General features: G+C 37.4%; 46 protein-coding genes, 2 pseudogenes and 1 other annotated feature. Of the genes and pseudogenes, 17 read left to right on the top strand and 31 right to left on the bottom strand.

All coding sequences use genetic code 11. The features are described from left to right. Positions 1-424: 424 nt before the first annotated feature. Both AN161_RS00220 and ezrA read right to left on the bottom strand, forming a co-directional pair. Positions 425-889 carry a GNAT family N-acetyltransferase gene (locus AN161_RS00220; RefSeq protein WP_053592364.1) on the bottom strand — a complete coding sequence of 155 codons (465 nt, stop codon included), beginning with the start codon at positions 887-889 and terminating at the stop codon, positions 425-427. 98 nt (positions 890-987) lie between these two features. Then, positions 988-2,688 (bottom strand): septation ring formation regulator EzrA, encoded by a 1,701-nt coding sequence (gene ezrA, locus AN161_RS00215; RefSeq protein ID WP_053592363.1) that lies wholly within the window; start codon positions 2,686-2,688, stop codon positions 988-990. Positions 2,689-2,878: 190 nt separating this feature from the next. On the opposite strand from ezrA, the gene hisJ reads away from it, so the two are divergent. Together hisJ and AN161_RS00205 are read left to right on the top strand one after the other, a co-directional pair. Continuing rightward, positions 2,879-3,673 carry a histidinol-phosphatase HisJ gene (gene hisJ / locus AN161_RS00210; RefSeq protein WP_053592362.1) on the top strand — a complete coding sequence of 265 codons (795 nt, stop codon included), beginning with the start codon at positions 2,879-2,881 and terminating at the stop codon, positions 3,671-3,673. Between the two features lie 24 nt (positions 3,674-3,697). After that, the gene (locus tag AN161_RS00205; protein WP_053592361.1) at positions 3,698-4,177 is read left to right on the top strand and encodes a GAF domain-containing protein; all 480 of its coding nucleotides are present in this window, start codon (positions 3,698-3,700) and stop codon (positions 4,175-4,177) included. 99 nt (positions 4,178-4,276) lie between these two features. On the opposite strand, the gene AN161_RS00200 is transcribed toward AN161_RS00205, so the two are convergent. Next, the gene (locus AN161_RS00200) at positions 4,277-6,157 is read right to left on the bottom strand and encodes a sensor domain-containing diguanylate cyclase (protein WP_053592360.1); all 1,881 of its coding nucleotides are present in this window, start codon (positions 6,155-6,157) and stop codon (positions 4,277-4,279) included. Between the two features lie 458 nt (positions 6,158-6,615). Between AN161_RS00200 and rpsD the strand changes: the two genes are divergently transcribed. Next, positions 6,616-7,218 carry a 30S ribosomal protein S4 gene (rpsD, locus tag AN161_RS00195; protein WP_053592359.1) on the top strand — a complete coding sequence of 201 codons (603 nt, stop codon included), beginning with the start codon at positions 6,616-6,618 and terminating at the stop codon, positions 7,216-7,218. A 712-nt stretch (positions 7,219-7,930) separates the two neighbouring features. On the opposite strand, the gene AN161_RS00190 is transcribed toward rpsD, so the two are convergent. Next, positions 7,931-8,308, bottom strand: a complete 378-nt coding sequence (locus AN161_RS00190; protein ID WP_053592358.1) for a hypothetical protein — start codon at positions 8,306-8,308, stop codon at positions 7,931-7,933. A gap of 160 nt (positions 8,309-8,468) precedes the next feature. On the opposite strand from AN161_RS00190, the gene AN161_RS00185 reads away from it, so the two are divergent. Beyond that, entirely contained in the window at positions 8,469-8,666 is a 198-nt protein-coding gene (locus AN161_RS00185) for a hypothetical protein (RefSeq protein WP_053592357.1), read from the top strand. A 366-nt stretch (positions 8,667-9,032) separates the two neighbouring features. Here the strand turns inward: AN161_RS00185 and AN161_RS00180 are convergent, their stop codons facing one another. Beyond that, positions 9,033-9,599 carry a hypothetical protein gene (locus tag AN161_RS00180; protein WP_053592356.1) on the bottom strand — a complete coding sequence of 189 codons (567 nt, stop codon included), beginning with the start codon at positions 9,597-9,599 and terminating at the stop codon, positions 9,033-9,035. Between the two features lie 17 nt (positions 9,600-9,616). Next, positions 9,617-10,189, bottom strand: coding sequence for a matrixin family metalloprotease (locus AN161_RS00175; protein ID WP_053592355.1), 573 nt, complete (start codon positions 10,187-10,189; stop codon positions 9,617-9,619). Positions 10,190-10,219: 30 nt separating this feature from the next. On the opposite strand from AN161_RS00175, the pseudogene AN161_RS00170 reads away from it, so the two are divergent. Next, positions 10,220-10,971 (top strand): annotated as a pseudogene (locus tag AN161_RS00170) (site-specific integrase); the annotation flags it as partial. Positions 10,972-11,490: 519 nt separating this feature from the next. Here AN161_RS00170 and AN161_RS00165 read toward each other — a convergent pair. From AN161_RS00165 to AN161_RS30405, 3 genes are all read right to left on the bottom strand, one after another. Next, positions 11,491-12,405 (bottom strand): M23 family metallopeptidase, encoded by a 915-nt coding sequence (locus tag AN161_RS00165; protein WP_241774454.1) that lies wholly within the window; start codon positions 12,403-12,405, stop codon positions 11,491-11,493. A gap of 218 nt (positions 12,406-12,623) precedes the next feature. Further along, complete coding sequence (locus AN161_RS00160) at positions 12,624-14,033, bottom strand: hypothetical protein (RefSeq protein WP_053592353.1); 1,410 nt, start codon at positions 14,031-14,033, stop codon at positions 12,624-12,626. Positions 14,034-14,482: 449 nt separating this feature from the next. Continuing rightward, positions 14,483-14,605, bottom strand: coding sequence for a siphovirus ReqiPepy6 Gp37-like family protein (locus AN161_RS30405; RefSeq protein WP_220443505.1), 123 nt, complete (start codon positions 14,603-14,605; stop codon positions 14,483-14,485). Between the two features lie 896 nt (positions 14,606-15,501). Here AN161_RS30405 and AN161_RS00155 point away from each other — a divergent pair. The 3 genes from AN161_RS00155 to AN161_RS00145 are packed head-to-tail and all read left to right on the top strand — an operon-like array spanning position 15,502 to position 17,773. Continuing rightward, on the top strand, positions 15,502-16,707 hold the full coding sequence (locus AN161_RS00155; RefSeq protein WP_053592352.1) for an iron-containing alcohol dehydrogenase: 1,206 nt from the start codon (positions 15,502-15,504) through the stop codon (positions 16,705-16,707). 23 nt (positions 16,708-16,730) lie between these two features. Further along, positions 16,731-16,961, top strand: a complete 231-nt coding sequence (locus AN161_RS00150; protein WP_053592351.1) for a hypothetical protein — start codon at positions 16,731-16,733, stop codon at positions 16,959-16,961. Between the two features lie 2 nt (positions 16,962-16,963). Beyond that, the gene (locus AN161_RS00145) at positions 16,964-17,773 is read left to right on the top strand and encodes a cobalamin-binding protein (RefSeq protein WP_053592350.1); all 810 of its coding nucleotides are present in this window, start codon (positions 16,964-16,966) and stop codon (positions 17,771-17,773) included. A gap of 454 nt (positions 17,774-18,227) precedes the next feature. Here AN161_RS00145 and tyrS read toward each other — a convergent pair whose 3' ends face one another. Continuing rightward, complete coding sequence (gene tyrS, locus AN161_RS00140) at positions 18,228-19,496, bottom strand: tyrosine--tRNA ligase (RefSeq protein WP_053592349.1); 1,269 nt, start codon at positions 19,494-19,496, stop codon at positions 18,228-18,230. A 73-nt stretch (positions 19,497-19,569) separates the two neighbouring features. Beyond that, positions 19,570-19,773, bottom strand: a binding site (T-box leader). A gap of 102 nt (positions 19,774-19,875) precedes the next feature. On the opposite strand from tyrS, the gene AN161_RS00135 reads away from it, so the two are divergent. Together AN161_RS00135 and AN161_RS00130 are read left to right on the top strand one after the other, a co-directional pair. Beyond that, positions 19,876-22,983 (top strand): transglycosylase domain-containing protein, encoded by a 3,108-nt coding sequence (locus AN161_RS00135; protein WP_053592348.1) that lies wholly within the window; start codon positions 19,876-19,878, stop codon positions 22,981-22,983. Positions 22,984-23,075: 92 nt separating this feature from the next. Further along, positions 23,076-23,957 (top strand): NAD-dependent epimerase/dehydratase family protein, encoded by an 882-nt coding sequence (locus AN161_RS00130; protein ID WP_053592347.1) that lies wholly within the window; start codon positions 23,076-23,078, stop codon positions 23,955-23,957. A gap of 172 nt (positions 23,958-24,129) precedes the next feature. Here AN161_RS00130 and AN161_RS29300 read toward each other — a convergent pair whose 3' ends face one another. The 5 genes from AN161_RS29300 to argC all read right to left on the bottom strand — a co-directional run bounded on the left by AN161_RS29300 (position 24,130) and on the right by argC (position 28,928). Continuing rightward, a complete protein-coding gene (locus AN161_RS29300) occupies positions 24,130-24,267 on the bottom strand; it encodes a hypothetical protein (RefSeq protein ID WP_158002936.1) in 138 nt (45 codons plus the stop codon). Positions 24,268-24,462: 195 nt separating this feature from the next. Beyond that, positions 24,463-25,593 carry an acetylornithine transaminase gene (locus tag AN161_RS00125; protein WP_053592346.1) on the bottom strand — a complete coding sequence of 377 codons (1,131 nt, stop codon included), beginning with the start codon at positions 25,591-25,593 and terminating at the stop codon, positions 24,463-24,465. 289 nt (positions 25,594-25,882) lie between these two features. After that, on the bottom strand, positions 25,883-26,662 hold the full coding sequence (gene argB / locus AN161_RS00120) for an acetylglutamate kinase (RefSeq protein ID WP_053592345.1): 780 nt from the start codon (positions 26,660-26,662) through the stop codon (positions 25,883-25,885). Continuing rightward, entirely contained in the window at positions 26,625-27,857 is a 1,233-nt protein-coding gene (gene argJ, locus AN161_RS00115; RefSeq protein WP_053592344.1) for a bifunctional glutamate N-acetyltransferase/amino-acid acetyltransferase ArgJ, read from the bottom strand. Before argJ ends, argB begins: the two co-directional genes overlap by 38 nt. 36 nt (positions 27,858-27,893) lie before the next feature. Further along, positions 27,894-28,928 (bottom strand): N-acetyl-gamma-glutamyl-phosphate reductase, encoded by a 1,035-nt coding sequence (argC, locus tag AN161_RS00110; RefSeq protein ID WP_053592343.1) that lies wholly within the window; start codon positions 28,926-28,928, stop codon positions 27,894-27,896. A gap of 289 nt (positions 28,929-29,217) precedes the next feature. Here argC and AN161_RS27170 point away from each other — a divergent pair. Continuing rightward, positions 29,218-29,606, top strand: a pseudogene (locus AN161_RS27170) (IS3 family transposase); the annotation flags it as partial. A gap of 36 nt (positions 29,607-29,642) precedes the next feature. Here AN161_RS27170 and AN161_RS00105 read toward each other — a convergent pair. Then, positions 29,643-29,876: a hypothetical protein gene (locus tag AN161_RS00105; RefSeq protein ID WP_053592342.1), complete on the bottom strand. Its 234-nt coding sequence runs from the start codon at positions 29,874-29,876 to the stop codon at positions 29,643-29,645. 128 nt (positions 29,877-30,004) lie between these two features. Continuing rightward, entirely contained in the window at positions 30,005-31,726 is a 1,722-nt protein-coding gene (acsA, locus tag AN161_RS00100) for an acetate--CoA ligase (protein ID WP_053592475.1), read from the bottom strand. 350 nt (positions 31,727-32,076) lie between these two features. Between acsA and AN161_RS00095 the strand changes: the two genes are divergently transcribed. The 3 genes from AN161_RS00095 to AN161_RS00085 are packed head-to-tail and all read left to right on the top strand — an operon-like array spanning position 32,077 to position 34,541. Then, the gene (locus AN161_RS00095) at positions 32,077-32,709 is read left to right on the top strand and encodes a GNAT family N-acetyltransferase (RefSeq protein ID WP_053592474.1); all 633 of its coding nucleotides are present in this window, start codon (positions 32,077-32,079) and stop codon (positions 32,707-32,709) included. Between the two features lie 24 nt (positions 32,710-32,733). Then, positions 32,734-33,384 carry an acetoin utilization AcuB family protein gene (locus tag AN161_RS00090; RefSeq protein ID WP_053592341.1) on the top strand — a complete coding sequence of 217 codons (651 nt, stop codon included), beginning with the start codon at positions 32,734-32,736 and terminating at the stop codon, positions 33,382-33,384. Beyond that, positions 33,381-34,541: an acetoin utilization protein AcuC gene (locus AN161_RS00085; RefSeq protein WP_053592340.1), complete on the top strand. Its 1,161-nt coding sequence runs from the start codon at positions 33,381-33,383 to the stop codon at positions 34,539-34,541. The genes AN161_RS00090 and AN161_RS00085 overlap by 4 nt, the downstream gene beginning before the upstream one ends. 151 nt (positions 34,542-34,692) lie before the next feature. On the opposite strand, the gene ccpA is transcribed toward AN161_RS00085, so the two are convergent. Further along, entirely contained in the window at positions 34,693-35,697 is a 1,005-nt protein-coding gene (ccpA, locus tag AN161_RS00080; protein WP_053592339.1) for a catabolite control protein A, read from the bottom strand. 177 nt (positions 35,698-35,874) lie between these two features. Beyond that, complete coding sequence (locus AN161_RS00075) at positions 35,875-36,960, bottom strand: bifunctional 3-deoxy-7-phosphoheptulonate synthase/chorismate mutase (RefSeq protein WP_053592338.1); 1,086 nt, start codon at positions 36,958-36,960, stop codon at positions 35,875-35,877. A 173-nt stretch (positions 36,961-37,133) separates the two neighbouring features. Here AN161_RS00075 and AN161_RS00070 point away from each other — a divergent pair, with 173 nt between their 5' ends. Then, entirely contained in the window at positions 37,134-39,299 is a 2,166-nt protein-coding gene (locus AN161_RS00070) for a cell division FtsA domain-containing protein (protein ID WP_053592337.1), read from the top strand. 227 nt (positions 39,300-39,526) lie between these two features. Here AN161_RS00070 and AN161_RS00065 read toward each other — a convergent pair whose 3' ends face one another. The 9 genes from AN161_RS00065 to AN161_RS00025 form a co-directional block, all read right to left on the bottom strand. Further along, positions 39,527-40,027 (bottom strand): YtxH domain-containing protein, encoded by a 501-nt coding sequence (locus tag AN161_RS00065; protein WP_053592336.1) that lies wholly within the window; start codon positions 40,025-40,027, stop codon positions 39,527-39,529. Positions 40,028-40,160: 133 nt separating this feature from the next. Next, the gene (locus AN161_RS00060; RefSeq protein WP_053592335.1) at positions 40,161-40,667 is read right to left on the bottom strand and encodes a DUF948 domain-containing protein; all 507 of its coding nucleotides are present in this window, start codon (positions 40,665-40,667) and stop codon (positions 40,161-40,163) included. Between the two features lie 109 nt (positions 40,668-40,776). Further along, entirely contained in the window at positions 40,777-42,090 is a 1,314-nt protein-coding gene (gene murC, locus AN161_RS00055) for a UDP-N-acetylmuramate--L-alanine ligase (RefSeq protein WP_053592334.1), read from the bottom strand. A gap of 228 nt (positions 42,091-42,318) precedes the next feature. Beyond that, a complete protein-coding gene (locus AN161_RS00050; RefSeq protein ID WP_053592333.1) occupies positions 42,319-45,414 on the bottom strand; it encodes a DNA translocase FtsK in 3,096 nt (1,031 codons plus the stop codon). Between the two features lie 180 nt (positions 45,415-45,594). Beyond that, positions 45,595-46,209, bottom strand: coding sequence for a YtpR family tRNA-binding protein (gene ytpR / locus AN161_RS00045; RefSeq protein ID WP_053592332.1), 615 nt, complete (start codon positions 46,207-46,209; stop codon positions 45,595-45,597). Then, positions 46,206-47,030: a DUF1444 domain-containing protein gene (locus AN161_RS00040; protein ID WP_082339546.1), complete on the bottom strand. Its 825-nt coding sequence runs from the start codon at positions 47,028-47,030 to the stop codon at positions 46,206-46,208. Before AN161_RS00040 ends, ytpR begins: the two co-directional genes overlap by 4 nt. Positions 47,031-47,122: 92 nt before the next feature. Then, complete coding sequence (locus AN161_RS00035) at positions 47,123-47,641, bottom strand: hypothetical protein (protein ID WP_053592331.1); 519 nt, start codon at positions 47,639-47,641, stop codon at positions 47,123-47,125. A gap of 95 nt (positions 47,642-47,736) precedes the next feature. Next, positions 47,737-48,258, bottom strand: a complete 522-nt coding sequence (locus AN161_RS00030; protein ID WP_053592330.1) for a DUF84 family protein — start codon at positions 48,256-48,258, stop codon at positions 47,737-47,739. 79 nt (positions 48,259-48,337) lie between these two features. After that, entirely contained in the window at positions 48,338-49,414 is a 1,077-nt protein-coding gene (locus tag AN161_RS00025) for a M42 family metallopeptidase (protein WP_053592329.1), read from the bottom strand. Between the two features lie 390 nt (positions 49,415-49,804). On the opposite strand from AN161_RS00025, the gene AN161_RS00020 reads away from it, so the two are divergent. Beyond that, positions 49,805-50,119, top strand: a complete 315-nt coding sequence (locus AN161_RS00020) for a peptidase M4 (protein ID WP_053592328.1) — start codon at positions 49,805-49,807, stop codon at positions 50,117-50,119. Positions 50,120-50,591: 472 nt separating this feature from the next. Continuing rightward, the gene (locus tag AN161_RS28400) at positions 50,592-50,849 is read left to right on the top strand and encodes a hypothetical protein (protein ID WP_143114524.1); all 258 of its coding nucleotides are present in this window, start codon (positions 50,592-50,594) and stop codon (positions 50,847-50,849) included. Between the two features lie 284 nt (positions 50,850-51,133). Here AN161_RS28400 and AN161_RS00015 read toward each other — a convergent pair whose 3' ends face one another. The 3 genes from AN161_RS00015 to trmB all read right to left on the bottom strand — a co-directional run bounded on the left by AN161_RS00015 (position 51,134) and on the right by trmB (position 54,300). Then, positions 51,134-52,360: a hypothetical protein gene (locus AN161_RS00015; RefSeq protein ID WP_053592327.1), complete on the bottom strand. Its 1,227-nt coding sequence runs from the start codon at positions 52,358-52,360 to the stop codon at positions 51,134-51,136. A gap of 417 nt (positions 52,361-52,777) precedes the next feature. Beyond that, positions 52,778-53,641, bottom strand: a complete 864-nt coding sequence (locus AN161_RS00010) for an MBL fold metallo-hydrolase (protein WP_053592326.1) — start codon at positions 53,639-53,641, stop codon at positions 52,778-52,780. An 11-nt stretch (positions 53,642-53,652) separates the two neighbouring features. After that, a complete protein-coding gene (trmB, locus tag AN161_RS00005; RefSeq protein WP_053592325.1) occupies positions 53,653-54,300 on the bottom strand; it encodes a tRNA (guanosine(46)-N7)-methyltransferase TrmB in 648 nt (215 codons plus the stop codon). Positions 54,301-54,429 lie beyond the last annotated feature (129 nt).

Below are 54,429 nucleotides of genomic sequence, written 5' to 3'. Positions count from 1 at the left end.
TCGCTTCGCTTTCGCACAGATAAAACATTGTTGCTGTCGCTTCGCTTTCGCACAGATAAAACATTGTTGCTGTCGCTTCGCTTTCGCACAGATAAAACATTGTTGCTGACGCTTCGCTTTCGCACAGAAAACATCCGCTTCCTCAGGTCAACACGATGTTGGTCACGAAGGCGTTATCACAGGACGTGATGGTTTTAGCCTTCGTTCCTCTATTGCTAATCCTCGAGGAGTCGCCCAGTCGTAACGAAGATCAACTTATATACATAGCATACGTTTTTTTGAAATATCACCCTCTACTTTCAGTAAAATCCATTGCTACTACATTTAACTATATTTTAATACCATATTGTAAGCTAATTTCACACTAGTAATTCAAGAAAAACAACCGATCCTACAAATTTTTCTTAATTGACTAGCTGATTCATTAACCTTTCTTCATTGTTATAAATTCAGTTGAAGCAGTGATGTTCATAACTTTTTCAAAGCCTAATTTTTCATATAGGTGAATTGCTCTTGTATTAAATGTAGCTACTGTTAAACGAAGAGAAGAAGTATTTTTTTGTTGTAGGTGATTTAAGATAAATGAAAAAAATTCTAACCCATAACCTCTTCCTGTTAACTCAGGCTTCATCCCTATTCCGACATCAATGCATCCGTCTATATATGCGCCATAGTCATGGCCTTTAGGTACTTGTGCAGATGTTCCTGTACAGAAAAAACCGACTAGCTCTTCTTGATCATTTACAATTGAATAATACGGATTATCGAGTAATTCTTTTAGAGATTCGTCGCAAAATTTATTGTTATAAAAATCATACGGTGCTTCATATTTCCAATTTAAAATATCAATCGCATACATTTCATTCATTCCTCGAATAAATAATTGCAATTTGAACACCCCTATTTTCTCTTAAATAAACAAGGCTGTCTAAAAGTATTCACTATACTTTTTAGACAGCCGATGCCACTTATATTATTTTGCTTTAACTATTTTGACATTGGTTCTTCTGCTACAATTGCTTGAATTCGTTTTAAAGCACCTGTCTCCATTTCTTCAACTGCCGTTCCAGCTTCTTCTAATGCCTTGGAATAACGGAATTGATGGAAAGCTTTTTCTGCTTCTTTTAAACGTGCATTCAATTTTGGATTTGTTGCACGATGACGATTACCATACTGAATAATACGTTCAATCAGCATTACATTTTCAATCAATTCATGTGCCTTTGCTTTTACATCCTCCACACAAAGTGTTGCGGCATTTAAATTATTATGAACCGTTCCCATGTTGAGAGGTACTTCTTGAAGGCTTTGCATAACTACATAAATGTGCTCTGCTGCCTCATCTAGACGTGCATCCATTTCTTCAGGGATACCTGGAATATTAGCCTTATTTAATAACCGGTCTGTTTCTTGTAATGATTTTTTTAAGTTTTCTACTTGCGAGCGAGCCTTGTTTTCATCAATTCGTAGCTTCTTCATTGTATTCGATAAATGACCTTGCTCCTCATGAATACGCTCAAGTTCATCACTAATTTCAATCAATTCTTCCTGCAAACTTGAGTATGCAGATTTTTCCTCTCTAACACGCATCGCCAATAAGTCATAGCGACGTTGTAAAGCCTCTAATTGCTTTAATGCAACTTTTGGTATTTCTGCATCTTTTTCATTTAAATGATAGCTCTGCTGCACAAAGGTTGCTTCATCACTTACTAATTTTGTTGAACTAATAACATTAGTGATTGAGCTTAATAAACGATCACAATTTTGGTCAACATAATTTTTAGCAATAACCTCTTTTTCAAGCAGATCGTAATAATGATCAATCTCTTCATTTATTTCAGCAACACGCGGCTTAACAACTGTTAAGTTAAGCTCTGCTAATTCATTTTTTAATGTCGCAAATTCCTCTTCAAATTTATCCAGCGCCTCAGTTAGCTCTAAATGCTGTAAATAATAGGATTGCTCCTCCATTTCACGCTGACCACTACGTAATTCCTGTACAGCTCCTGGTAGCTTTACTTGTAATTCAGTCAAAATTGTTGGTACATCATTAATATATTCAAATGTCTGTTGTGATTCTTGATTTAAGCTAATAACTATTTCTCGCGCCTGCAAATAATTCCCTTCGCTAGTGAGCACATCAAATTCTTCAAACTTTTGAACAAACGTCTCTAGCTTTTTCTCCAAAGCTGGTAATGCTACGCCGAATGAATGCTGGTGCGCTAACAATGTTTTACGTGCAGAACGATAATATTCTTTTAATTGTTCAATTTCAATACGATTTTTTTCTTCGCTGCCAATTAATTCATTTAGTTCTTCTAATATTTTATCTTTATCTTGTTCACACTTTTGAATGTAATCTTCTATCTCACGTTCAATTAATGTTGCTTTATTAAAACGAAGTCTATTGACTTGATCCTCCGCATCAAATAAAAGCGAATCAATTTTTGTCATATGTACATCGATAACTTCATCCCAGCTATTGCGCCATCGTTCAAACATCTCTTCCGTTTCACCGTTCATGTTTAGAGATTTAACTTTTGAAATTTCCTCATTTATGGGATTGTTTTGTATTTGTGATTTTTCATTTTCAAGTTTAGCAATGATTGTTGTATGTTTTCGTCGCATCATAAATCCTACTATCGTTAAAATTAATAGTAGGATAACCGGAATGATGATATACTCCATCGTAAGCCTCCTATTCTACAATAAACGAATTGGCTAGTTGTATTTATTATATACTATGTTATCGCCTTTTGTACTAAAATTTGAGTGATTTTTGTGTATTTACACCTTTCAAAGATAACAACTACTTAAATTTTGAACACCTGGTGTAAATGAAGTGTTATTATCCAAAAGCTAAAGGAGTAGTAATTTTATGAAAATTGATGGCCATATTCATAGCCCATATTGTCCACATGGTACTTCTGATTCATTTAAGCAATATATTGAAAAAGCACTCGCTCATAACTTTACAGATATTACCTTCACAGAACATGCACCATTACCATTGAGTTTTGTAGACCCTACACCAGAGCAAGATAGTGGTATGAATCCGGAATTTTTAATGCCCTATTTTGAAGATTTGCAGCGCCTTCAAAAGGAGTACGCACAAGACATTCGCATTCATATTGGTCTAGAGGTTGACTATATTCAAGGCTTTGAACAAGAAACTCGTCAATTTCTTGATACATATGGACACTTTTTAGATGACTCTATTTTATCAGTCCATTTTTTACAATGGCAAAATAACTTTGAATGCATAGATTTTTCTCCAGAAAGTTTTATGACTTTTTCAAAAAAAGTAGGCTCTATTAAAGAAGTGTATGATTTATATTATGATACTGTCCTACAATCAATTACAGCAGATTTAGGGCAATACAAGCCTAAGCGTATTGGGCATCCCTCACTTATCCACAAATTTCAATTAGCACATATGGTGAAAATTGATGATTCTGTGCGGATTCGCGAAGTTTTAGATTTAATGAAGGAAGAAGGCTATGAACTAGATTTAAATAGCGCTGGATTAAGTAAAACACATTGTCAGGAACCTTATCCACCATTTGCCTTCATTGATTATAGCAAATCTATTGGGCTACCAATTGTTTTCGGTTCAGATGCTCATACTGTTGCTGATTTACATCAACATTACAATGTTATATACCCAAAATAAATATCTTTTAAACGAGGTGCTACTATGTTTACACAAATTAATTATGACGGGCCAATTGCCGAACAATATAATACATTAGCAAAACAGTTAGATGCCCTGCTCACTGGAGAAAGCGATCGCATTGCTAATTTAAGCAACGCCTCTGCTTTACTAAATCAATTTTTGCCAAACATAAACTGGGTTGGTTTTTATGTATTACAGGGCGAGGAACTTGTATTAGGGCCATTCCAAGGCTTACCTGCCTGTGTCAGAATACCAATTGGACGCGGTGTTTGTGGAACAGCTGTAGGCAAAGAAGAAACAATAGTGGTAAAAGACGTACATGATTTCCCAGGGCATATTGCCTGTGATGCCGCGTCCCAATCCGAAATCGTTATTCCCTTAATAAAAGAAGGACATGTCCTCGGTGTTCTTGATATCGACAGTCCAATCGTAAATCGCTTTTCTAAGGAAGATCAAGAGGGGTTAGAGCTATTCGTAAAAACCTTACTTCTCCATTTATAAAAAAATGCCCTGAAATGATTTATTGTCATTTTAGGGCATTTTAGCATATAAAGATGATTAATGTTTTATTTTCAAAGACATCTGTTTACTTTTGTCACATTATAAATTGTTTTGATAGGATCGATCATGAATACAAAATCGATTTTTACCACTGTTTTTAGCTTCATAAAGCGCTGTATCTGCATGTAGGAAAACAGATTGAAACGCTGGACGGTATTGTTCACCCCATGTTATGAGACCTGCTGAAATTGTCACTTGTGGATCCGTTGCACTTGGAATTACTGCAACGATTGCTGCTGCCAATTCGACTGCTTCTTTCTCATCAATGTTCGGGATATACACGGACATTTCCTCCCCACCCCAGCGTGCACAAATACCTCGAGCTCCAATCATTTCTTTTAACTGTAACGCAATTTGCATAAGAATCTTATCACCAATTTGATGACCATACGTATCATTAATGCGTTTAAAATTATCAATATCAATGAGCAAGAACATTCCTGATTGATCATTTTTAAGTGATTTTTCTACATACTGGTCTAAATAACTTCTTGCATATAATTTTGTCAAATGATCCAAATCTACCATTTCTTGAAGTCGATTTCGTAATATTGAGTTTGCAATTGCTAAAGAAGAGTGATGGATTAATGATTGCATTAATTTAAAACTATCAAATGAAAAGAAATACGGCTCCTTGTGTAACACAATACTAAAGCCATTAATTTTTTCTTCCATTAAGATTGGAATTGCCATAATGGAACGATATTCAATTGGATTAGGGGTTAGTCGACTGAAATCAGCAATAAATAGCGGGTCATTAGTATGTTCAAAATGTTGTTCAACATGTTTTATATATGTTTGACCCTTCTCTGAATTAAATAAAGCCGTACTAGCATCCGTCACTTCAAAGGTATCTTTATGTTTAAAAGCGAAACAAACTTCCATTGGTTGAAAGGATTTCATTAACTGTTTTTGTAGGAATAGTAACATTTCACGAATGTCAATCCTCATATTTAAACGATGCGATGTTTCATTAATGAGTTGTAAGTCACTTACGAGGCGATGCGATTGATGATATAATTTTGCATTTTCGAGCGCATTCCCTGATGCTTGTGCTAGCATACGTACAAAATCTTTTTCAGTGGTTGAAAAAAGATATGTTGTCGGTGCACTTACTTGTAAAATGCCATAAATAGCTTGTCTCCCTTTTATAGGAGCGTTTAATAATCGACAATTCAAATCGCTTGCAAGCTCCGTCGTCAGGTCTCCTGAGACAAAAGCCTCAATCGTTGCAGGTCTTTCAGATAAGTAATCAAAAAGCTTAATATCGATAGTTGTATGGCGGTCTTGATCATTCGATAGTATAAGATCCACATTAAACTCTGGGAAATTATCTTTAATATTTTTTAAGACATTTTCTAAAATTAAATCAATATCCATAGTGGAATGAAATAAATCTGTCATATTATACAATTTTCTATATTGATCTTCATTCACTTTTACTTCCAAATTTTCTCTGATCATTTGAAGAACTTTAGTAAGCGTTTCTACGCACTCTTCTCCGTAATCCGAAGTCAAAAAGTCTGTCCAAGCATCTGTCGCCTCCACGAGTAATACGCCAACTGGACTTTTACCTTCTGATTGGAAAAGCACCATATCTGTCATCATCGTATAGGCTTCTTTTTCTTTTAATATATAAGGAATTTTCACCATCTTTTGTTGATAAAAGTTAGCTTCAACCATTAGCCATGACACAGCATTTAGTTTTGTTTCAATTGTTAAAGCAGCCATCTCTTCAACAGGTATTAAAGAATTACCTTCAAAACTTAGAAAAGCTGCATTTACAATTCCCAAGTGCTTCTTTAGACACTGTTTCAATGAATAAAAATACTCATTAAAACCAGCTTGTTCCTTAGAACTCACCCAAAAGCTCAAAACATCTGATTTTATATATTTTAGCGTTTGTAAATGGTCTGTCATGAAATCACCTTTTCTATATAACGTCCAAATCAATTACTAATAACTTATAGTATATTATACATATTTTGTGTCATTTTGACTATGTTATTCTATTTAACTTTTACATTTTACATTTCTCACTGCATCATTAACTATTTCGGAATATTGGAAAATGTATACGGAGGAAATTTTTACTATTTTCCTTTTTCAAAAATAGCTTGTGTAATAATTGACGTCTATGTAATAAGCAGTTACAATGAAGTTTGTGTAAAATAAACGCAGCAGTGGTATGAGCTTATTACTGTATTTTATTCCTCTATTTTATTTAGGATACCTAAACAGATTCAAATAGATGGTGTATTGTGTAACCTAACGGCTGCATAGGCGAAAATACATGAAAATAAAATGCGTATAAGAATGGGTACTACTGGTTTTTGTTTTACAACAAAAAAACCAAATTTAAAGGAGGAGACAACAATATGTCTCGTTATACAGGTCCATCTTGGAAATTATCACGTCGTCTTGGTATCTCACTAAGCGGTACAGGTAAAGAAATCGAAAAACGCCCTTACGCACCAGGTCAACACGGTCCAAACCAACGTAAAAAATTATCAGAATACGGTTTACAACTTCAAGAAAAACAAAAACTTCGTCACATGTACGGCATGAACGAACGTCAATTCCGTACTCTATTTGACCGCGCTGGTAAAATGAAAGGTGTACACGGTGAAAACTTCATGGTTCTTCTTGAAACTCGCCTTGACAACCTAGTTTACCGTTTAGGTTTAGCTCGTACTCGTCGTGGATCTCGTCAATTAGTAAACCACGGTCACATCTTAGTAGATGGCAAACGCGTTGATATCCCTTCATACAGCGTAAAACCAGGTCAAACGATTTCTCTTCGTGAAAAATCTCAAAACCTTGCTGTAGTAACAGAAGCAATCGAAGTAAACAACTTCGTACCTGACTACTTAACATTTGATGCTGACAAAAAAGAAGGTACATTCACTCGCCTTCCAGAGCGTTCTGAATTATCAGCTGAAATCAACGAAGCATTCATCGTTGAGTACTACTCTCGTTAATTAAATTACTCTGCAAAGAGTAGTTTAGAAAACCCTAGAAAGCCTTTTATATCAAGGTTCTCTAGGGTTTTTGTTTTTTATCAACGATGCACAATCATGCATTAAAAGTTATTGCTTTGGGGCTAATATTGGGGCTGAATTGGGGCTAATTATTAATGCTTTTGGTGGGCATGTTTATAGGGATGTGTAAGTAGGATTGGGAACAATACCCCAGTCCTTTTTATTTTGACTTCCACAAAAGACACCTGCCGTAGCAAGTGCTTTGTAAAACATCACCACAAAATTGTGGGCATCTTTTCACGGTCGAATTTCCGGCTACGAAATCTCATGACTTAAAATTCAGCAGCCAAATACTTTAGCTCAAATTTGCGCCGACCTCATAAAATTTATAGACTCGTTAAAATTTACAATTCCTCATTTTTGAGGACACCCACTTGTACTTTCAGACATAAATGTCGTAAAGCCGACTACTTTATTAGGACAATCCATTTTTGGTTTGACCACCACAACGAACCTCTAAATTCGTAATTCGTCAAATTGACGACTCGCGCCACTTCGAAAATTTAGGATTTGTGAGCAATATGAAAATTGCGTATCAGTAGTTAAAAAACAAAAATCGAAAAATAGGACTGGTAAGAAGTTCCCTCACCTATTCGAATTATAGTGAAAGGACTGCACAAAATTGTGCAACCCCCTTATTCGTGTTAGAATATTATTTAACTTGTATTTCTTTAGTCGATGTTGGCGCATCGGCTTTTTTATTTTCCTCGTCTTTAACCACAACTTTCTCTACAGTTTCAGTTATATATGTTAAGACTTCCTCAAAATTTTCTGGCTCTCTACCAAATTCCTTGATAAATGTTTTTATATTGTTTTCCATAGTAAGGTAGTTCCAACCTTCTAGGCTGTTCATATCAGGCTTTGTAGCTGCATTATTCGATTCGTCTAACGAGCCTTTAGAAACGATTAGCTCAAACAATTTGTCAGAAGTTTTATTCACTCCTTCTATTGATTCACCAATGCTTTTTGTTAAAGGACAAAAGCCCATATCAATTAAACGAACAGTATCTCGTATTTCATCTATTGCCATATAAGCTAATCCTCGGTCTTTGCTCCAACCATTATGAACAATGTCACTTAGCACGCATTACGAAGTACCACAAGCTATTAACTGATGTGGAAGTGGTTTACATGCGCCAGCGCTTGTATAAAGTGTTTGGAAACGTATCTTTGAAAGGAAGTGAGGACGCATGAAGGTGACAGCAAAAGAATGGCGAGTAATGTCTGATCGCAATAAACAACAAAAGAAAATAGGAACTTCTCAACCTAATCTATCTAAAAAACTACAGAATAACAGCCTGTCCGTAGCTGACTTAGAAAAAATTGCTATTGCGTTAGATGTAAAGTTCGACTTGTATTTCACATTAGAGAACGGGGACCAAATCTAATAACAGAGCACAAAAAGCATCCGCTCCAATGAGAGTAGATGCTTTTTTATATTGAGGTGGTCATTAAATTATTTAAACTTTCATTTAAAGCCTTTAGATGTACTATAAGGCATTTCGGCTTAATCATAATAGGTTTACCTGTGAAACCGATGTCCAGAGACTGTGAGCGTTACAAATTGTTTAATTGTTGTTATAGAGGCATTCGTGAAACTACAGGAGCTTTCTATGAGCGTAATAAAAGGACTTGCAGTTATGAAGAATAATCACATTGCAAGTCCTATCCTATTAAACTATAGCCCACGTTACTTTAATAACAATCTTAATTTTGTTTACCGAAAAGAACAATTTGATAAAGTAAAGATTACTTTATTCATATTTTGCTCTAATTTTTTTGTGTAATTCTTCAAATTCTGAGCCAGCTTCTAAGTTGGCTGAAAATTCCTTGCTCAGTTTAATCATTGCTTTTCCTTGATCTTTTCCTGCAATCATGAACTTTCCATCTTCACGCTTAATTAAAAACAAGATGTATTCTTCTTCATCAGCCATCTTGGTATATTGTTCGGAAATAACCTCGAGCTTCCCAATAGTCTTATTTTCGCCAATTGCATATGGCTCAAGGACAGTTAACTTATCGCCTATCTTTACTTCCCCCTTTATGGGTTTCGTAATTATAACCTCACGTTCGGTCCAATACCACAGGGGTAATCCATCATTGTCATATTCCATATGATTTATTACGTTTGGTTTTACACGTACAGTTGCGATAACATCTGAATCATTTTCTATTTCAGAAACCTCTTGGTATATCTGCATATCTGATCGGGATATGATGGTACTTTTTAAAGTATTATCGAGGTAGACAAACGTAGCGTAGCCGACGGCAATTATAGCTAAAAATACAATTAATCCATATTTAGTTTTTTTGTTTACCATTAAAATATTCCCCCTGTCTAATTCCCATATATGGCTTTAAGGCCATTTTTGTCATCCGTCTGGGTTACACTATAATCAAGATCTCCTTGAAGCATGATGGCTGGTGATTTATTAGAGTGATCTAATCCAAGAGAATGACCAAACTCATGCCCTGGTGCCTTGTATTTCCACTTTTCGGATATATTTTTATATACTGGTTGATTAATCCTTATTCTCGACATTTCATAAGTGCAATCCCAACATGCAACATAGTTTCCAAAGAAATTAGTTTTGTAGTTTAGGGAATCAGCTACACTTGTATCCCCTGTGTCACCTGCATAAACTTTTATATCTACATAACCCGATGTAACAGGTGTAAGTTTCACCTTTGTCGATACATTATTCCATGTAGTGGCCCCATAATCAACGCGACCTCCATAACCATAACTACCAACAGAAGCATCTTTCCAATAAGTTAAATTAGCTGCACTAACGGCACTCCATTTACCATTGGGGCCATTTCGAACATAAGCATATGCTTGTGTTGCAGAGATAATAACAAATAATGTTGTAATAAAAACGATCAATATACTTCTATTCTTCTTTGTCAAAATTGTAATCCTCTCCCATATATGTTAATCTATAAACCAAGTACAATTAGATTATTCCACAATTTATTTAAAATTGCTATCAATGCAGCAGTTGAAGAAGAAATTCTACTTCGAAATCGTTTTACCAAAATTGCATTTGATGAAACAGCGAACGTTTCCATCTAACTCCTGAAGAATTAGGCCTGTTTTTAAAAACCGCTAAGGAAACAGAAAACATTACAAATTATACTTTCCTTCTATTGATCGCCTATACAGGTATTCGTAGAGGTGAAGCGTGCGGACTTCAATGGAAAAATATCGACTTTAAAAACAATACGATTACTATTGAACGTACTCGAGATCAAAAAGGGACACGTCCCCCTAAAACTAAAAATAGCCTACGTACGATTAAAGTTGAAAAGTCTGTACTTGCACAACTAGAGAAATACCATACATGGTGTAAGGCTACTCTTTTTGCTTTCGGAAAGAAAATTAAAGATACAAGTTATGTATTCGTCTCCTATCAAACAGGTGAACCAATTTCAGATTCTGGACTACTTTATATGACCAGACGTGTAGTAGAAAAAGCAAGTCTATCTGAAATCACACTTCATGGATTACGCCATACACACTGTACTGTATTATTAAATAAAGGTGTCAATGTGAAAGTAATTGCCGAACGTTTAGGAAATACACCAACAATGATCTATGAAGTGTATGGACATGTATTAAAAGAACTTGAAGAAGAAACAGTTCAGATTTTCAGTGATAGTATTGGGGCTAATTCTGGGGCTAAAAAATAAATATACACCGCAAACTACTGGTATTACTGCATTTTCTAGTTGAGTTGTATTCTACTCTCGTTAATTTTTTTGGTCTGTCAATCAACGATTTTATAAAACCCCGAAACAAGGTAAACCCTTTTGTTTCGGGGTTTTTTCGTTTATTAGATATATATTAAGTTACAACAATTTATGATTATTTTTGATTTTAATTGGGGGCATCTAGGGGCAGTGCAAATTACAAGAATTAATAATCGGGCAGATGTACATTAACATTGAAATAGATCAAAACGTTTCTTCTGCATTCATTAAGAAAATGTTCTAATATTAGAGTGAAAAGTCACTCATTATTTTTCAAATGAGTGACTTTTTATAGATATCAATATTCAGTTTCTACTGACAACAATTGGTTATACACTACTTAAATAATATATTCATCTATCCTTATTTTATACACAAAAAAGACTAGCATGGCATAATTGCTTTGCTAGTCTTTTATCTTATTAAACATACTAGGAAAATTTAAAATATCTTTTAATTCTAGTTTTTAGTTACTAATACTTGATCAGCTTTAACCCATTCTGCACCTAAATTGTACCAACCGTCTTTAGCCGCATGTACTTTATAAGTTCCTGGTGCTAATTGACGATTAAATGCTCCGTTAGGAGAACTATACGTATTGATAGTAGATGTAACAGTTGCATGGTGATTAGCAATAGTTCCGTAAGCATTATGGATATAACCAGATCCTACATTATAGAATAGAGTTCCATCAGCTGCATATTCTCTTTGACCATACACTTTGTATCGTCCGCCAGCTTCAAGTTGACCTATAATTCCATATCCAACATATTCGAAAACGTTTGCTTTCTGAGTAATTGTAATCGTTGCCCAAGTTCCATCATAAGTATGGTAGCTACCTGTTGGCTTGTCCCCGTTTAAATAAGGCATAGGGTCTACTGCCTCTGATTGAGACACTCGTGCTTTTTCATATAATTCAAAGTGCACGTGTTGACCAGTTGAGCTCCCGCTGTTCCCCATAACACCAATTTTAGCACCTTGACTTACAGTTTGACCAACAGAAACACTAATAGATTGTAAATGAGCATAAAGAGTATCATATGTTTTCCCATTAATATTGTGTCGAACAATTACATAGTTTCCATAACCAGAATTACATGTATTACCGAGAGAGCCATTATTAGAACAACCACCAACGGCTTTGTTAATCACACCCGCAGCAGAAGCATTTACCGGTACATTGGAGCTACTATTTGCAATATCAACTCCATAATGCATTGAACCATCTCTCATGCCATAAAGGCTTGTATAATAACCAGTAGCTGGTTTCACGAATATCTGTGCAGCAGAAGCAGACTCGGCTTTACCAAAAGCTAAAATAGTAAGCAACACAGCAAAACTTAGTAAAATCTTAAAAATTTGTTTTTTCATCATCTATCATTCTCCTTTTAACATTTAAACTATTATTGAATTTTCAATATTTTAGTAGTATTAGATTGAATAATATATCGAAATTTTTTTGAGCAATAACTAGAGAAATATACTAAAAATAATACTGAGTTAATAGAAAGAGCCCATTACCAATTAAGCTAATGGGCTTAAGTTTTTTAATTTCTTTCCTCTATAACTTAATAATTTTTTCCAAACATGTTTTAGTTAAGCGTTGTTATTCCATTATTCATGGCACCAGCTAAGCCTTGAAGTACACGAGATGCACCAGCTTCTGCTTTGAAGCCAATATGAGATGATGCTACATAATATGGGGCAGCCAGAGATGTTCCTGATTTCGCTTTAATTGCATTCCCAATAGTGGTATTAACCAAAGTATGATCTCCATTCCAAGTCATTGAATAGAGGTAAGATGTGACAGAAATTGGATCGTTAGCATCTTGATAGGCAAGACTTAAGAAGCCACTTCCTTCTTTAGAAAATGTACCTTCATTATAATCCGACGGTCCTTGTTTTCCATTTTTTTGATAATCATACCAATTTTTCGCTACATCTAGCCAACCATTATCTTTACTTGCCCCTAATGCAACAAAATTGGGTCCACCTATTTCAAAAGCTTGATTAGAATAAGCTGTGAACGATTTATAATAATTGGCTAATTCCGTAGCCACTGATGAACATACATGAGTAGGTAAAGCAACAACATGCCTTAGCTGTGGAGCCTTGGCAGATAACTCTAGCTCTGCACAACGATAGGCTCTCGCTGCAAAATTAAGACCCATCACAATAAGCGCATTATAACCCGCAGATGGGAAGTATCCCCTAACCTGGTTAACCGCAGAATTGTTATTGTCATTGTAAATACCACCACCCATAGGTAAACACAATTCAGTTAGGCCATTATTCGATCGAGTATTACCAAATTTAGTTCGTAAGCTATTCGCTAATTTATTAAAGAAAGCATTAAATTTAGTATAAGTATCATTCCCTGCCCCTTTAATAGCTGTATGAATAAAGAATTTAGCTCCTAATTGGATAATTATTCCGTTCAATGCGAAACAAGCGTGATTTGTACCATTGAAGTAATTATGAGTTGAGACAACAGTTCGGTAATCCGCATCAAGTTTTCCTTGATCTAAACGTATAGCAAACTCATTGTCTAATAGCGTAGTATTTAAGTAAGTGTTCAAATAAGATAGTAATTGTGTTCTTGTTACTGCTGTTGTGCCAGCTAGAGTGTAGTCGAATTTACCCTCATTCGCTAAAGCGTAAGCTGAATAAAGACCCATAGGACCTAATCCGCCTGCTGGTCCACCTGATTTATAATTCACAATATTAGATGCATACCTATTTAAGATGCGATGAATACGTGCCAATATGTTTGTTCGCACCGTAGAGGTAGAAGCATTTGGGTAAAGAGACGTTAAAAAAAGTAATTGACTTCCTGATCGTTGAATTTGTATTTCAGATGTTGGTGCTGGATTATTTTCAAAAATTCCATGAAAATTTGCACGGTTATCAGCACCAACTGGGTCTGCTGGTAAGCGACTAGCTCCTGTTCCCATTAAATTTGTAAAGATTTTTTCTGCTTCTGTTTTGACTGTGAATGCCAAAGATATCATCCCCTTTTCATTTTATAAAAACTCATTTTAAGAACATTTGTTCTTGTTTTGATTATAGAACAAACGTTCTTATTTATCAAGAGGAAAATTCTTTTTGAGGAAAATAAATGAAGTAAACTGTTGAACAGGTGATTTTGAAGGATTAAAAATTATAATCTCCCAACGATAAAAAAATAAGCGAAAGTAGTATTTACCTACTTTCGCTTAAACTTTACATTTTTAATTCCTTCAATGAAAAATAAAGGTTTGTCTTTTATTACTGCTGCAATATAAAAATGCATTTTATCATCATTCTTTTGTTTGTAGTGGTTTATCCAATCCGTTTTTAATATCCAGTTTAAATTGTTCCTCTGTAATCAGCTTGTGGAAGCACTGTTGATTGGCTACTAGGTTTCTTCCTTCTGTACTGTGAATACAAAACGCTTGTTTTTTAAATCGAGCTAAATGTTCCACCCTAGCCCATGTAGCTCTGACAACTCTTTCAGCTTTTCATTTAATGGATCATATCTCGAATTTTCTTCAATGACCGGACCTCTATTTTTGGAGCAAGTGAAGCGGCTCATCGGACGCCCCCAGGAAAGCGCCCAGCGCACGTTATGGTGATGGGCCCTGTAAATGCCTAAAAAATAAGAAAAGGAACCTTTTATCTTTGCGGAAGTCTAAATAGAAAATATTACAAATGATAAGGAGGAAATAATGGGGTATTTCTGAACTTACTGTGATGGTTTTAATTTATAGTGGCATCATGATTTTTTTCTTAGTTCCCTTTAAAAAGCATCAAAGCAAGGAAATTAAGCGTCCAATTACTTTTAAGAAAGTCTACTGCATATCACTTTTCATAAAAAGGCTTTACTAGCTCTCCTTTTATTAAGCTTTTTGTTAGTAGCTATTTGGTTTGGTTATGAGCAGGAGGTATATCATTTTAATGCTCACAGTGGTTATCCTCCTATAAGTACAGATTCAGAAACAATTTTCTTTATGTGCGCATCACTTGGATATACGGTCATTCTTTATTTACTTCTCGCATTCTGGATCTCCTTAAACATTTTAAAAAGAAGGAGAGAATAATTATTCCTATAAATTATGACAATTTTTTGTACTTTAAAATAGTAATTACACAATTAAAAAACAACTTAATCACTACTATTATACTAAAAACAAATTATCATTTTTTTACTATTCAACACTTCTTTAAAATAGAACCATATACCAAAAAATATATTTTACTTTCATAGGAAAACAATTTTTAAAACGTTTTCAAATCAACAATCCTAGACAATTCAACCTTCCATCATATCAAAAACCCATCTAACTTTTTTGTAAAATAATAACACAATTAAAATTAACAATTTTAATAAAAATACGAGTTGAACTTTTACAAAAAATAGAATACTATGAATTTCGAAAGGTGGTTCGCCATCATTCAAGCAATAACAATTATTTTAAAGGGGTTGGAAATATGTCAGACGTTCTAAAGCAATTTGTTATGCCGAAAACAAACTTATTTGGACCTGGAGCAATTCAAGAAGTTGGTAAACGCTTAAATGATTTAGAAGTAAAAAAGACATTAATCGTAACAGATGAGGGCTTACACAAATTAGGTCTCTCTGAACAAATTGCTAACATCATTACAGCTGCTGGAATTGATGTATCAATTTTCCCGAAAGCAGAACCAAATCCAACAGATCAAAACATTGAAGATGGAATTGCAGTGTATCATGCTGAAAACTGTGATTCAATTGTTTCTCTTGGAGGAGGTAGCGCACACGATGCAGCAAAAGGTATCGGACTTATTGCTTCGAATGGTGGACGCATTCATGATTATGAGGGCGTTGACAAATCACAAAACCCACTGGTGCCATTAATCGCTATCAACACAACTGCTGGTACAGCAAGTGAAATGACTCGCTTCACAATTATCACGGATACTGCGCGGAAAGTGAAGATGGCCATCGTTGACAAACATGTTACTCCACTACTGTCGATTAATGACCCAGAGTTAATGATTGGCTTACCTCCTGCTCTAACTGCGGCAACTGGTTTAGATGCATTAACACATGCAATCGAATCATTTGTGTCGACAAACGCAACACCAATTACTGATGCATGCGCGGAAAAGGTACTTCAGCTAGTTCCTGAATATTTACCTCGTGCCTATGCAAACGGTGCAGATTTAGAAGCACGTGAGCAAATGGTTTACGCACAATTTTTAGCAGGCATGGCGTTTAATAATGCATCACTTGGTTATGTACATGCAATTGCTCATCAATTAGGTGGTTTCTATAATCTTCCACACGGCGTATGTAATGCTATTTTATTGCCACATGTTTGCCGCTTTAACTTAACAGCACGTACAGAGCGTTTTGCAAGAATTGCTGAATTATTAGGCGAAAACGTTGAAGGGTTAAGTAAACGTGATGCTGCTGAAAAAGCAATTACAGCAATTGAAAATCTCTCTAATGATTTAAACATTCCAAGTGGCTTCCGCGAATTAGGTGCGAAGGATGAGGATATTGAAATCTTAGCGAAAAATGCACTGTTAGATGTTTGTGCTGCAACAAACCCACGTAAAGCAACTTTAGAGGACATTAAACAAATTATTACGAATGCGATGGGCCCTGTAGCTAAAAAAGAAGAATCACTCGAAGCTGTAGCACTTTCTTAATAAGCAATCAAACGGCATGTCTCTTGCAGGCATGCCGTTTTTCTCTTTATTCAGCAATTATTTTTGTAGCGAAAGCGCAGCGGCAGCAACAGATGTTTTTTGTAGCGAAAGCGCAGCGGCAGCAACAGATGTTTTTTGTAGCGAAAGCGCAGCGGCAGCTACAATTACGCCTGATTAAAGAAAAAAAGCATTCTGTCATTGTAAGTGACTCTAACACTCGCTATACTTTTCTTAAAAAAGAATTGGAGAAATAAATATGCGTTTAATCTCAATTTGTCCTAGTAATACCGAGCTTGTTGCTTATTTAGGCCTGACTGATCAGCTTGTTGGTGTCGATGATTTTTCGGATTGGCCATTAGCAGTAAAAGACTTACCTCAGCTTGGCCCAGATTTATCAATTGATATGGATGCATTAGAGGCATTGCAGCCTGATCTTGTTCTCGCATCCTTAAGTGTCCCTGGCATGGAAAAAAATATCGAAGCGTTACAAGCTAGAAATATTCCTCATATTGTTTTTAATGCTAATTCATTAGAGGAAATCGCACAGGATCTCCATACTTTAGGTAAAGTCTGCGGAGTTGAAGGACGTGCAAAAGAAATTTCTGAGGAATATTTACATTATATTGATCGTCTTCGCACAGTTGCTCAAAAGATTCCTAAAAAACCTACTCTCTATTGGGAATGGTGGCCAAACCCTATCTTTACACCAGGAAAAATTAATTGGCTAACTGAAATTAGTGCCATTGCTGGTGGGCAAAATCTGTTTCAAGATGTAGAACTAGCAAGCGTGCAAACTGATTGGGCTGATGTAGTAAGGCGCGACCCTGACTATATTATGATGGCTTGGGTAGGCGTTGCCTTTGAGCGTATTCAACCGGCTAATTTATTAAAACGTTCACATGCGCAGGAGCTTCAAGCCATTAAAATGAAACAGCTTCACGTAATGGAGGAATGGCTTTATTGTCGCCCATCACCACGCCTTTTAGAGGGTGCATTAAAGCTAGCGAATATGCTTCACCCCAAAGAATATAAGCACGTAAAGCTTCCTAGTTTTTTAGATAGCTAAAAGAAATCGTCAACGAAGTCTTTGTTAATATTATGGCGCTTTAAATGAGAGAGAATTCTTTTCCACGCTACTCGCTTTCGCACAAAAAACATCTTACTGGAGTTTCGTCTTATAACTATGACATGCCAGAAGATACATGCTATGTGAAGTGGTATATTGGAGTAGAGGCTGGGCGACATAATAAAGTAAAAGGATTCATACACAGTTTTGTGTATGAATCCTTTTTTTGCTCTTTGAAAGGTGGATGTCGATAAAATTTAAAAGTTGGGCGATAAAACATGAAAGTTAAGCGATAAAATTCAAAAGTTGGATGACATTTTTTAAAACGGACGTCAATCCCTCGTTTTGCCGAAGACATACTTTATTTGCATCTTAATTTCATTGACACAATCCTTTTACAAGGAAACAAAACATCCCCTCATATAGAAGGGATGTTTCTTTGTGTGAGTCTGAATTAAACAAACTTCACCATATGGTATTTTTTCTTGCCTCGACGAACAATGCTGAATGCATCTTCTAAGCGATCTTTGCCATCGATTACATATTCTAACTCAGTGACCTTTTCACCGTTCACGCTAATCGCACCATTTGTTACGTCTTCACGAGCTTGACGTTTTGAAGGTGAAATACCCGCTTCCACTAATAAGTCCACAATGTTTTTATCTTCTTTCGCCAATTCAATAGAAGGAACATCTTTAAACGCATCTTTCATTTCATCAGCAGAAAGTGCTTTTAAGTCTCCAGAGAATAAAGCAGCTGTAATGCGGATTGCTTGGTCTAATGCTTCTTGACCATGAATTAAGCGAGTCATTTCTTCAGCTAATGCTTTTTGCGCCTTACGTAAATGTGGTTCCTCTTCTACAGATACTGCTAAAGCTTCAATTTCTTCACGAGAAAGGAATGTGAAGATTTTTAAGTATTTTACAACGTCAGCATCCGCAGCATTGATCCAGAATTGGTAGAACTCGTATGGAGATGTTTTCTTGCCATCTAACCAGACAGCACCACCAGCTGTTTTACCAAATTTTGTTCCGTCTGCTTTCGTTACTAAAGGAATTGTTATACCAAATGCTTTCGTCTCTTCCTCATGTGTTTTACGAATAACTTCTAAACCTGTTGTAATATTTCCCCACTGGTCAGAGCCACCTACTTGAATGCGACAGTTGTAATGATTGTATAAATGATTGTAATCAATACCTTGAATTAAAGTGTACGCAAATTCAGTAAATGAAATTCCTGTGTCAAGACGTGAAGCAATTGTATCCTTCGCTAACATGTAGTTCACGTTAATTAATTTCCCGTAATCGCGTAAAAACTCGATCGTATTTATATTGCCAATCCAATCACGATTATTAACTAACTGAGCACCATTACCATCTTCTGCAAAGTCAAAAATACGCTCTAATTGGCTACGGATACCTTGAACATTTTTATCAATTTGCTCAACTGTTTGTAATTGGCGTTCTTCAGAGCGACCTGATGGATCTCCAATCATACCAGTCGCACCACCAACTAACAAAATTGGACGGTGACCTGCTTTTTGGAATCGACGTAGTGTTAAAAGTGGCACAATATGACCAATATGCATAGAATCCGCAGTTGGATCAACACCACAGTATAAAGAGACAGATTGCTCATCTAATAATTTGGTCATACCTTCAGCATCTGTTTGTTGATATAACAATCCGCGCCATTCTAAGTCTTGTAATAATTCGTTTGTCATTTTTATTCCTCCTAGTGTTTAATAATTCCGTGTAGGGAGAAATAAAAAAAGTCCCTACACGCAAAACATTGCATGCAGGGACGTTATAAACTAACGCGGTACCACCCGGCTTGAAGATGTCATCCATCTTCCTCTTCATTCAATCGCCTTTATCGCAGGCGCGCACGTCTAAGCTCCAAGCACGTAATTCGTCTCTACATTATGACCAGCTTTCACCAACCGCTGGCTCTCTAGACAGGGAATATAGACACTACTGCAAGCTCTTCTTCACTAGAAAACTATAAGCATTATTCTATACGATTCTTTTTCATTGTCAATAACTATGTTCGAGCTAAATCAATATGTGCTATAATAGACAAGATTTTAGGAGGTCGATACATTGAAAGATTGGATTGAGAAAATCAATGCAAAGATCGATGAATTAATTCAACAAAAATGGATGAAGAAATTACGTATTTCAGGAAGTGTTACCTGGAACTTATTTTTACTATTTTTAGTCTTTGCATTGGTAGGCACTGTATTTGCCGGTTCAGTTGGCGCTGGCTATTTTGCTTCACTTGTAAAAGAAGAGCCCCTACGCTCAAAGGAAGAATTACGAAAAGAAATTTTCAATTACGATTCAACAAGTGAGATTTATTTTGCCAACGATATTTATATCGGAAAATTACGTACAGATTTAGACCGCCGAGTAACAACATTAAACGATGTCGCACCTGATGTTGTGAATGCGGTATTAGCGACAGAGGACGAGTATTTCCGTGAACATAACGGAATAGTTCCGAAGGCCGTCATCCGCGGGCTAGTTCAAGACGTAACAAACTCTTCTACACAAACTGGTGGCTCTACACTAACACAGCAGCTTATTAAAAACCAAGTATTAACAAACGAAGTATCATATGAACGAAAAGCAAAAGAACTTTTACTTGCGATGCGCTTAGAACACTTTATGAAAAAGGAAGAAATTTTAGAGGCCTATTTAAACATAATACCTTATGGTCGAAACGCTTCCGGTCGAAACATTGCAGGGGTAGAAACAGCTGCTGAAGGTATTTTCAATGTAAAAGCAAAGGATTTATCACTTCCTCAAGCAGCATATATAGCTGGTATACCTCAATCACCTTTTACTTACACACCTTTCACAAATACAGGTGTACTTAAAAGTAAAGAAGCTCTACAACCAGGTATTGATCGTATGAAAACTGTACTTTATCGTATGAAAGACGCAGGTTATATTAACGAAGCTCAATATAAAGAAGCACTGGCTTACGATATCACAGCTGACTTCCGTTCACCGGAGATGCGCGCAGAAGATCGCTACCCATGGCTAACGTATGAGCTTGAAAGTCGAGCAAAAGACATTATTGCGGAAAAACTAGCAGAAGCAGATGGTATTGATCCAGAGCGCTTAAAAAATGAAACAAAATTAAAAGAAAAGTATACGATTTTAGCAGATCGTGATGTCCGCTCAAAAGGTTATCGTATCTATTCAACTATTAATAAGGATATGTACGATTCGATGCAAAAAGCAGCGGAAAACTTTCAAAATTACGGTCATACTTACACCGTTAAAGACAAAGATCCTGTAACAGGTGAAGAAATTGATGTTCAAATGCCTGTACAGGTTGGTAGTATTTTAATTGAAAATACTACAGGACGTATTTTAAGCTTTGTCGGTGGTCGTGATTTTGAATTAAAAAGTTATAACTATGCTACACAGGCAAAACGCTCAAATGGCTCAACAATGAAGCCTTTACTCATATATGCACCTGCAATAGAATACGGTGTAATCGGTGCAGGTAGCCCATTAGTCGACGTAAAATTCTCTATTCCCGGATGGAGTCCAAACAACTATAATACTAATGATGAACGAGGACTAATCCCTGCACGTGAGGCATTAGCAGATTCACAAAACTTATCAGCTATACGTCTATATTATAGTATTCTTAACAGACGCCCTGCCGATTATTTAGTAAAGATGGGAATCACAACCCTAAAGCCTGCTGATTTCACAAACATTTCAACTAGTCTCGGAGCCGTAGAAGAAGGTATTACTGTTGAAGAGAACACCAATGCCTTTGCAACTTTTGCAAATGGTGGACAATTCATAGACTCTTATATGATTGATAGAATTGAAGACCAAAATGGAAATATCATTTATAAACACGAAGTTAAACCTGAACAAGTATTTAGTCCTGAAACTTCTTATATCGTTACAGATATGTTACGAGATGTGCTAACAAAAGGTACAGGTACACTTGCAAGAAATACATTAAAATTCTCTGCTGACTTTGCCGCTAAAACAGGTACTTCAGAAGGCTACAAAGACGTTTGGCTAGTTGGTTATAACCCGAATGTTTCTCTTGGTGTATGGATGGGTTATGATAAAAATCAAACACTGGATGCATTTAATAATACGTATCAACGGCCTAGCATGCGAATTAATAAACTATGGGGAACATTAATGAATTCTGTGTATGATGTAGATCCACAGTTAATTGCCCCTAAAACTAGATTTGTGCAACCGAAAAATGTTGTTACTGCATCATTCTGTGGTATTTCTGGTTTAGCGCCATCTGCAGCATGTGCCAATGCTGGTCTCGTGCGCTCAGATTTGTTTAACGCGAAAGTATTTTTACCTTCACAAGCTGATGATAGCTTAGCTTCCTCAAGCGTTGTTACGATAAAAGGTAAAACTTATAATGCACTTCCTAACACACCGGCAGAATTTGTAAAAGCAGGTGGTGCAGGTATTAATCAAGCATTTATTAAACGAATGCTAGGCCCACTTGGCGGTAACCCGGCCAGCCTATTACCAAAAAATTCGTCATTAGCGAATTCATCGGTATCAGCTGTTGATTTCCCGGCAGATAATAATCCGCCAGCAGCTGTAACTGCTTCAGTTAATGGCAATACATTATCTTGGTCAGGCTCTTCAAACGATGTAGTCGGTTATCGTATATATAAAGTAACAAATGGTGGTAGAACACTTGTCGGATCGGTACTTGAATCAACACAAAGTATGGCGGTAGCAAGTGGTCAAGCCTACGTTGTTGTCGCTGTAGATATTACAGGTTTAACTTCATCGCAATCCAATGTTGTTTCTACTGGTGGCAGTGCAAGTGAAAAAGAAAAAGTAAAAGTAAAAGAAGAAGAACCTGAACAAAAAGAAAATCAAGAAGAAATTCCACCAACTACTCCACCTACTAATGAAAATGACCCGGGCAATAATGGAAGCGGCTCAGAAAATGGCAATGGTTCTGGTGGAAGTAACGGAAATGGCTCAAATAACGGCTCTGGGAACAACGGAAACGGCTCGAATAACGGCAATGGTTCCGAGAATAATGGAAATGGCTCGAATAACGGCAACGGTTCCGGAAACAACGGCAATGGCTCAAATAACGGCAACGGTTCCGGAAACAACGGCAATGGCTCTACCGGAGGAGATAACGGAAACACAACTCCACCTACTGACCCACCTGCCCAATAACCAACAAGCTTACTACAGTTCAAAAGTGATTGTAGTAAGCTTGTTTTTTTGTCATTATAAAGAAGACTACTAATTTGAAGGGGTGGGATAATATGAATATTTTAGTTTTAGGAGGCACTCGCTTTTTTGGTAAAAAGCTTATTGAACTCTGTCTTCAAAATGGGCATAGCGTAACTATTTTAACACGTGGTCAAAGTGGAAATCCTTTTGGTACAAAAGTGAAACAGCTAGTTGTTAATCGAGATGATGCTGATGCGTTGTCACAGGCACTATCAAGTACTACATGGGATATTGTCTATGATAATATTTGCTATTCTCCCAACGAAGCTCATAAAATATGTGAAATTTTAGAAGGTAAAACGAACAAGCTCGTTTTCACCTCTACTCTCTCAACCTACGAAATAGACGGCACTGTAAAAACAGAAGACGATTTTAATCCATACGATTATGAAGTTCGAATGGGAAACCGTGAAGATCTTTCATATGGGGAAGGTAAACGACAAGCAGAGGCAGTACTTTTCAAAGAGGCTACGTTCCCCGTCGTCGCTGTACGTTTCCCTATTGTTATGGGTGAGAATGACTATACACGCCGTTTACATTTTCACGTTGAACGAATTTTACAGGAGCAGCCTATTTCACTCCCAAATGTTGATGCGAAGATGAGCTATATTACGGATGACGAAGCAGCTGCATTTTTATATTTTGCTGGCATTACGCCAATTGATGGACCTTTTAATGCAACAGCAACAGGTGCGATTTCGTTAAAAAATTTGATTGGACTTATTGAAGAAGCAAGCGGAAAGCATGCAAAAATTTCACTTGTAGGTGGCGATGAAAAGTCGCAGTCCCCATACGGAGTTCCAGCAGATTGGTATATGTCAACTACAAAGGCAGAAGCTGCAGGCTTTGCATTTAGTCAACTTCATGATTGGCTTCCTGCTCTAGTGCAAACATTAGTAAAAGAGCTGCAATAAAGTGAAACTTTAATCGGTGGAGTATTCTTTACCCCACTGATTATTAGTCTTCACCAATCGGGCTTTTACGGGCAGTTACTCTCCCACCTAAATTCGAGGCGAGAGTCTTGTACCTAACGCTTTGCTTTCGGTACAGATAAAGTACTGCCCGTTAATGCGGGATAAGATTTTACTAAACTACAAACTTATCACCGAATGCGGGGTTGATTTCCGGTCCGGCTGGGCGCTTTGCCGCTGACGCTTCGCTTTCGCGCAGATAAAACATTGTTGCTGTCGCTTTCGCACAGATAAAACATTGTCGCTGTCGCACAGAGCAAAGCTTCCTAGGGGCGTCCGATGAGCCGCTGATCCCTAAGGAGTCGCCCAGCCTCCACTCCAATCAACTTTTATACATGGCATATTTTTAAAAAATATCATCCTCATTTTTAGAGGTAAGCATTAAAAAATCTGCTAGATTTCTTACAAAGAAGTCTAGCAGATTCATTCGTATTTAATTAACCTGATACTATGACAGTATCGTTTTTAAAATCGCTATCGCCTCATTGATTTCTGCTTTTGACACGGTCAATGGAGGTAAAAGTCGAATAACATTTGGCCCTGCACCTACTAATAATAAGCCCTTTTCCTCTGCTGTAGCTATATAAGGGGCAACCTCAGCATCGCCACAGCCAATGCCAAGCAGTAAGCCCTGGCCCTGTACCGTATAATTAGAAGGGAGATTCGCTTTCAACTGCTTCACAAAATACGTGGATAGCTCCTGTACATGTTGTAAAAAAGCAGGTTCAAAAACATGATCAAGCACGGTTTCAGCAACACTCATTGCAAGTGGATTACCACCGAATGTTGTCCCATGTGTGCCAGGACTAAATGTATCATATAGCTCAGCTGTTCCAAGCATCCCACCGACAGGGAAACCACCACCTAGCCCTTTTGCTAATGTCACAATATTTGGTTTTAATATCGTTTGCTCATAAGCATATCTTGTTCCTGTTCGTCCAATACCTGTTTGAACCTCATCGATAATCAGTAATATTCCTTTGTCATCACAGGCTTTAGCTATTGCTGCTGCGAATTCTGGAGATACACTGTTAACACCGCCCTCACCTTGAATCATTTCCAACATAATTGCTGCGACAGAATCATCAATCGTTGCTTCAAGTGCTGCCACATCATTAAAAGGAAGAATCGTAAATTTTTCAACAAGTGGTCCGAAGCCATTATGTACCTTGCCCTGACCTGTTGCGGACATAGCTCCAAAAGTTCGCCCATGGAAAGATTTTTCAAATGTAATAATATGATTTTTCCCTGTATGCTTACGCGCTAGCTTGATAGCCGCTTCGTTTGCTTCTGCACCGCTATTACAGAAAAATGCATAAGAAAAATGTGTATCTGCTATTAATTTTTGTGCAACCTTCTCCTGACCAGGAATATCAAAAAGGTTAGAAATATGCCAAAGCTTTTCACTTTGATCATGAATAGCCTTCACAATCGCAGGATTTGCATGACCAAGACTCACTACAGCGATCCCACTTGTAAAATCTAAATATTTTTTGCCAGTAGAATCTTCTACAATGGTTCCTTGCCCTTTGACAATTCGGGCGCGGCGTTTGCCGTAATTTCCAAATAAAGCACTCATTTTATCACTCCTACTAAATTTGCTATAGCTAGAACCATCAATCTTCTTCTCTACACAACTATATTGCTAACGTTAAGTCATTAGAACGGTCACTCTAATCTATAATGAAGAATGACCTTTACTGAGTGAGGCTAAAGTGATTAATCAATGGGGGTCTCTTCATTCTCCCACTGATTATTAGTCTTCACCAATCGGGCTCTTTTACAGGCAGTTTATCTCCCGCCTAACTTCTTTCGCTGAATTTGAGGTGGGAGTCTTGTACCTGTAACTTGCTTTCGATACAGATAAATTACTGCCCGTTCATGCGGGATAAAATCGTCGTACCTACTAGAGAATCCCCAACAATTTGCACTGATGGAATACCTGCACTTAAACATTCAAGAGCTCCTTGAACTTTTGGTAACATCCCACCATAAATATGCCCCTCCTCAATCCATTGATTGATGAAGGAAGGTGTTGCTTTCGATTGATATTCATTGTTAATTCGAATACCACTTACATCCGTTACAAGTAATAAGCTATCTGCATCTATAGCTAATGCTATTTCACTTGCTACCGTATCTCCATTAATATTTAATGCCTGACCACGTTCATCTGCTCCAATGCAAGCAATAACTGGTACAATCCCTGCACTAATTAATGCTTCTAGCAAAGATGTATTGACGGTTTTTACTTCACCAACAAAACCGTATACATCTTTGTCTAGATAATCCGCTACAATTAGCTGACCATCGAAGCCATTTAAACCAATAGCAGCAATACCTGCCGTTGTTAATTCATGAACAAGCGCTGGATTGACCTTACCTATTAACGTTGATTGTACAATGGCAATTGCAGCTTCGCTAGTAACACGAATACCGTTTAAAGCGTGTGATTCTACCCCGCGCACTGCAAGTTCACGGTTAATGGCTGGGCCACCACCATGGGTAATAATAAGCTCTATACCGCTCTCTTGGAGTTTTTTAAAATTCTCAAAAAACGACTCGTTTAAGCCTTCTAGCGTACTGCCACCAAGCTTAATGACCATACGTTTACGAACGGTATGATGCATTGATTTGGACGTAGTCATAGGTTAGATCACATCCCCAAGCATGCCCCTTGCCTTCACCCATACCAAGTGACACATAGATTTTCACTTCATTCATTTTTAAAATTCGAATTAATTCATCCTCTGAGAATGGAACTGGCTCACCGTTTTCGACCATTGTTGTGCCACCAATTTGGATCGTAATTTTATCCGGATCAACTTTCGCACCACTGTAGCCTACAGCTGCAATAATACGTCCCCAATTTGCATCACAACCAAATACTGCTGTTTTCACAAGTGGTGAACCAACTACTGTTTTAGCAATTTTACGTGCCTCTTCATCCGAAAATGCGCCTTCTACTTCAACCTCAATCAGCTTCGTTGCACCCTCTCCATCTTTGGCAATCATTTTCGCTAAGTCTTGTGCTACTGTTTTTAATGTATAATAAAAGTTTTGCCAATCTGGATGGGCCGGAGTTAAAGCTTCATTACCTGCTAACCCGTTTGCCATTATAACTACTGTATCATTTGTAGATGTATCTCCATCCACCGTAATTGCATTAAAAGTCAGATTTGTGATATCAGATAATGTAGCTTGCAGGACATCCGATTCAATATTTGCATCTGTCGTAATAAAACCAAGCATCGTCGCCATATTTGGTTCAATCATACCTGAACCTTTTGCAACCCCAGCGATAATAACCTCTTTACCATCGACAATAGTGCTGTAGCTTGTGTTTTTCATCACCGTATCTGTTGTCAAAATCGCTTGTGCAAAATCAATAGCACTTTCTAAACTATCCTTTGGCGCTAACTGATTAATCCCATTTGCCACTGGCTCCATATTCATCATTTCACCGATCACACCCGTTGAGCAAACCCCTACTAAATTTGCCTCGATACAAAGCTTTTCTGCCATTAGCGCCTGCATTGTTTGTGCATCCTTCGCCCCTTGCTTCCCTGTACATGCATTAGCATTTCCAGAGTTGACAATCATCGCCTGCATTTTCTTCGTTGTGTAGACAACTTCTTTCGTTACTTTTAATGGTGCTGCCTGCACAGCATTCGTTGTAAAGACACCGGCTACACTTGCTGGTACCTCACTGACTAACACGGCTAAATCTTTTTTCTTATGCTTTAATCCACAATGTATACCCGAAGCTTTAAAGCCTTTTGGTGAAACAATATTTTTACTTGATAATTTTTTCATAATATTTATTGATGCGATTAATGTCATAAAATAGTTCCTCCTTGTTTTTTTAATATGAGATCATTAAATAAAGAACGGTACAACATCCAGCCCTGTCGTTTGCGGTAAATCAAATTGAACGTTCATATTTTGAATGGCTTGCCCTGCAGCCCCTTTGACTAAATTATCTATGACACCAACAATTGTGGCACGATTTGTACGGCTATCTACTTTCACTAAAATATCGCAATAGTTCGAACCTTTAACATGGTTTGTTCCTAGGCTATTTGCATCTGTAACGATTCGCACGAACGGATGCTTTTCATAGGTATTCTGTAAACAAGATACTAACCGCTTCTCTGTGACACCAGGCATAACAGGCGCATATGAGGTCGATAAAATCCCTCTCGACATTGGCACTAAATGAGTATTAAAAGAAATAGTTGTTTCGACACCTGCAAACATAGAAATGGCCTGCTCAATTTCTGGTATATGCTGATGTGTATTCGTTTTATAGATTGAAAAGCTTTCATTCGCCTCACTAAAATGCGTCGTTTGTGATGGCTTATTTCCAGCTCCTGAAATCCCACTTTTTGCATCAATCACTAAAAAGCTCGGATCAATCAATTGTTCTTTTAGCAATGGTAACAACGAAAGCAAAACTGCTGTTGGATAGCACCCTGGATTTGCGATAAGAGACGCTTGTTGAACATGTTCTGCATTCCATTCAGTTAAACCATAAACACTTTGTTGAATAACTTCTAGTGGCGCCGCTTTTTTACCGTACCACGCTTCATAGCTTGCTGGATCTTTTAAACGGAAGTCTCCAGATAAATCTATTAACTTAGGACCTTTCCCTACCAATGGAGGTAATAGCTCACTTGTCACCCCTGAAGGCGTACTTGTAAAAACAACATCAAATTTCTCTAAAGCTCCATAATCAATCTTTTGTAAAGGTGTATCGGCAATATGAACAAGATGACCAAACTTAGAAGAAAAAATTACACCTTCTTCAGAAGATGTGAATAAATCGATCCGCTCCACCGCTTTATGATTATGTAAAAATCGAATAAGTTCTAATCCACCATATCCGGTTGCACCAACAATTCCTACTTTCAATACACTCACCTCTGAAATAAGTTAAAATTAGTATACGTCTGCATATTTATTAAGTCAACTGAATTTTTATTTATATTAGAATTTTTCGCAAACTTCGTTTAATGAATGATTTTGAAAAAAATTTAGATAACTAAACGCTATAAAACAAAGAGAAGACTTAGAAATAGTGACTAAATCTCTAATAGATTAACTTTTATAAAGCATTTATATAGTTAATTTACCATTTACGAACAGTTGGAAGCTGCTATTGCGTAATCATATGGTAAATTGTTTTGGATAAGATGGTACATTGAGTATAGAAATTGTGCTCAACACGTTACATAAATTGAAGAAGCATCGCCATTTAAGGGAAGAGACTTTATCCATTCGGATCAAATTTTTCACTATACGAATCCAAAATTCCGAACCTTAGTGAAGAAAATGGTCTTAGGACAGTCCATGTCACGTCGAGGAAACTGTTGGGATAATGCGCCACAAGAATCATTCTTTGGGCATTTTAAAGATGAAACAACTATTAGAGCATGTGAAACGTTAGAAGAAGTAAAGAAAGAAATTAAGAGTTACATGATTTACTACAATCATTATCGAGGGCAATGGAATTTAAAAAAGCTGCCGCCTGCGCTTCATAGCTCGCGGGATCTTGTAAACGGAAGTCGCCAGATAAATCTATCAATTTAGGACCTTTCCCTACCAATGGAGGTAATAGCTCACTTGTCACTCTGAAGGCCTACTCGTAAAAACAACATCAAGTTTCTCTAGAGCCCCATAATCAATTTTTTGTAAAGGTGTATCGGCAATATGAACGAGATGACCAAACTTAAAAGAAAAAATAACACCTTCTTCTGAGGATGTGAATAAATCAATCCGCTTCACCGCTTTATGATTATGTAAAAATCGAATAAGCTCTAACCAACCATACCCCGTTGCACCAACAATTCCTACTTTCAATGCACTCACCTCCGAAATAAGTTAAAAGAAGGCGGAAACTCATTCACTTATCGAATGAATTTCCGCCTTCTATTTATGCACTGAACGTGTAAAATATTAATATCCAATATTAAAACTTTATTTGAGACTTAGTCTTCCATCGTCGATAAATCGCCAGTTGGTAAATTTAACTCCCACGCCTTTAACACACGACGCATAATCTTACCACTGCGCGTTTTTGGTAGCTTATCCTTAAATTCAATTTCACGTGGTGCTGCATGTGCTGACAAGCCCTTCTTAACAAAATTACGAATATCCTCAATCAATACATCTGAAGGTTCTACACCCTCACGTAAGGATACAAAGGCTTTAATAATTTCACCTCGTACAGGATCTGGCTTTCCAATTACTCCTGCCTCGACAATATCAGGATGCTCTAGTAGCTTACTTTCTACCTCAAAAGGACCTACCCGCTCACCAGCTGTCATAATAACATCATCTACACGTCCTTGGAACCAGAAGTAACCTTCATCATCCATATAGGCAGAGTCCCCAGACACATACCACTCACCTTTTAAGAAATAGGATTCATAACGTTCTGGATTGCCCCAAATTTGACGCATCATTGCTGGCCAACCACGTCGAATTGCTAGATTTCCCATTGTAAAAGGTGGTACTTCATTACCAGCATCATCAACAATCGTCGCATGGATACCTGGTAATGGTTTTCCCATGGATCCTGGCTTAATATCCATAGAAGGATAGTTACAAATCATATGTGCACCAGTTTCTGTCATCCACCATGTATCATGAATACGGTGACCTAGCTCATCAATACCCCAACGAATTACCTCTGGATTTAACGGCTCACCAACAGATAAAATGTGACGTAACGAAGATAGATCATAATTCGCAAGCATACCACTACCAGCACCCATTAACATTCTAAAAGCGGTTGGTGCACTATACCAAACTGTTACACTATAATCCTCAATTGCTTGGTACCAAGCTTGTGGAGAGAATCTCCCGCCAATAATTAGCATTGTGACACCATTTAACCATGGTCCAAAAATGCCATATGCTGTGCCTGTTACCCACCCTGGATCAGCCGTACACCAGTAAATATCATCTTCACGTAAATCTAGTACCCATTGCGTTGATTGATATTGTTGAAGCATTGCATTATGAACATGCAATACACCCTTTGGTGCTCCAGTTGATCCAGAAGTATAATGAAGAATCATACCATCCTCTCTGTCCACCCATTCAATGTCAAATCGAGAAGATGCTTCTTTCAAGCGTCTATTAAAATCTAAAATTTGTGTTGTTTCCTCAATATCAGTTCCTACTAAAAAGACGTGCTGCAAATGTGGTAGCTTTTCTAAAGGTACACGTTCAAGTAACTCTGGTGTTGTCACTAATACTTTAGCCTCACTATCTGCAAGTCTGTCATAAACAGCACCTTCCATAAATGCCTCGAATAATGGACCTACAATAACGCCCATTTTCAATGCGCCTAATAATGAAAAATAAAGCTCAGGTGAACGTGGCATGAAAATAAATAAACGATCACCTTTTTCTAAATTTGTTGCTGTCTTAAAAACATTTGCAGCTTTATTTGTCAGCTTTTTCATTTCATTGAAAGAATAAGCCTCTTTACGCTTACCATCATTAAAATAAAGTGCAACTTTGTTTTTCCGATGCGTTTCAGCATGACGATCAATTGCCTCATACGCCATATTCACACGACCTGTTTCATACCAACTAAAGTCCTTTTCTGTCTCTGCCCAATCATGTGTTGCTGCAGATTCCTCATAATTAGGCAAACTGTACCGCCCTGGTAAAGCATTCAACTTCTCCATCATTTTCATCCCCATGAAACTACCCCTTTCTTTACTATCGCCTTAGTTCATTAGTAAGCAAATTTCAAATCGAAATTTCATTATTTTCCCCCATCAAAATTCGCCACCTTCTCCAAAGACAACTACGTTATGTAGCAATTGTTATACAACAGTTTAAGTAGTATAGAATTAGTGAATGCTTATTCACACTACATTCTCCTGTTAAATAACAGATGCAATATAAATATATTTTACACGAATTCACCAAGAATGTCTTAATATTTTTATTTTTCTAAAAACACAGGTATATTTTGCAAAAGATAGCGTTTTTCCGCAGGAAATCAGCTATAATGGAATTATTAAACGCAGGTGGTGTAATTATGGAACATAAAAAAACTTTTTTTTCTGTCACAAAGGAAACTAAGCATGGTACTGTGTATGTGGAAGGACCTGTTCCTCCAGAAAAATTAGCTACATATTCATTCCACGAAGGCTTGGTTGCTTTTAGACCTCCAAAGCAACAGCAGCAAGCCATTATAGAAATTGCAGGACTTCCCGAAGGACGAATTATTATTATTCGAAAAGAAAACATTATTGTAGGCTACGTCACCTATCTATATCCTGATCCACTCGAACGATGGGCGGAGGACCGAATTGATAACATGATTGAGCTAGGCGCCATTGAAGTCATTCCAGAATATCGAGGTACAGGTGCTGGTAAAGCACTACTAGCTGTGTCTTTTATGGGGGATGAAATGGAGGACTATCTTGTTATCACTACTGAATATTATTGGCATTGGGACTTAAAAGGGACTGGTTTAAATGTTTGGGATTATCGCAAAATGATGGAGAAAATGATGAGCTCCGCTGACTTCGAATATTTTGCTACGGATGATCCTGAAATTACATCACATCCTGCTAACTGCCTGATGGCACGTGAAGGAAAACGCGTGCCCCCTGAGACAATAGAAAGATTTGATAGACTTCGTTTTAGAAATCGTTTCATGTATTAAAGCCAACACAAAGGGGATGAGTATATGATCGTAGAAGAAATTATGAATGAAGAGCCCTACACACTAGCTCCGACAAATACAGTGTTTGAAGCGCTAAAGTTAATGCGTGAGAAAAAAGTACGTCATTTGCCAGTTATAGATGAGGAGCGTCATGTTCTTGGGGTTATCACTGAACGAGATATTAAAGAGGCTTTGCCTTCCTCGTTACGAGATGAACCTAATTCTCCAGTTTTTAATGCTAAAGTGGAAGAAATTATGGTTAAAAATCCACTTGTCGGTCATCCACTTGATTTTGTAGAAGAAGTAGCTCTTACTTTTTACGAATCCAAAGTAGGCTGTTTGCCAATTGTCTCTGGAGGGAAATTAGTTGGAATTGTCACTACCACAGATTTACTCTATACATATATAGAGTTAACCGGTGCTACTGAACCTGGCTCTAAAATTGAAATCCGTGTATCCGATACGCCAGGAATATTATTTGAAATCACAAAAGTTTTCAATAAACATCATGCAAATGTTCAAAGCGTCTTAGTTTATCCTGACTCTGAAAATACCCAAAATAAAATTTTAAGCGTCCGAGTAAAAACACTGAATCCATTAGCTATGATTAAAGATCTTCGAAAAGAAGGCTTTGATGTATTATGGCCCAATTTACCAGGTGTTTCATTACAATGAAAAAAGCAGTATTTGTTTACTCACCAGAGCAACTCGGATATAAATTTTCAGATACCCATCCTTTCAATCATAAACGCTTGACGCTTACAATGGATTTGTTAAAAAATATTGAAGCTCTTGATGATTTGGATATTGTTCCGGCTCGTGTCGCAACAGAAGAGGAGCTTTTACTTGCACATGATCCAAAATATATTGATATCGTTAAAAGAGCAGGGCATGGTGAGCTTTCAGAGGCACAATGTGAAAGCTACGGCATAGGCACCGAAGATACACCCATTTTTGAAAATATGCATGAGGCAAGTGCACAGCTTGTCGGTGGAACGCTGACAGCTGTCGATTATGTTATGGAAGGAAAAGTCGAGCACGCCCTTAATCTAGGTGGAGGGCTACATCATGGCTTTCGTGGCCGTGCATCAGGCTTTTGTATTTACAACGATAGTACAGTAGCCATTCGCTATTTGCAGGAAAAATACAATGCTCGTGTACTTTACGTGGATACCGATGCTCATCATGGAGATGGTGTACAATGGAGTTTTTATGAAGACCCAGATGTTTGTACATTATCTATTCATGAAACAGGGCGCTATCTTTTCCCTGGAACTGGTAATATCACAGAACGCGGAAATGGACAAGGCTATGGCACTTCTTTTAATTTTCCCATTGATGCTTTTACAGAAGATGAGAGTTTCCTAGAAATATATGAAAAGTCTATGCGAGAAGTCTTTGAATTTTTCAAGCCAGATGTTGTGCTAACTCAAAACGGCGCAGATGCACATTATTTCGATCCATTAACACATTTATATGGAACAATGAATATTTATAGAGAAATTCCAAAGCTTGCGCATAAATTAGCTCATGAATATTGCGGGGGGAAATGGATTGCTGTTGGTGGTGGAGGCTACGATATTTGGCGTGTTGTGCCTCGCGCATGGTCTATGCTATGGCTTGAAATGACGGATCAGCAATTACCAACAGGACCTCTCCCTCAAGCATGGTTAGATCGCTGGCAGCCTGAAGCACCAGTGCCTTTTATTCCAACTTGGGAGGATCCAAATCCTTTGTATGAGCCAATCCCACGGAAAGCTGAAATCGAAGAAAAAAATACGCAAATGCTAGCCAAAGCGCTACATATTATTCGCAATGAAAAGCGCGCTTAATTTTACGCCTCACGATTTTCGTGGGGCTTTTTTATTTGTTCTTTAGACATTTTATCCGTCACTCTTGGTGTTCTATCTTCACTTTTGTCTTTCTACTGATTGACATAAAAAAACACGTAAATCCTCAACGAGATTTACGTGTTAAGTTCTATTATTTACTTTTGACAGATTGGCGGTGTTCAATACGATGAGGTAATATAACCGCTTCGTCCTCAACAGGCTCTTTGTTCATTAATTTTGTCAACAAGCGCATTGCTACAGCTCCGATATCGTATAACGGTAGCGCGACACTTGTTAGCTGTGGACGAACCATACGCGCTAACTTTGAATTTTCAAAGCTGATAACCTCGATATCCTCAGGCACATCTTTGCCCGCATCCTGCGCACCATGAATCAGTCCAATTGCTAATTCATCACTGCCTGCAAAATAAGCTGTCGGAGGATTTTCAAGTGAGGATAATGTTTCCCACGCCTCTAAGCCCATATCATAGCTCGATTCCTCTGCTGCGATTAGAGATTCATCTATAGGTAAACCTGCGTCTTGTAATGCTTTTTTATAAGCCTCAAGTTTGAATTTTCCATTAATAGTATAAGTAAGCGGACCTGTTACGAATGCGATTCGCTTATGTCCATTTTGAATGAGTAATGTAATCGCCTCATAAGCTGCTTGGAAATAATCAATATTAACAGTCGCGATTGTTTGTGATTCATCTACTGAACCTGCAAGTACAATTGGTACAGGTGAATGATCCATAGTTTGTTGCATTTTTTCAGTCACTTCATCACTCATCATGACAATACCGTCAACCTGTTTTCCCAGCATTGTATCCAGTAACTGTAGCTCTTTGTCTTCATGTTGATCTGAGTTGGCTAAAATAATATTGTAACGATACATTGTTGCAATATCCTCTACACCACGCGCCAGCTCCGCATAAACATTGTTTGCAATATCTGGGATAATCACGCCAACTGTTGTTGTTTTCTTACTTGCTAATCCTCGCGCTACTGCGTTTGGACGATATTCTAATCGTTCAATTACTTCTAATACTTTTTTTCGTGTTGCCGGTTTTACGTTTTGATTGCCATTGACTACACGAGAGACCGTTGCCATAGAAACATTTGCTTCTCTTGCAACATCATAAATTGTAACAGTCATGTACGTGCCTCCCTTTTTTCCTTTTATAGCCTTATCATACGATAATTTTCATATTCTTTTCAAGAAGTAGTATGTATACGAAAAAAAACCAAGTACAAATAGTATTATTCTAGACATTATTTTGTCACTATATAGTAAACACCGCCTGCCGATTAAGCAAGCGGTGTATCAAAACAATTAAGCACGGATTTCATGGTTCTTCATGAAATTTTGTAGTGTTTCGTAGAAAGCATCAAATGTCGGAATATCCATTTGTTGTTGTGAATCAGAAAGTGCTACAGATGGATCTGGATGCACCTCTGCCATTACGCCATCAGCTCCAATAGCAATTGCCGCCTTAGCACATGGTAATAGTAAATCACGACGACCTGTTGAATGTGTAACGTCTACAAATACTGGTAAATGCGTTTCTTGTTTTAAAATTGGTACAGCAGAAATATCTAATGTGTTACGAGTTGCTTTTTCGTAAGTACGGATACCACGCTCACAAAGAATGATGTTCTCATTTCCTTTAGACATAATGTATTCTGCTGCATGAATGAATTCATCAATTGTCGCTGCTAAGCCTCGTTTTAAAAGTACAGGTTTGTTTGTAGCACCCGCTGCTTTTAATAATTCGAAGTTTTGCATATTACGTGCACCAATTTGGATGACATCGATATAATCTAATGCTTCCTCTAAATGACCTGGTGTAACAATTTCCGTAATAACGCCTAAACCGAATTCCTCTGACACACGCTTTAAAATTTTAAGACCTTCTAATCCAAGACCTTGGAAGTCATATGGAGAAGTACGTGGTTTATAAGCACCGCCACGAATTAACTTTTCACCTTTTGCTTTAATAGATGCTGCTACTGCTGCTACTTGCTCGTATGATTCTACAGCACAAGGTCCAAATACGAAGGATGGTTTTCCTTGGCCAATTAGCTCACCATTTATATTAATGACAGTATCTTCTGATTTCTTCTTACGAGATACAAGTAACTCTTTCTTTTTGTCCGCCTCTAGTTGTTTTAAAGCTGTTTTAAAGATTTGTTTAAATATATAATCAACCGTCATTTGGTTTAACGGACCTTGATTGTGCTCTTTGATAAGATCAAGCATGTGACGTTCACGTAATGGATCATAACGATTCACACCTTGTTTTTCTTTAATCTTACCGATTTCATCAACTACAGCTGCACGTTCGTTAATTAGACGAAGAATTTCTAAGTTTAAGTCGTCTATTTGACTACGTAAGCTTTCTAAATTGTTTTGGCTCATGCTTTCTTGCTCCTCTCCCCATGACAGACACTTTCAGAACTCTGAAATGTATGTTACATTTTTAGATATTAGCAATATTATAATCAATGTTGTACAGAATGTCACGCATTTTTAATTTAGCGCTTCAACTCGCTAAATTTTTTTAAGTTGTTATGGGAAAGGAAGCGATTACATTGAGTTCAAAATTATTTGCACTTGATATCGGTACACGTTCTGTAGTAGGCATTATTTTAGCAGAAGATAATGAACACTTTCACGTGGAAGATATCTTAGTAAAAGAGCATAAAGAACGTGCCATGGTGGATGGTCAAATACATAATGTCATGTACGTGGCAGATTTAATCAATGAAATAAAACATGAACTTGAAGAGAAGCATGGTCCTTTAACAAAAGTAAGTGTCGCTGCGGCCGGCCGCTCATTGAAAACAGAACAAGCAAGCGTGACGATCAATATACGTAATCGACCAATCTTTACAGAAGAGGATATAAGTCGTTTAGAGCTACAAGCTGTTCAACAGGCACAGCAACAGCTCCTACAACATAAAGACGATGCCAAAATAAGCCACTACTACTGTGTTGGTTATTCAGTTCTATATTACCGTTTAGACGGAGAAGAAATTGGTAGCTTACTTGATCAGCAAGGTGATGAGGCACAAATTGAAGTCATTGCTACGTTCCTACCACGAGTTGTCGTAGAATCACTTATTGCTGCACTAAAACGTGCGGATTTAGAAATGGATGCACTAACATTAGAACCTATTGCAGCTATTAATGTGCTTATTCCCCCAACAATGCGTCGTTTAAATGTGGCACTTGTTGATATTGGTGCTGGTACATCTGATATAGCGATTACCGATAAAAGTACTGTTGTCGCCTATGGTATGGTGCCAACAGCCGGCGATGAAATAACAGAGGCTTTAAGTGACCACTACTTACTCGACTTCCCAGTTGCCGAACAAGCGAAGCGTCAACTACAAACAGAGGCAGAAATTTTAATTCAAGATATTTTAGGCTTTGATCAATATTATCCGAAAGAAGAAGTTCTTCAAGCAATTGATCCTGCAGTCAAGCAACTTGCAAAAGCCATTGGGGAAGAAATTTTACGTCTTAATAATCGTACAGCTCCTAAGGCAGTAATGCTTGTTGGTGGAGGTAGCTTAACACCAAACCTTACATCTGAACTTGGACTAGTACTTGATTTACCTGCCAATCGTATTGCCGTTCGAGGGATAGACGCCATTCAAAACTTAACGAAGGAAGATCATATTAAAGCATCCCCTGAATTGGTGACCCCAATCGGTATTGCCATTGCAGCAAAAAAGATGCCTATTCAATATATGAGTCTAACTGTCAATGAACAAGTAGTTCGCCTTTTTGAACTAAAGGAAATGACCGTTGCCGATGCATTTTTAGCTGCCAATATTCGGGCAAAGCAATTATATGGAAAACCAGGACATGGTTTATCAGTAAGTGTCAATGGACAAGATATTTTCATCCCTGGTGGTCACGGTCAACCGGCGGAAATTTTAGTGAATGGTCATCAGGCATCCACAAAAACGATGATTAAAACAGGCGATGCCATCCAGTTAATTGAAGGCCAAGACGGTCAGCCAGCTAATGCTACAGTGAGAGACATTGTAGATGATGCTGCCATTAAAACAGTTGCAATTCAGCATACAAAATATGTGATTGAACCACAAATAACTGTTAATGGTTCTCCTGCATCACTCGATAGTGCATTAAATGATCGAGATGTTATCATGTTTGAAATAGCTGAAACAGTCGAGGATGTATTTAAGCTCACAAATAATTGGGAGTTATTAAAACAATTTGAGTCATTTTATATTCAAGTGGACGGAAAGCCACTTTATCTACCTGAGTTTTCAGCCCATTTAATGATTAATGATAAACTATCTAAAATGTCATATGCTGTACACGATGGTGATGTTATTTCATTTCAACAACAAGCATTCCCTACGGTTCAACGGATTGCTGACCAAATGAATGTTTTACTTGAGGATAAAATCATTATACATTTTCAAAGCGAGGTGTTAGAGCTAAAGAAGATGGCGAATGAAGTACTCGTTAATCAAGTGGTAGTATCACCTCTTTCAACCGTTCCAAATGGAGCAACAATTTCATTTAAAGAAAAAGACCGGAGTCGTTGGATATACCAAGATGTGTTCCGCTTCTCCAATTGGCAACTACCTACTACATTTAAAGGTAATTTTACGATTTTACGAAATGATCAACCAGCAAGCTTTGATATGGAAATCTTCGGCGGAGATAAATTAGAAATTTTACTAAAAGAAGCGCCTATATCTGAACAAATGCGCTAAAGCGCTCGTTTACATCCGACAAGCGCTGGAGAGCCCGAAGCAAAAGTAAACGCTCCACCACTTTTGCCCGAGGGATCGAAGCGACCTCGAGGATGTAGCGTTTTAGCCTAGACGACGACTTTGCTCTAGTTTATCCACAGGCAAAAAACCCATAGTTTCCTTAACAATAAAAAAAGGGATACGATACATCGTTGTCAGATGTATCGTATCCCTTTTATATATTATGCTTAAGCGCGAACTTCTTCACTTTTTTCTTCAGCTTGTTCCTTTTTTTCACTAGCATCCTCTGCTTTAGGTTCTTCACTAGGAATGAACTCCTCTAGTGGCTCTTCACCCTCAAAAGAAACAGTACCATCGTCAAAAACAGTTGGTGCTTTTGCTGATTTTAATATTTTTACTTTCTCTACTAATTGTGTAGATTGCTCTTGAATTTGTTTAGATAATTGAACCGTTTTATCTTTTGCAGTTGTCGAGAAATCCGCACTCTTATCTTTTAAGTTAACAGCTTGTACTGCTACATCGCTACGTAAATCTTTTCCTGATTTTGGAGCTAATAATAAGCCTGTAGCTGCACCTACTATCCCCCCAACTAATGCGCCAATAACAAAATCCTTCATGTTCACACGCTCCTCTTCATAAATCGAATCTTGCGGATGATAAAGCTGTGGCAATGAACTTTCAAGCTGTTGTTCCTTCACTTCATTAAAATTTGGTTTTTGAGTTGTCATGCAACAATTCCTCCCCATATTATAATCTAATTTGCCTAGACTGGTTGTCCATCTACTTTAGCAGATGCATCTTCAACTTATGCCTAAGACTTTATTTTTATTCAGCTGACATTCAATGCCTACCGAATAATAATCACTTTTTACGGCCCCATTTTCTTCTCGGTTTTTCCGATTGCTCTGATTCAAAAGGGTATACATCTTCTTGAACCACTTCATGTGCCTGATCGATTATTTTACGCTTTTTCCACTTATCTGCTATGCCTATTGCGACATTGCTCCACTGAACAACTTGTGCTATTTTTTCTTCATTTTGTTCCACACTATTTGAGATCGAAGAGGTAATTTGCTGTACAGACGTATTTAAACCGTTCACAGAGTCACCAATTCCTTTGACTGCATGAACAACGGAATTTAACTGTTCAGATTTTTCTTGAATATCCTCTGCCAAGCTATTTGTTTTGGATAGTAAGGAAGTCGTTTCGCGTGTAATACCTTCCATTTGTCCCTCAATACCTGATAATGTTCCAGCTAAGCTGTTAAGAATTGATTTGAGCGAAAATAATGTCATTCCGACGCTCACACATAAAATTAAAAAACCAATTGCTGCAATGATTGCTGCAATATACAAAATAACTTCCATAACTAGACCTCCTGCAAGTCAAATTCTCTTTACTATTACTTTCCCTATCTTCGACAAAAAAAACTGAATTCCTTCTCATTTTGAGAAAAAACAGCTTATTCCTTGCGGATTAAGCTGTTTCGTTGTTTTTTAGCACGTCTTCAAAAGCATCTTGGAATTTATGAACATCGCCAGCGCCCATAAATAAAAATACTGCGTCCTCATGCTTTGTTAACACTTCAATTCCTTCAGTGGTAATCACTGCACTGCCTTCAATCAAAGACGCTAAATCATGAATGGAAAGTGCGCCTTGTGTTTCTCTCGCAGAACCAAATATATCACATAAGTATGCTGTATCTGCAAGACTTAGACTATCTGCAAAATCCTGTAAAAAAGCTTGTGTACGTGTAAATGTATGTGGTTGGAAAATAGCTACTAGCTCACGATCTGGAAATTTTTGTCTCGCTGATTGAATCGTTGCACGTATTTCAGTTGGATGGTGTGCATAGTCATCTATTAATACATTATTTCCAATATTCGTTTCTGTAAAACGTCTTTTTACACCTTTGTATGTGTTTAAACGTTCTTGAACGATATCTGGTGAAATACCTTCATATTGGCAAAGTGTAATAACAGCTAAAGTATTTAATACCGCATGATCTCCAAACAATGGGATAAAGAATGTACTATAAAATTCATTGCGGACAAATACATCAAATTTTGTACCCTTTGTTGTTTTTTCAACATTACGAGCCTCAAAATCATTTTCAGCTCCAAATCCATAATAAACAACAGGTACCTTCGCTTGAATACGTTGCAAATGTTCATCATCACCGCAAGCAATAATTGCTTTTTTAACCTGTAGTGCTAATGATTGAAAGGCTGAATAAACATCCTCTATATTTGCAAAGTAATCAGGATGATCAAAATCAATATTAGTCATTATAGCGTAATCGGGATTGTAAGCTAAAAAGTGTCGACGGTATTCACATGCTTCCATTACAAAGAAGTTAGCATCCTCATGCCCAGCTCCCGTTCCATCACCGATTAAATATGAGGTTGGTTTATAACCTCCAACAACATGAGCCATTAAGCCTGTCGTAGATGTTTTACCATGTGCACCAGTAATAGCAATCGACGTATAATTACCGATATATTCACCTAAAAATTTATGGTAGCGAATAACTTCTACACCGATTTGGCGAGCACGCTCTAATTCAGGATGATCATCAGGAAATGCGTTCCCTGCAATAACTGTCATACCTTCTTTAATATTATCTGCATTAAATGTAAAAATTGGAATATTACGATCACGTAACGGCTGTTCCGTGAAGAAATATTTATCAATATCTGAGCCCTGTACTTGTTCACCAGCATCAAATAAGATTTGTGCAAGTGGACTCATGCCAGAACCTTTAATGCCTGTGAAATGAAAAACTGTCATTAATTAAACCCCCCGGGAATTCAATATCCCTTCTATCATCTATTAGGTGTACCATATTTTTTCACTAATTATTAGGTATTAATACCTTTACAAGTGCTAAAAAATACGTACTAATCAACACATCTTGTCTATTATAGCACTATTTATGCACAAGGATAAATGTGTAACTTTTCTAAAAATACTAATTTTGACGCAAATTAGATAATCCATACGAAAACAATGCAATTCTTATTCAAACATAGCAATTAAATCTTCTTCGGTAATGTAACTTTCTCGTGGTTTACTGCCTCTTGCCTCCGACACAAAGCCATGAGATTCTAACATATCGATTAAACGAGCAGCACGATTATAGCCAATATGGTATTTTCGCTGAATCAAGGAAGTAGATGCTCCTCCCTGTTCATACACAAATCGGCATACATCCTCAAACAGATCATCCTGCTCAGCAGAAACCTCCGTTTTCTTTAAAAGTTCCTCTTGGTCGAATATATAATCAGGCTCTCCTTGCTCACGAACATGCTCAATAATCGCTTCAATTTCATCATCTGTCACAAATGTTCCCTGCAAACGCACAGGAGCAGACATACCATTACCTAAATATAACATATCGCCTCGTCCAAGTAATCTTTCTGCTCCTTGCCCATCTAAAATAGTACGCGAATCGATTTGTGAAGATACCGCAAAGGCAACACGTGTAGGAATATTTGATTTAATAAGCCCTGTTATAACGTCAACAGACGGTCTTTGAGTCGCAACAATTAAATGGATACCACAAGCACGTGCCTTTTGAGCAATACGACAAATCGCTTCCTCTACATCTGCCGGAGACATCATCATTAAATCTGCCAATTCATCAATGACAATTAGCATATACGGTAATTTTAAGCTATGTTCATTATTTTTATCCGCAATTGCATTATAACGTGTAATATCACGTGCACCAGCATGAGCAAATAGTTGATAACGACGCTCCATTTCCTCCACTGCCCATTTCAGTGCAGCTGTAGCAGCCTTAACATCAGTGATGACTGGGCTAACTAAATGCGGAATATGATTAAACGGTGCTAATTCTACCATTTTAGGATCAATAAGCATCAGCTTTAATTCATGCGGTGCAGCTTTATATAATAAACTAACCAAAATTGAATTGATACAAACTGATTTACCGGAACCTGTAGCTCCGGCAATTAAGCCATGTGGCATTTTTCGTAAATCAATGGTTACAGGCTTCCCTGTTAAATCCAGACCCAATGCTGCTTCCAACGGTGAATCTGACTCGAGGAAAGAAGCACTATTTGTCACTTCCGATAATCGAACAGCGCGAGATACACGATTCGGTATCTCAATGCCAATTGAGCTCTTCCCAGGAATCGGAGCTTGGATGCGGATATCTTTCGCTGCCAATGCAAGCTTCAAATCATCTGCTAGATTGCGGATTTTACTAACCTTCGTACCATGACTTACTGTTATTTCAAATTGTGTCACGGCAGGTCCTTGCATAATGGATTCTATTTGAGCTGAGACCTGGAAATAGGATAAAGCTTCAACCAACGTATCTCCCTGTTGCTCCATCCACACAGTATCTTGTGTTTTTTCCTCAGGCAGCTCTAAAAACTCATCATCTGGCTTTTGATACACATGAACGGGCTTTTGAGGATTTTCCATCACTTGATTTTCCGTTAGTGTTTCAGCTGATAAGGAAGGTGGCTCTTGATATTCTCCTGCGTCAATAGAATCCTCCTCTGGAATGACTACATTTTCTGTAGTAAGCTCATTTTCAGTAGTTGATTCTGCTTTCATTTCGGTAGTTGCTGAAATTTCGTCATAGCTCTCAATATCTATTACTGTTTTTTCTAATGTCGAAACGCTAGACATTGTTGCAACTGGTGACATTGTAATGACTGATACACTCTCTGTTGCAGCATTGATTGGTGCAGAATTTTGAATAGAAACCTCGTTTTCTTTCGTCGATTGCGGTGCTGTTTTATCGTCTAACTCTAACTCACCATTCTCTAAAGGTATAAAATGTTGAATTTCTTCTTTATTGGTTGGTGCTATTTGATGTTCTACCTCCAAGTTAATAAGCTCAGAAGAAGGCTCTTGCTCCTCTTCGGCTTCTTCAACAAGTGCTGGAGTTGGCTTTATATTTTTAAATTGCTGTTGGACTCTCCATTTCTCTTTATCTGTTTTTAACATTAATACATTAAAAGGAATACCGCTTTTTTCTTGCTTTGTCACGTCTTCTACAGATTGTTCTTGTTCATCATCTTCGTTCGTCGACGGCTGAACTACTGTAACTTCACCAATATGGATGGTAGAATTCTCTATTTGTACCTGTTCAACAACTACTTCTTTTACATGAATTTCTGATTGATCAGCTGAAAGTTGTTCAACACCTAGCTCATGCTGAACGGCCGCTTTCACTTGGTCTTCAAATTCTACGGCAAAAGAGGTTGTTTGCGGTACAAGTAATTCTGTATTCGTTACATCACTAGGATGGCTCGTTTCGTCAGCTAATTTTTCATCAAAAGTAATCGGTTCCGGTGCTTCAATTATTTCAGGGATTTCAGGCATATCAAGTTGTTCAGGTTCATCTTTCTGAACTGTGCTAATAGGCTCTTTTTCTTCTAGTATATTTTCAATAGCTCCATTTGTTGTCGCTTCTTTTAAAGACATAGACGCTGTAGGTATTTCTGACTCTTTCTTGTCGTGCTCTTCCTTCCGTTTCTCTAATAATTGCTCAATTGGGCTCGCCTTAGCAAAACCATAGACTGGTGACGGAACATCACTTGGTACAAAACGCTTGCGATTAGCAGGCAAACTATCTTCAACTGTTTGTTCTGTTGAATAATTAGTTTCTGTAGGAGTCGTCGGTGGCTCATTTTGTGCATCTCGAAAAACTAGACTTGCTTTTGAACGATTCTCCTGTTCAGGCTGACTGCGTTTAACCGTCGTTCTACCAGTTCGTTTCGTACGATTTGCTAGTAGTTCTCGAATGCCTGAAACCTCAATATCATAAACACTCGAATCCACAATATGATTATTTAAATGCTTCGGCAGCGATAAATCTTCAATTTGTCCGTAACGAGCATCCTCCATTTGATTGAATGCTTCCTTTGATGGTGTTGTTGATGGTGCAGCTGAAAACTCTTCATCCTCGATTAATGGAAAACGAAAAGTTTTTTGCTTTGATACAGGCGCTTCTTTAAATGAATGAAGCTGCTCAGAACGTTCTTCTTCATAGTCTTCATAAAATTCTTCATATTCGTATTCATTGTCATCTTTATTTATAAATTTACTCATTTGTTTTTTAAACCAATTCACATTATTTCACTCATTTCTCTTACACTTCTTTTATAGCATTAACTAATTCAATGTCTATAACAAAAAGCATACCATAAAAATGTGATAGAAACTTGCATTTAGAGGCTCATTCTAGACAAAAAAATCGTTATGTTACTAGCATATTAGTAACATAACGATTTTAAGAATACATATTAGATATTATCTAGTCGGCGTTTCAAACGCACTACCAATTACCGCATCTTCCGGTAAAACTAAAATTCCTTTTTCAGAAGGTGCATTTGGTATTGCTAATTCACGTGCTGAACATAACATACCGTATGATTCAACACCTCGCAAATTCCCTGCTTTAATAAGCATTCCAGAAGGCATTACAGCACCAATTTTCGCCACGACAACCTTTTGACCTGCTTCCACATTTGGTGCGCCACATACAATTTGTAATGTCTCCTCACCTACGTTTACAGAACAAATGCTTAGTTTATCAGCATTTGGATGCTTGTCCTTTGTTTCAACATAGCCCACTACAAATTTTGGAGAAAAATCTACATCAAGGCTAATTTCAGCACCATTTTTTGCAATAGCTGCCTCTAGCTGAGCTGCTAATTCTGGAGTAACTTCAACTAGACCTTTTGCATCAGTTTGAATATAGCTGCTAGCATTAAATAAATTAAATGCTTTAATTTCTCCTGTCTGTGCTTCCTTTAAAATAGCGATATCGCCTGCACGTTCTACCTCTGTTTTCACGATTGATTCTGTTGCTAATTGTACTAACAATACATCTCCTACATACTCTTTGTTGTAAAATACATTCATTGTTTCTCTTGCTCCTTTTTAACTCTGTTTTTTGCTAATATAAAGATCGGTTCTAGCTCCCCATCTTCATAAATAAAAGATAATGACGTAATCGGCACGATACCAACAGCGAAGAAATGCATCGTCATCTGCGCTAATACATCATACCCTGTTTCATTACGAATATCACCTACTATTAATACATCCTGATGTGGCACAGATAATGTCATATCGCCTTCAATTTTCGTCTGCATGTCTTTCAAAAAGCTTTCATTTAAAATGCGACTTGCATCGTAACCATCATTAGCATTGACAAAATAGAAAATATTCCCCGCAACTTCATCTTTCTTATATACAGTTGGTAGTTGCTTAACTGAAAATCGAGCCATTTCACGAATTTGCTCTACAGTTAATTGTAGTGTCTCTAACATAGATTCATCAATAAAACGATAGGTTTTTCCTAAATCAAGCGCATAAAAAATACGTGTTTCAGCGGTATGTTCAGTAGTGACGAATACATGCCCCTCCTTTGAGGCTTGGGGGTAGGATGTTGCGCGAATAACTGGATAAATTTGCGAAATAGCTTGGAATCCTTGTTCCATCTCTTGCTCCATTGCATTAAAGGTTTGCTCGATTGTATAAATGACTTCATCGATTGCAGCCCCTTGCTTGTCATTATATTTGGCTAAAATGCCTGGCAGAGAAAGCTCCATCCCTTTTCCAATTTTTTTATGGTTTAGACGTAATTTATCGTGCTTTTTGTCAAATTCAAAATCAAACTTTTCCTCATTTAATTGTTGTTTTAATAGGGATACAAGTTGTTCTGATTTAATTTGTTTCACCTAGTTCACATCCTTTCTTCAAAATCAATTTATGCTGAATGAAGAGAAAACGGCTCACATGTTTGTGAACCGTTCTGTTCAAAACTATCCAATTATTTAATCTTAACCGAATGAACGATTTTCGTCATCTCATGTAAATTATCTTCAATATGTTTGGCCTGAGAAATGGTCGTCATTTTTACGCCACCACTATTTACAATAAGCTCAAATTCATCTTCATTATCGGTTTTTGAAACAGCTGTAAAGCCGAAAACACCATCCTTTTCATAAGTATTTTCTTCGATTATGTTTTTTGAACTATCATCTTTTAATAAATTGTAATAGAGTTTACTATCTGTATCCTCGCGATCATTGATAAAAAGAATATAACTCTCTTTTCCTTTAGTTACTAATATATTATATGCATCTGAACTGTCGTCAACTTTAAAGTTTGAAGGTAAGTATAATTCTACATCCCCAACACTATCTGTATGCTCCTCTGGCTTTTCTGCAAAATCAGTTTTCGATATTTGAAGCCCATTTTTAATTTGTTCATCAACAGATTGATTACAGCCAGTAAGTACCAAAAGTAGAAGCATTAAGCCTACAGCTCTTAGCGATGTATAAGACATGTTTTTCTTCCTTTCATTGCTAACTTTTTTTCTATTTTAAAAAAATTTATGTAAAGTTGCAACTTCCCTGTTCCATTATCACTAATCTACAGACACTACTCATGTGCTAATGTAAATAAATATTGACCAACAAGAAGCGAGACAATATGCTCAAACATCATCTGACGACTTACTAACCCTTGCGTAAAAATACCTACAGCTCCCGCACCTTGTCGAATATCTCGAAGTTGTGTATATTGCTCCATTACAGGCCCAAGTTCCTTCCCGGCTCTTATTTCCTGGGCAATTTCTTCTGGTAATATAATTTGTGCACCCGCAGCTGTAAAGGTTGTGCCATTTGATACTGTAAGTGCTCCCCAATTACAAACGTACATAACACCATCCATTTCAGTCACTCCGCCTTCTAAACCAAACGATAATTGCGCACCCGTCTCATTCATTGCATTTTTTGAACGGTTTATTGCTCCCTTTAGTGTTTCCTCATGAGTCATCGGTTGTTCAGATACTTGTGAAGTAGCTTTGACATAGGTAAAATTTGGTTCGTCAAAATATTTTCTAACTATAACTTCAACTGCCTCTGTTTTTGCTTTGTTTGTTGTCCCAATAGCTATGTTCATTTTTCAAATCCCTCCTTCTTCGCATAGAAAAAGATGCCCCTAAAGGCACCTTTTAACTTCTTTCAGCGGATGTCATACTTTACACATTAGCGTGAATCGTCGCTAATGTCGAACGATCTGCTTTTTTCACTAGTTCTACAATTAAGGCTTTTGCTGCTGCATAATCATCAATATGAATAATTGACGCAGACGTATGAATATAGCGTGAGCAAACACCAATTACCGCACTAGGTACACCGTCATTTGCTGTGTGCACACGCCCTGCATCAGTTCCACCTTGTGACACAAAATATTGGTAAGGTATATGATTTGTTTCAGCTGTATCTAAGATGAACTCTCGCATGCCTCGATGCGTGACCATTGTGCGGTCTAAAATACGTAATAAGGCACCTTTTCCAAGCTGACCAAACTGATTTTTTTCTCCTGACATATCATTTGCAGGTGAAGCATCTAGAGCAAAGAATAAATCTGGTTTAATCATATTCGCGGACACTTGAGCACCACGTAGACCAACCTCTTCCATTACATTCGCACCTGAATATAAATGCGAGGCAAGTTTTTCATCCTTTACTTCTTTCATCAATTCAATTGCCAATCCACAGCCATAGCGGTTATCCCAAGCTTTTGCCATAATTTTTTTCGGATTGGCCATTGGTGTGAATGGGCAGACAGGGATAATTGATTGACCTGGGCGAACGCCAAGTGCAATAGCATCTTCTTTATTGTCTGCCCCAACATCTATTAGCATATTTTTAATATCCATCGGTTTAGAACGTTCAGCATCTGTTAGTAAATGTGGTGGTATTGATGCAATTACGCCAGGAATCGCACCACTTTTAGTAAATATTTCAACGCGTTGTGCTAGCATAACCTGATTCCACCAGCCACCTAATGTTTGAAAGCGGATCATCCCGTTATCGGTAATTGAAGTAACCATGAATGCCACTTCATCCATATGACCAGCAACCAAAACTTTTGGTGCATCAGCAACATCACTACGCTTCACACCGAAAATACCCCCTAAATTATCCTGAACGATCTCATCCGAGTACTTTTCCAACTCAGAACGCATGAACGCACGCACTGCGTGTTCATTACCTGGCGCGCCTGGTAATTCTGTTAGTGTTTTAAATAATTGCAATGTTTCCTCATTCATGATGACTCTCTCCCCACGAAGTAGAATATTCTTCCTGCCCATTGTATCATATTTATCTTCATTCAGCAGAAGACTCCCACCTCTGAAGGTGGCGAGATGAATTCGGATGTGGTTCCTTTTCAGTGGGTGTCCAAACACCTACTGAATGAAGATAAAGCCTCCGACGGATATCACGGATTTTGAAGGGAATGAATTGTGCGGGCACAATTCAAAATCCCAACACATTGTTTATCTGTGCGAAAGCGAAGCGACAGCCACAATTACGCCAAGGCGAAATTGATTTCTGTATTCGAAATATTGATACATTTCCTAAAAAGTGCTAAAGTGTGAACGTGCATTCACTCCGTATGCTATGTTAAAATGAAGCTATAGAAAAAGGAGGAAAAAGGCATGAAATTACGTGATTTTTTAATTGGTGTTGCAACTGGCCTAGCTGCCGCAGTCATTGTTAAAGAAGCAAGTGAAAAGGTTTCTCCGTATGTACCTGCAGGACAAGTACTTGAAAACATAAAAAAGGAATTTAAAAAGGATTCTCCGATTGACGGTTCATGGATTTTTATGAAAACAGACAATTTTACAAATGGCATTATGACTATTCCAGTATACCGTGGAGGTATCTCTCGTATGCATGAGGGTGAAATGCAAACATTTGAATTTGCCGCAGACGCCCGCTCAGGTGTTGTAGTAGAGCTCACAGAAGTATAACTTTACTCAGTAATACGTGAACTTAAATTATAGAACCTTATCAAAGAAGCCATCTCAGCTATTTGAGATGGCTTCTTTCTTGTTATAGAAAAATTTAACTTTTATGTCCAGCAAATTAAAGTGTGGTTTTTCAACAAAACGAGAGGTTGATTTCCGTTCCGACTGGGCGCTTTCCTGGGGGCGTCCGATGAGCCGCTTGGGCCAACATGATGTTGGTCACGAAGGCGTTATCACAGGATGTGATGCTCTTAGCCTTCGTTCCCCTATTTGCTCGCTCCAGGGTCTCGGGCCAACACGATGTTGGTCACGAAGGCGTTATCACAGGACGTGATGCTTTTAGCCTTCGTTCCTCTATATCGCTAGTCCCCAAGGAGTCGCCCAGTCTCCACTCCAATCAACCACTTAACATAGAGTGTATCTTCTGGCATCTTACTATAGTTTATAGAGATTAAACAAAACTTTAGCAGATTTTTTGTGCGAAAGCGCAGCGGTAGCAACAAATGTTTTCTGTAGCGAAAGCGCAGCGACAGCAACAATGTTTTATCTGTGCGAAAGCGCAGCGACAGCAACAATGTTTTCTGTGCGAAAGCGCAGCGACAGCAACAATGTTTTATCTGTGCGAAAGCTCAATGATAATGTAGCGATAATAACAAATACTTATTTAAATAACTACAATAATAATATATTTATTATTGAGTCACTGTTATTAATCTATTCTGTTCAATTATAGTGAGTAGCTATATCGTTCACTTTTGAAATGAATAAATTTATACGCTACTGCTGATTGGAGTGGAAGGCTACTCGACTCCCGTGGGAAAGCGAGACAGGCGAGACCCTGCACGGAGCGTAAGCGGAGGAAGCGGCTCGACGCTCGCCCACAGGAAAGCGAGTAGCCTGGAACGGAAATCACCCTCATTTAAAAAAGTACAACATTTTACAAATTTCTCCTTAATCATTTTGTTTTCCGATTCTATGAAAAAAACCATCTCAGTTATTTGAGATGGCTTCTTTGTTTTACTCAGACAATCCTTTATTGTTAAAGTACTTTTTATATTTTCGATAATAATTTAAATTATTTAACGTTAGCTTCACCCAACGTTTTGCATTCATATCTTGATTATAGTAAAGAGAGTTTGTATATTTCCCTTCACGAATTAATTTTTTCGCTTCTAGCTTAAGTTTTTCATTTGATGCATATTTGAATAATACACCCTTAGGAATGATCATCCATAAATGCTTGTCCTGAACATAAGTTACTTCCTGTTCAATATTTAACATATGGTCATCAGCTACATATTTCATTAAATTATGACCACTTGCTGTTACATAGTAGCTTGAGCGACCATTACGTAAATTAATCTCAAACAGCTTATACTGTTTGTCGCGCATATCGTATTTCATATCAAAGTTAGCAAAACCTGTATAACCGATATCCTCTAAGAAGAAGCGTACTTGATCCATTATTTCTTTATCGTATGTTGTAACGATTGCTGCATAACTACCAATACCTTCAGGTGAATGCTCTTCTAAGATTGGGTTTCCTAGACACATTAGCTTCACTTTGCCGTCTTTCCCGACATATGCATTTAATACACGCATATACGAATCATCACCTGGGATGAATTCTTGAATAATCATTGTATCCTGATAAGTTGAGCTGTAGATTGCTTTTAAAATAGCTGTTTTTTCCGCTTCATCATGTGCAACGAATACTTTTTTCTTACCTGGGAATTTACATGCCCAGTATTCCACCGAGTTAGATGCCTTTAAAATAATTGGGTAATCAAATGGTGGTGTAAAGTTTTCGTAATTGTCTGCTGTTACAGTCGTTGTACCTGGATATTTAAAATCGTACTTATCACACATTTTGTAGAAATTTTCTTTTAATAAAATTTCATCCATAAGTGATTCATCAATGTATGGTACTGTAAAATGCTCCTGCAATGCTGGCTTATTTTTGATAATAAGCTTTGCATAATCATCTCCACAAGCTAACAATAGTAGTTTTTTATCAGAATATTTTTTTGCGACCTTTGCAAGTGCAGGTGCAAATACATCCTGTTCATTTAAGCGATCAATCTCTTCGAAATTTATGATATGACTGTCTTGCGTTGCCGTTAAATGTGAACGTCCTAATACAAGTGGTTTAATACCATATGCCTCATAAAATGCACGTGCCATACCATATGCATTCATATCTGATCCTAGTAATACTGGTAAAAATGGTTGCTCAGTTGCCATGTAATTTCAACTCTCTTTTGTGTTTTAGTATAGCTTTTAGTGTATCATATTTTCCAAAATGTTCACGAAAAAAGTGTCAAAAAAAAATGGGGAACTAGGCTACAAACCATAACGTAGTTTTGCCAAAGAGCCATACTTTATTTAATTACCAAACTTGTTGATTAACCATTTTTATCTACTCTAATTAAAAAGGCTCTGATTTCCGCTACTGGCCACTCGCTTTCCTGCAGGCGGGAGTCGAGTAGCCCTACGCTACAATCAGTTAAAATGGGAATATATCATCAAAATATCAATAAAATTCCTTTTACCAGCCAATAATAAAACTATATTTTCCTACCTTAATTTCATTGACTCAATACTTTTCTACACTGCAATAAAAAAAACGTGCGAACACATAAGGTTCACACGTTCTATTAATTAGAATGTAATAACAGCTTGTCTGCTGCGTTCTAATTTATCTACAACTTCTTTACCTGTTTCATCCCATTTAATCATGCGGTAATAGGCATCATGGTAGAAGATAAAACCGTAACCGTTCGCAAGCGCTTCTTTCATAATACGTTCCTTCGCAAAGACACTCGTCATTGGATAATCGTCATACGCTAAAACCCATAATGGATTTTGATGGGCATGTGTCGGCATAATATCTGCCATATGCAATAATACCTCGCCATTTTGTGTTAATTTTATAACGGCATGTCCATCACTATGACCACCAGTATGAATCATTTCAATACCAGGTGCTACCTCTAACGTACCCTCATAGGTTTCTATTAAATGTTGAACTGGCTCCCAGTTTTCTTTCCAATACGTATTTTTGGAGCGAATATTTGGCTCACGCATTTCGTCCCACTCGATTTTCGTTACAAAGATTTTTGCATTCGGGAATGTTGGTACAAGTACATCATCCTCCCATTGCGTCAAACCTCCAGCATGGTCAAAATGTAAATGCGTCATTAATACTACATCAATATCAGCTGTAGTTAATCCTAGCTCCTGTAAGCTAGCCGCTAATGTTGACTCTTCAGTAACACCAAAGTTACGAAGCTGTTTTTCATTTAATTTATTAAAGCCTACGCCCGTATCAACAATATAGTTTTTGCCTTCATATTGAATTAAAATAGGCTCTGTCGGTAACTCGATTTGATTTTTTTCGTTTACCGGATATTTGCGTGACCATAGTGGTTTTGGTACAACGCCAAACATAGCACCGCCATCAAGGCAAGTGACACCCCCGTTTAGCCATGATAATGACATTTTGTGAAACTGTAACTGATCCATCCATACTCCCCCTATTTAGTAAAAAATTGCGATTCTAGACGATAAATCGGCTGCCCTTTAGCAGAAAATTTCTGCTCATATTCAGTCATAACATTATCCTCAGGCATATTCGCATGTAGGTCGAGTGATACATACTTAAGTAACATACCATATTCAGACATACTAATTAATGAATACTCAAACAAACCACGGTTGTCCGTTTTAAAATGGATTTCCCCATCATCCACTAAAATCGACTCATATAATTTCAAAAAATCCCCGTGCATTAAACGTCGCTTAGCATGGCGCGTTTTCGGCCAAGGATCTGAGAAATTCAGATACACACGCTCTACATCATTTTTCCCAAAATATTTATATAAATCTGCGCCATTTACTTTTAATAATCGTAAATTCGCTGGAGATTTAGCCTCTAAAATTTTTTCTAATGCACAAACAATTACACTGTCATAAAGCTCGATGCCAATATAATTTATATCAGGATTTTGTAAGGCCATACCAGTGACAAATTGTCCTTTCCCAGTGCCTACTTCAATATGCAGTGGGTTGTCATTTCCGAAAACAGCCTGCCAATTTCCTTTAAAGTCTTCAGGATTTGGAACAATAACCTCTGGATGATTTGTAATCATTTCCTCCGCCCAAGGCTTATTTCTTAATCTCAATTTTTTTCCTCATTTCTTTCTTGTAAAATTATTGATTTTTTCTAGTATAACGTATTAACTCAAACTTCGCACCAATATAAATCGGCTTAATCATTGAGCTTGTTTGGTTCTTTACAATTTCAATAGGAT

Source organism: Lysinibacillus sp. FJAT-14222, assembly GCF_001278875.1.
Taxonomy (GTDB): domain Bacteria; phylum Bacillota; class Bacilli; order Bacillales_A; family Planococcaceae; genus Lysinibacillus; species Lysinibacillus agricola.
This window is presented reverse-complemented; position numbering and strand designations above follow the sequence as displayed.

Bases quoted from the DNA above. Each gene is read 5' to 3' on its own strand.
- ezrA (WP_053592363.1), bottom strand. From the start codon at position 2,688: ATGGAGTATATCATCATTCCGGTTATCCTACTATTAATTTTAACGATA.
- hisJ (WP_053592362.1), top strand. From the start codon at position 2,879: ATGAAAATTGATGGCCATATTCATAGCCCATATTGTCCACATGGTACT.
- AN161_RS00205 (WP_053592361.1), top strand. From the start codon at position 3,698: ATGTTTACACAAATTAATTATGACGGGCCAATTGCCGAACAATATAAT.
- AN161_RS00200 (WP_053592360.1), bottom strand. From the start codon at position 6,157: ATGACAGACCATTTACAAACGCTAAAATATATAAAATCAGATGTTTTG.
- rpsD (WP_053592359.1), top strand. From the start codon at position 6,616: ATGTCTCGTTATACAGGTCCATCTTGGAAATTATCACGTCGTCTTGGT.
- AN161_RS00190 (WP_053592358.1), bottom strand. From the start codon at position 8,308: ATGGCAATAGATGAAATACGAGATACTGTTCGTTTAATTGATATGGGC.
- AN161_RS00185 (WP_053592357.1), top strand. From the start codon at position 8,469: ATGAAGGTGACAGCAAAAGAATGGCGAGTAATGTCTGATCGCAATAAA.
- AN161_RS00180 (WP_053592356.1), bottom strand. From the start codon at position 9,599: ATGGTAAACAAAAAAACTAAATATGGATTAATTGTATTTTTAGCTATA.
- AN161_RS00165 (WP_241774454.1), bottom strand. From the start codon at position 12,405: ATGATGAAAAAACAAATTTTTAAGATTTTACTAAGTTTTGCTGTGTTG.
- AN161_RS30405 (WP_220443505.1), bottom strand. From the start codon at position 14,605: ATGAGCCGCTTCACTTGCTCCAAAAATAGAGGTCCGGTCATTGAAGAA.
- AN161_RS00155 (WP_053592352.1), top strand. From the start codon at position 15,502: ATGTCAGACGTTCTAAAGCAATTTGTTATGCCGAAAACAAACTTATTT.
- AN161_RS00145 (WP_053592350.1), top strand. From the start codon at position 16,964: ATGCGTTTAATCTCAATTTGTCCTAGTAATACCGAGCTTGTTGCTTAT.
- tyrS (WP_053592349.1), bottom strand. From the start codon at position 19,496: ATGACAAACGAATTATTACAAGACTTAGAATGGCGCGGATTGTTATAT.
- AN161_RS00130 (WP_053592347.1), top strand. From the start codon at position 23,076: ATGAATATTTTAGTTTTAGGAGGCACTCGCTTTTTTGGTAAAAAGCTT.
- AN161_RS00125 (WP_053592346.1), bottom strand. From the start codon at position 25,593: ATGAGTGCTTTATTTGGAAATTACGGCAAACGCCGCGCCCGAATTGTC.
- argB (WP_053592345.1), bottom strand. From the start codon at position 26,662: ATGACTACGTCCAAATCAATGCATCATACCGTTCGTAAACGTATGGTC.
- argJ (WP_053592344.1), bottom strand. From the start codon at position 27,857: ATGACATTAATCGCATCAATAAATATTATGAAAAAATTATCAAGTAAA.
- acsA (WP_053592475.1), bottom strand. From the start codon at position 31,726: ATGAAAATGATGGAGAAGTTGAATGCTTTACCAGGGCGGTACAGTTTG.
- AN161_RS00095 (WP_053592474.1), top strand. From the start codon at position 32,077: ATGGAACATAAAAAAACTTTTTTTTCTGTCACAAAGGAAACTAAGCAT.
- AN161_RS00090 (WP_053592341.1), top strand. From the start codon at position 32,734: ATGATCGTAGAAGAAATTATGAATGAAGAGCCCTACACACTAGCTCCG.
- AN161_RS00085 (WP_053592340.1), top strand. From the start codon at position 33,381: ATGAAAAAAGCAGTATTTGTTTACTCACCAGAGCAACTCGGATATAAA.
- ccpA (WP_053592339.1), bottom strand. From the start codon at position 35,697: ATGACTGTTACAATTTATGATGTTGCAAGAGAAGCAAATGTTTCTATG.
- AN161_RS00075 (WP_053592338.1), bottom strand. From the start codon at position 36,960: ATGAGCCAAAACAATTTAGAAAGCTTACGTAGTCAAATAGACGACTTA.
- AN161_RS00065 (WP_053592336.1), bottom strand. From the start codon at position 40,027: ATGACAACTCAAAAACCAAATTTTAATGAAGTGAAGGAACAACAGCTT.
- AN161_RS00060 (WP_053592335.1), bottom strand. From the start codon at position 40,667: ATGGAAGTTATTTTGTATATTGCAGCAATCATTGCAGCAATTGGTTTT.
- murC (WP_053592334.1), bottom strand. From the start codon at position 42,090: ATGACAGTTTTTCATTTCACAGGCATTAAAGGTTCTGGCATGAGTCCA.
- ytpR (WP_053592332.1), bottom strand. From the start codon at position 46,209: ATGAATGTATTTTACAACAAAGAGTATGTAGGAGATGTATTGTTAGTA.
- AN161_RS00035 (WP_053592331.1), bottom strand. From the start codon at position 47,641: ATGTCTTATACATCGCTAAGAGCTGTAGGCTTAATGCTTCTACTTTTG.
- AN161_RS00030 (WP_053592330.1), bottom strand. From the start codon at position 48,258: ATGAACATAGCTATTGGGACAACAAACAAAGCAAAAACAGAGGCAGTT.
- AN161_RS00025 (WP_053592329.1), bottom strand. From the start codon at position 49,414: ATGAATGAGGAAACATTGCAATTATTTAAAACACTAACAGAATTACCA.
- AN161_RS00020 (WP_053592328.1), top strand. From the start codon at position 49,805: ATGAAATTACGTGATTTTTTAATTGGTGTTGCAACTGGCCTAGCTGCC.
- AN161_RS00015 (WP_053592327.1), bottom strand. From the start codon at position 52,360: ATGGCAACTGAGCAACCATTTTTACCAGTATTACTAGGATCAGATATG.
- AN161_RS00010 (WP_053592326.1), bottom strand. From the start codon at position 53,641: ATGGATCAGTTACAGTTTCACAAAATGTCATTATCATGGCTAAACGGG.